The following is a 56,148-nucleotide window of genomic DNA, read 5'->3' on the forward strand; positions in this document are numbered from 1 at the left end:
GGACAGTGAAACGCCTCTGCGCCGATGATAGTGCGGGTTCCCGTGTGAAAGTAGGACATTGTCAGGCTAATATCCCTGCAACCGCCCGAGCTAAATTCTTAGCTCGGGCGTCTTGCTTTTGGGGCCGCAGTATTGGGGCCGTGGCCGACGGGTAGCGCCACGCCGCCGGCGTCTTCGAGCGCTACTGATGTTGGATCTCCAGTCCGTTCGCGGTATCGCGGATGACGAAGCTGTGTCGGCCTGTCGGCAGATCCGGGCCGCCGACGTGATCCTCGGGCCAGCGCTCGATGCGCCTCCCGTGGAATCCCGCAGCGAAACCCATCATCGAGTAGCCTCGCTCGATGCGTCGATAGTCGGAGCACCGTCCCGCGGCGATGTCGCCAAACCGAGTGGCCTCGTAGGTTTCCACGTGGGTGAGGACGACGTCCGTCGCGTTGCAGAACCGGATGTCGACGGGCGTGTCGCGAGGCGGCACCACGACCAACGTCAGCGCGATGCCCAGACCCAGCAGCGTCGCAAGCGCCACGCCGTAGAAGGCGGGCAGCCGGAGAACTGGCTCGTCGACGTCATCCGCAGTCATCGAACCTCCGGTCTCGAGTCTGGCAAACGGGTCCGGACGCGGCTTTCGCCACGTCGCGTGCAACACCGCCCTCGATCGAAGTCTCGCGCGAGCTCAATTGAGCGTCAACAGCAGCGCCCCTTGGCGCGCCCACAGATCCGCCTCCTCGCGCAGCAGGTAGGCCGTGCGCGGATGTTCCTCCGCCCACTGGGCCGAGAACGACAGCCGCGCGCCACCGCCGGCGAGCCGGGTCAGGGCCAGCCCGCTTGCGTCGACCTCGCCCCGCGCGTGGCATTCGATCACGGCGAGCCGCAGGCAGAGGACCTGCCAGGCCGTCAGCTCGCGCGACAACCCCGCCTCGATCTTGCGCAGCCCGCCACGCTGCCCCAGCACCAGTTCGCCGAGGCGGCGTTGCTGGCTTTGCGAGAACCCGGGTGCGTCGACATGCGACACGATGTAGGAGCTGTGCCGGTGGTGGTCGTGGTGCGACACCATCAGGCCGACCTCGTGCAACGCGGCGGCCCAGCGCAGTTCCTTGTGCATCTCCGCGTCTCCCTTCGGCCACGCGCTTTCGAAGAAGCGTTGCGCGGTCTTCGCGACGCGCTCGGCCTGGTCGACGTCCACGTTGAAGCGGCGCTGCAGTTCGGCCACGGTCGCATCGCGCAGGTCGTGGCCGCTGGCCTGGTTGCCGGCGGCAAGACGCTCCGACAGGTCGACGATCACGCCCTGGCGCAGCGCGCCCTTGGCAGCGATCAGTTCCTCGATGCCGAACTGCGCGCAGATCGTGTAGAGGATCGCCAGGCCACCCGGGATCACTGCGCGACGCTCGGGCTTCATGCCGGGGATGTCCAGCTTGTCGATGTGACCCAGCTCGATGCATCGCTCGATCAGCCAGCGCAGGCCCTCGGCGGTAATGCGGCCGTCGGTCTTGCCGCTGGCGCGCAGGATGTCGGCAACGGCGCCGGCAGTGCCTGACGAGCCGAGCGCCTCGCGCCAGTGGCGGCGCGAGAACGGCACCAGGGCTTCCTCGAGCTCGGCGCCGGCGGCCACCTGCGCGGCGCGGAACGCGGCGCGTGTGTAGCGGCCGTCGGGGAAGTAGCGCATCGACAGGCTGACGCAGCCGACCTGGAACGACTCGGCCACGCGCGGCGCGGGCCCGTCGCCGAGGATCATCTCGGTGGAGCGGCCGCCGATGTCGATCACGAGCCGCGGCTTCCCCGACGGCTGCAGGAAGGCGACGCCCGTGTAGATCAGGCGCGCTTCCTCGCGGCCGGAGATGACTTCGATCGGATGCCCCAGCGCGGCCTCGGCACGCAGCAGGAACTGGTCTCGATTGCGCGCCTCGCGCAGCGTCTGCGTGGCCACGGCGCGGATCCGCATCGGCGCCGATGCCTTGAGCGTCTGCGCGAAGCTCGCGAGGCAGCGCAGCCCGCGCTCTGTGGCCTCCTCGGTCAGCATGCCGTCGACATCGAGGCCCGCGCCAAGGCGAACGGTCTCCTTCAGGTAGAGATGGCGGCGATAGCGTCCGTCCTGGACCTGCCCGATCTCGAGCCGGAAACTGTTGGAGCCCATGTCGACCGCGGCAAGCGGTCCGACAGCGGTTGGAGAGGTGACAGACATGCGCGCGATTGTGCCTGCCCGGCGCTGTCGAGAAGATGTCGGTGTGCGAGAAGCCTACAAGCGCAATTCCCAGAACTGGCCGACCAGATCCTTGCCGAAGCTGTGGTGCGACTCCTCGCGGACGAGCTCGAAGCCCGCCGCCTGGTAGATCCGGCGCGCGGCGACGAGGACGTCGTTGGTCCACAGCACCAGCTTGCGGTAGCCGCTGTCGCGTGCGAAGCGGATGCATTCGTCGACCAGCCGCGCGCCCAGGCCATGCCCGCGCGCCCAGGCCTCGACGAGCAGGATGCGCAGCTGCGCCGTCTCGTCGTCCTTGCGGACACAGAACACGCAGCCGGCGCGCTGGCCATCGACCTCGGCGACCCAGGCGCTTTCGCGCCCGGGCTGGTGCTTGTCGAGGTAGTCGGCGACGATGCGGGCCACCAGCGCCTCGAACGACTGCGTCCAGCCGTACTCGCGGGCGTAGACCTCGCCATGGCGCTGGACGACCCAGCCGGGGTCGCCCGGCCGCAGGCCACGCAGCACGACCACCGGCGACTTCGCCTGATCGTCGAGCGCGCGCATCACCGTGCGCATCGCCCCGGCCAGCGATTCCTGGACCGGCTCCGGCAACGGCGCGAGCAGCTCGCCGACCTGCCGGTTCGAGCGCTCGTCGAGCGTGCGATAGAGCTTTCTCCCGGCCGCGGTGAGCGACAGCGACTGGCGACGACCGTCGGTGGCCGACGCGGTCCGCTTGATCAGCCCCGCCGCGTCGAATTTCGCGAGCAGCCGGCTCAGGTAGCCGGAGTCCAGCGCCAACGTGGCACGCAGCGCCGCCATGTCGGTCGACGGCGCCTGAGCGAGCTCGAAGACGACGCGCGCCTCGGTCAGCGACCAGGCCGTCTCGAGCAGGCCTTCGTCGAGCGTGCCCAGGCGGCGCGTGTAGAAGCGCGAGAACTCGCGCACGGTGGCGACATGCGGGTGGGGTATGGTGGTCATCTGACTGAGTCTGCAAAAGTAGCTGACTCAGTCAGTTTAGTCCGATCGGGCCGGGCCCGCTACTTGACGACCAGCACGGGCACCTCGCAATGCACCAGCACGCGCGTCGTCTCGCTACCCAGCAGCAGCGCGCTGACGCCGCGCCGGCCATGCGAGGCCATCACGATCAGGTCGCACGACTGCGCCTTCGCGTGATCGACGATGGCCTCCCACGGATGGGGCGCCTCGACGGTGAAGGCCTGGCACTCGAGCCCGGCCTGGTCCGCCGCCGCGACCACTTCCTTGACGCGGTTCAGCGCGATGCGCTCCTGCGCGTCGTAGAACTCCTGCGGCGGGATCGGCTGCATCTCGGAGATGGCGCTGTACGGAAACGGCTCCTTCACCGTGATCGTGCTGAGCCGGGCACCGAGCGCCTTGGCCAGGGCGATTCCGCTGGCGACGGCCTTGGCGGTGATGGCCGTGCCGTCGGTCGGAATGAGGATGCTGCGGTACATGGCGGTCTCCGGTCGTTGCGACGAGGAAAGTGTGCGCCTTTCGCGCGCCGCCCGCACCCGGGGAATCAGCCGACGGCGACCGGGCGCCTCGGATCTGCCGACCACTCGCTCCACGAGCCTGGATAGAGCGCCGAGCCCGGCAGCCCCGCGGCCTCCATCGCGAGCAGGTTGTGGCAGGCCGTCACGCCCGAGCCGCACTGGTGCACGACCTGGGCCGGCGCCGCGCCGAAGGCCTCGAAGGCCGCGCGCAACTCCTGCGCCGGCTTGAATCGGCCGTCGGTGCCGAGGTTGTCCTTGAAGAAGCGGGAACGCGCGCCCGGGATGTGGCCGGCGCGCTTGTCCAGCGGCTCGACCTCGCCGCGGTAGCGTTCGCCGGCGCGCGCGTCGAGCAGCGTCACTCGGCCGAGCGACTTCTGCAGCGCGTCCGCGTCGACGCTGGCGACCAGGCTGTCGCCGAGCGGATAGGCGCCCGGCACGGCCACGGGCGTCGTCGCGCCGGACTCGACCGCGCCGCCCGCGGCCTTCCACGCGACGATGCCGCCGTCCAGCACGCTCACCGCGCGGTGCCCGGCCCACAGCAGCATCCACCAGGCGCGGGCCGCGTACATGCCGCCCTGCGCGTCGTAGACGACCACCGCGCGCGCGGGCGTCACGCCCAGGCGCGCGAGCGTCGCGGCCCAGTCGGCGCGCGCCGGCAGCGGATGGCGCCCATTGGTGCCGGTCTTCGGGCCGGCCAGGTCGCGGTCCAGGTGCGCGTAGACAGCGCCAGGCAGGTGGCCTTCGGCGAAGGCGCGCTCGCCGGCCCCGACGTCGGCGAGGTCGAAGCTGCAGTCGATGATCACCGGCGCGGCGCCGGCGGCAAGTGCCGCGAGCAGCTGCTCGGGCGAGACGAGGGGCGTGGGCAGGGTGGGTGCGGTCATCTCAGGTGTCCGGATGCGGTTGGATGGTGTCGGGGGCGGTGGAGGACAGCGTCGTCGCGCGCAGGCGCGCGGCCGCGAGGCCGGCGCCGACGATCAGCACCATGCCGCCGACCGCCATCCACGTCAATGGATCATGGAACAGCCAGATGCCGAAGACGAACGAGAACGCGATGCCCAGGTACTGCAGGCTGGCGTTGGACAGCGGCTTGCCGATCGCGTACGCGCGCGTCATCAGCACCTGCGCCGCGGTGGCGAACACGCCGGTCGCCGCGAGCAGCGCGAAACCCGGCAGGGTATGGCGCGCATGCCAGCCCTGCAACAGCGACATCGCGACCCCGGCCACGAAGCCGCCGATCGAGAAATAGAAGACGACGCGCAGCTCGGGCTCGCCGGCGCGCCCCAGCGTCGCGACCTGCAGATAGGCCAGCGCAGACAGCATGCCCGAGCCCAGGCCGATGACGCCCGGCACCATCTGGTCCTTGTCGATCGACGGCTGCAGCACGAGCGCCACGCCGGCGAAGCCAACCAGCACCGTGGCTACCAGCCGCGGGTCGACGCGCTGCGCGCCCAGTACCACGGCGCCGCCGATCAGGAACAGCGCCATCCACACCGAGGACATGTAGTTCAGCGTGACGGCCGTGGCCAGCGGCATGTGGCCGATCGCGTAGAACCACATCGTCAGCGACGTGACGCCGACCACGCTGCGCCAGGCGTGCATGGCCGGCACCCGCGTCTTGAGCGAGATGCCGCGGGCGCGGGCCACCAGCGCGATGCCGATCACGCCGATCAGGCCACGGTACATCACGATCTCGCCGGCGCCGTAAAGGTCGGACGCGTACTTCACGCACACGCCCATCGCGGCGAACAGGAACGTGGCGCAGATCATCAGCAGGGGAGCAGACATGGCGCCCATTGTCGCGTGGGGCGCCGCGCCCGCGGGCGCGCAGGGGCTCAGCGTGCCGGCTTCAGCGCCTGCCGATACCACTCGTGGAAGTGGCGCATGCCGTCCTCCATCGGGCTCTGGTATGGCCCGGCCTCGTCGTCGCCGCGCTCGAACAAGGCCTTGCGGCCGGCATCCATGCGCAGCGCGATCTCGTCGTCCTCGACGCAGGTCTCGAGGTAGGCCGCCTGTTCGGCCTCGACCAGCTCGCGCTCGAACGCGGCGATCTCCTCGGGATAGTAGAACTCGACGACGTTGGTGGTCTGCTGCGGCCCCTTGGGATACAGCGTCGAGACCACCAGCACGTGCGGATACCACTCCACCATGATGTTGGGGAAGTAGGTGAGCCAGATCGCGCCGTGGCGCGGCGGGCGGCCTTCGTTGAAGCGCAGCAGCGCGTCGTGCCACTTGCGGTAGGTGGCGCTGCCCGGGCGCGCGAGGCCGTCGGCGACGCCCACGGTCTGCACCGAGTAGTTGGCGCCGAATTCCCACTCGAGGTCGTCGCAGCTGACGAAGCTGCCCAGGCCGGGGTGGAACGGGCCGACGTGGTAGTCCTCGAGGTAGACCTCGATGAAGGTCTTCCAGTTGTAGTCGCACTGGTGCACGTGCACCTTGTCGAGGACGTAGCCCCTGAAATCGAGCTGGGCGCGCGGGCCGAGCTTCGCGAGGTCGGCGGCGATGTCACGGCCGTTGTCCTCGAACACGAGGCCGTTCCAGCAGCGCGTCCTGTAGCGATTGAGGTGCAGGCAGGGATCCTGCGCGAAGTGCGGGGCGCCCAGCAACTGGCCGTCGAGGCCGTACGTCCAGCGGTGCAGCGGGCAGACGATGTTGGACGCCGTCTGGCCGCGGCCCTTGAGCATCACGGCCTGGCGATGGCGGCAGACGTTGGACAGCAGCTCGACGCCGCCGTCGGGCGCGCGCACGAGCACGCGGCCCTCGCCTTCCTGCGGCAGTGCGTAGTAGTCGCCGATTTCGGGGATCGCCAGCTCGTGCGCGAGGTAGCGCGGTCCGTGCTGGAAGATGAGTTCCTGTTCGCGGCGGAACAGATCCTCGTCGAAATAGGTGGAAACGGAAAGTTGAGAGCGCGCGCGCTCCAGAGCTTCTAGCGTGATGCTCAGGTCCGACATGATCCCCAGGATCCTAAAAAACTATGTCACAACCCCCCACCCGGTGGCCCCGCGGGTGGATCTGTACGAATCGCTCGGCGGCCGCTGGCGCATGCGCCTCGTGCCCGGCGTGCCGAACCTAGCAGTTTAACCAATTGCGACAGATCGCTCCATCCATGTCCCCATTTTTCCGGACGAGTGCTGCAAAAACGTGCAGTCCGTTGCAATGAATACCCGGGTCGGGTGTCGAGATGACTACAATCCCGTTTTGCCCGAGCCCGTACCAATGGATCGCACCGAAGCATCGACCCCTGCCCCCGCCCCCGCGAGTTTCGAGGACGCCCAGGCAGAGTTGGATGAGTTGGTGAGAGCGATGGAAACGGGCCAGATGCCGCTCGACGGCCTGCTGAGCGCCTACAAGCGAGGCGCGCAGCTCCTGGAGTTCTGTCGCTCCAGGCTGGATGCCGTAGAAGAACAAGTGAAAGTCCTGGAGGAGGGCCAGTTGAAGCCCTGGACTCGACCATGAAGATTGACGATTTCTCGCACTGGGTGCTCGACCGCCAGCAGGATGTCGAGCGCGCCCTGGAGCGCTGGGTCTCCGACGAATCGCCCGCCGGCCTCGGCGCGGTGATGCGCTACGCCGTGCTCGACGGCGGCAAGCGGCTGCGCCCGTTGCTCGTGATGGCCGCGGCCGAGGCCGTGTCCGGCGACAGTGCCGCCGCGCTGCGCGCCGCCGTGGCCGTCGAACTGATCCACGCCTACTCGCTGGTGCACGACGACATGCCCTGCATGGACAACGACGTCCTGCGCCGCGGCAAGCCCACCGTGCACGTCAGGTACGGCGAGGCGCAGGCGATGCTCGCCGGCGACGCGATGCAGGCGCTGGCCTTCGAGGTGCTGACGCCCGACGAGGGCATGCCGCCCCAGCTGATGTCCACGCTCGTGCGCCTGCTCGCGCGCGCGTCGGGCCACGACGGCATGGCCGGCGGCCAGGCGATCGACCTCGCCAGCGTCGGCCGCAGCCTCGACGAGCAGTCGCTGCGCGACATGCATCGCCGCAAGACCGGCGTGCTGCTGCAGGCCAGCGTCATGATGGGCGCCGCCTGCGGCAACGCCGACGCCGCCGCGCTGGCCGCGCTGAGCGAATACGGCGCGGCCGTCGGCCTGGCCTTCCAGGTTGTCGACGACGTGCTCGACGTCACCCAGGACTCCGAAGTGCTGGGCAAGACGGCCGGCAAGGACATCGACCAGAACAAGCCGACGTTCGTGTCGCTGCTGGGCCTGGAATCCGCGCAGAGGTACGCGCACGACCTGCGCGACCAGGCGCACGCGGCCCTGGCGCGCAGCGGATTAGGGCAGGCTGCCTACCTCGCGTGCCTCGCGGACAAGATCGTCGAGCGCGACAATTGATGACCAAGCGCGCCCTGCCTTCCGGCGGGACGCGCGGCTTGCCGGGGACAACGAACGCCACATGACCAACAACCTCCTCGCGACCATCGCCAGCCCCGCGGACCTGCGACGCCTGTCGCGCGCCGACCTGCGCACGCTGTGCGACGAACTGCGGCAATACGTCCTTCACAGCGTCAGCAAGACCGGCGGCCATCTGTCGAGCAATCTCGGCACGGTCGAGCTCACCGTCGCGCTGCACTACGTCTTCAACACCCCGTATGACCGCATCGTGTGGGACGTGGGCCACCAGACGTACCCGCACAAGGTGCTGACGGGCCGGCGCGAGCAGATGGCGACGCTGCGCATGTATGGCGGCCTGGCGGGCTTTCCGAAGCGCGACGAGAGCGAGTACGACGCGTTCGGCACCGCGCACTCTTCGACGTCGATCTCGGCCGTGCTAGGCATGGCCCACGCGGCCAAGCTCAAGGGCGAGAACCGCAAGGCCGTGGCCGTCATCGGCGACGGCGCGATGACCGGCGGCATGGCCTTCGAGGCGATGAACAACGCGGGCGTGTCGATGGCCGACATGCTGGTGATCCTCAACGACAACGACATGTCGATCAGCCCGCCGGTGGGCGCGCTGAACCGCTACTTCGCCCGCCTGATGAGCGGCAAGTTCTATTCGAAGGCGCGCGAGGGCGCCAAGTCGGTGCTGAAGAACACGCCGCTGTACGAGTTCGCGCGCCGCTTCGAGGAGCACACCAAGGGCATGGTCGTGCCCGGCACGATCTTCGAGGAGTTCGGCCTCAACTACGTCGGGCCGATCGATGGCCACGACCTCGACTCGCTGATCCCCACGCTCGAGAACCTGCGCGACGCCAAGGGCCCGCAGTTCCTGCACGTGGTCACGCGCAAGGGCATGGGCTACAAGCTCGCCGAGGCCGATCCGGTCAACTACCACGGCCCCGGCAAGTTCGACGTCGCCGTCGGCCTGCAGAAGCCCGCCACGCCGCCCAAGCAGACCTTCGCCGAGGTGTTCGGCTCGTGGCTGTGCGACATGGCCGAGGCCGACAAGCGCCTGATCGGCATCACGCCCGCGATGTGCGGCGGCTCGGGCATGACCGAGTTCGAGAAGCGCTTCCCCGAGCGTTACCACGACGTCGGCATCGCCGAGCAGCACGCCGTCACCTTCGCCGCCGGCCTGGCGTGCGAGGGCCTGAAGCCGGTCGTCGCGATCTATTCGACGTTCCTGCAGCGCGGCTACGACCAGCTGATCCACGACGTCGCGCTGCAGAACCTGCCGGTCGTGTTCGCGCTCGACCGCGCTGGCATCGTCGGCGCCGACGGCCCGACGCATTGCGGCGCCTACGACATCGCCTTCATCCGCTGCGTCCCGAACATGAGCCTGCTGACGCCGGCCGACGAGCGCGAGACGCGCCGCGCGCTGAGCAGCGCGTTCGCGCAGGAGCATCCGGTGGGCGTGCGCTATCCACGCGGCGCCGGCGCGGGCGTCAAGCCCGAGGCCGATCTCGAGACGCTCGAATGGGGCAAGGGCGAGAAGCGCCGCGAAGGCCGCCGCATCGCACTGCTGGCCTTCGGCCCGTTGCTGTACCCGGCGCTGCAGGCGGCCGAGAAGCTCGACGCCACCGTCGTCAACATGCGCTTCGTCAAGCCGCTCGACGTGGAGCTGGTGCTCGAGATGGCGCGCACGCACGAGGCGCTGGTCACGCTCGAGGAGGGCAGCATCATGGGCGGCGCGGGCAGCGCGGTGCTGGAGGCGCTGGCCGCCGCCGGCGTGCAGGTGCCCCTGCTGCAACTGGGCCTGCCCGACCGCTACATCGAGCACGGCGACCCGGTGCGCCTGATGCACGAATGCGGGCTCGACGCCGAAGGCATCGAGCAGTCGGTGCGGCGCCGCTTCGGGCCGTCGCTGGCCGTGGTGCGCTCCACGTCGACGACCGCCGTCAACGGCTGAACGCGGGCGGGCCCGGCCCGCATGCGCGCGGGGCCGGCCTCCGCTAAAGTGGGTCATCGCCCTGCGGAGACCCTCATGCAACGACGTTCCGTTGTCCTTCTCGGTGCCACGACTCTGGCCGCGCCCGCGCTGCTGCGCGCCCAGGCGCTCGAGAAGCCCAAGCTGACGATCGCCGTCGGCGGCAAGAACCTGCTCTACTACCTGCCGCTGACGATCGCCGAGAGCCTGGGCTACTTCAAGGCCGAGGGCCTGGACGTCACCATCGTCGACTTCGCCGGCGGCTCCAAGGCCCTGCAGGCCGTCGTGGGCGGCAGCGCCGACGTGGTCTCGGGCGCGTTCGAGCACACGCTGATCATGCAGCCCAAGGGCATCCGGCTGCGCGCGTTCGCGCTGCAGGGCCGGGCGCCGCAGGTCGTGCTGGGCATCAATCCGAAGACGATGCCAGGCTTCAAGTCGGTGGCCGACCTGAAGGGCAAGAAGATCGGCGTGACGGCGCCGGGCTCGTCCACCAACGTGCTCGCGAACTTCGTGCTCGCCAAGGCCGGGCTCAAGCCGTCGGACGTCTCCATCATCGGCGTCGGTGCGGGCGCGGGGGCCGTCGCCGCGATGCGGTCGGGCCAGATCGACGCGATCAGCAACCTCGACCCGGTGATCACGCTGCTGCAGCGAAGCGGCGACCTCAAGATCGTCTCCGACACCCGCATCGTCGCCGAAGCCGACAAGGCCTTCGGCGGCCCGATGCCCGCCGGCTGCATGTACGCGCCGCAGTCCTTCATCGACAAGAACCCGGCGACGGTGCAGGCCATCGCCAACGCCATCGTGCGTGCGGACAAGTGGATCCAGGCCGCCGGCCCGGCCGACATCGTCAAGGCCGTGCCCGAGAGCTACCTGCTGGGCGACCGCGCGGTCTACATCGACGCGTTCCTCGCGAGCAAGGGCGCGCTGTCGGTCGACGGGGCGATCCCGCCCGAGGGCGCGGCCACCGCGTTGCGGGCGCTGCAGAGCGTCGACGATTCGCTCAAGGGCGGCAAGTTCGACCTCGCCGCCGTCTGGACGAACGAGTTCGTCAAGAAGGCGAACGCCGACCCGAAGATCAGGCGATGAGCGTTCCCGCGCTGTCCCTGGACGGCGTCAGCTGCACCTTCGTCGCGCGCGACGGCGACGCCGCGGGCTACACCGCGGTGCGCGACGTGTCGCTCGCGATCGAGGCCGGCGAGTTCGTCTCCGTCGTCGGGCCGACCGGCTGCGGCAAGAGCACGCTGCTGAACATGGCCGCCGGCCTGCTCGCGCCGAGCACGGGCGGCGTGCGCGTGTTCGGCGAGCCGCTCGCTGGCCTGAACCGGCGCGCGGGCTACATGTTCCAGGCCGAGAGCCTGATGCCGTGGCGCACGGCGCTCGGCAACGTCATGGCGGGCCTGTCGTTCCGCGGCGCGCGTGACGCGGACGCGCGCGCGCTCGCGAACGAATGGCTGCAGCGCGTGGGACTGGCCGCGTTCGCCGACCGCTATCCGCACCAGCTGTCGGGCGGCATGCGCAAGCGCGTGAGCCTGGCGCAGGTGCTGGTACTCGATCCCGACATCATCCTGATGGACGAACCGTTCTCCGCGCTGGACATCCAGACGCGGCAGCTGATGGAGAACGAAGTCCTCGCGCTGTGGGGCGCGAAGAAAAAGGCGGTGCTGTTCATCACGCACGACCTCGACGAGGCCATCGCGATGAGCGACCGCGTCGTGATCCTGTCGGCCGGCCCCGGCTCGCGCGTCGTCGGCGAGTTCCGCGTCGACCTCGAGCGTCCGCGCGACGTCGCCGAGGTGCGCACCACCCCAAGCTTCGTCGAACTGCACAAGGCAATCTGGGACGTGCTGCGCGAAGAGGTGCTGGCCGGCTACCAGCAACAGCTGGCCAAGGCCTGACGATCATGTGGCGCCACATCAAGCCCAGCCGCCGCACGCTGCGCGCGTGGCAGCTCGTCGTGCTGGTGCTGATCTTCGGGCTGTGGCACGTGCTGACCGTGCCGGGCCTGCTGCCGCACTTCCTGTTTTCCGACGACAACCAGGCCGCATTCTTCTTCGGCGAGCCGCTGAAGATCTTCGACCGCATCCGCCACTGGTTCTTCGTCGACGCCGACATCTACCGGCATCTGGGCATCACGCTGCTCGAGACGGTGCTCGCGTTCGCGATCGGCACCGCGCTGGGCCTGGCCACCGGCCTGTGGCTTGCGCTGAGCCCGCTGGCCGCGGCCATCCTCGATCCGTACATCAAGGCGATGAACGCGATGCCGCGCGTGATCCTCGCGCCGATCTTCGCGGTGTGGTTCGGCCTGGGCGTGGCGAGCAAGGTGGCGCTGGGCGTCACGCTCGTCTTCTTCATCGTGTTCTTCAACGTCTACCAGGGCGTCAAGGAAGTGAGCGCCGTGATCCTCGCGAGCGCTCGCATGCTGGGCGCGAGCCGGCGCCAGCTGCTGCGCCACGTCTACCTGCCGAGCGCCACCAGCTGGGTCTTCAGCTCGCTGCACACGTCGGTGGGCCTGGCCTTCGTCGGCGCGGTGGTGGGCGAGTACCTCGGCTCGTCGCAGGGCGTGGGCTACCTGATCCTGCAGGCCGAGGGCAGCTTCGACATCAACACCGTGATGGCCGGCATCCTGGTTCTGACCGTGTTCGCGCTGGTGCTCGACGCGATGGTCGGGCGCGTCGAGAAGGCGCTGATGAAATGGCAGCCGCAGGCCGGCGAGAGCGAGAAGCTGTAACGCGATGGAATTGGGGTGAACACCCGTCATGGCGCCGCGGCCGGACGCCGCTTCGATGGTAGGGTATCGGCCTCGACCGGCCGAGCCGGCACCATCGATTCCACAATGCCAGGGAGGCACGCATGAAACCCACCATTTCCACCCTCGTCGCCGCGTCCGCGCTCGCGCTGCTGTCCGCCTGCGGCGGCAGCGACGGCGGCGGCGCGACGTCGCAGCCCGTCGGTCCGGAAGGCCTGAGCATCACCAGCAGCAACCAGGCCGCGGTCACGCAGGCGACGGTCGCGGGCGGCCTGTCGGTGTCCAACGTCGAGACGGCGACCAACGCTGGCGGCGCGGCCGCCCAGCCCGGCAGCGTGAAGGCGAGCGCCCACTCGCTGGCGGCCGTCGTGCGCCGCGTGCTGGCCGCCGGCCCGCAACGTCGCGCCGCCATCGAGAGCGCCGCTGCGGCGCGTCCGCTGGCCGTTTCCAGCGACATCGCGCCCTGCGGCGTGAGCGGCACGCTGACGACCACCTTCAACGACGTCGACGGCAACGGCCAGATCTCCGCCGGCGACATCCTCACCATCCACTTCAACCAGTGCCGCGACTCGGCCACCTCGTTGTACAACGGCAGCGCCGTGATCACGATGGCCACGGTGCCGACCGCGGAGCAGATCACGGGCACGGCCGACTTCCAGAACCTGTCCGCGGTCGAGGGCGGCCTGACCTCCACGGTCGACGGCACGCTCAACATCTCCGAGACCGATTCCGACACCGCATCCAACGTCACGCTCACCGTCGGCGGCAACGGCCTGACGGAGACCATGGCCTCGAGCACCTACAACGACGTCGTGATGCTGGACTCGGGCGTGCGCATCACCGTCGACGAGGTGTTCGCCGCCCACCGCAGCCAGCTGACCTTCGACGGCCTGCTGCAGGCGCAGTCGGTGCCTGGCGGCGCCGTGACGCTGACGACGAAGTCGCCGTTCGTGCTGAACGACGGCGACGCCTTCCCGAGCGCCGGCGTGCTGCAGGTCAAGGGCGTGCACGGCACGCTGCTGATCACCGTGCTGAACGCGACGACCGTGCAGGTGCAGCTCGACGCCAACGACGACGGCGTCAACGAGAGCACCGCGTCGACGCCGTGGACGTCGCTGATCCCGCAGTGAGCGTCGCTCAGCGCCCGCGCGCCGCCTTCATCGCGGCCGCGGGCAGCGCCTTCATCACGATGACGGCGCACACGATGCTCGCGACGCCGATCGCGTAGAGCGCCGGCGTCGTGGAGCCGGTCGCATCCTTGATGCGTCCCACCATCACCGGGCTGACGATGCCGCCCAGCTGGCCCAGCGTGTTGATCAGCGCGATGCCGCCGGCCGCGCCGGCACCGGTCAGCAGGCGTGGCGGCAGCGCCCAGAACGCCGGGATCGAGGCGACGACGCCGCCGCCCATCACGGCCAGCGCGACGATCAGCAGGCCGGTCTGCTTGTCGAACAGGCCCGCCGCGAAGAAGCCCAGCGCCGCGGCCACCAGCAGCCCGGCGACGTACTTGCGCCGCTCGCCGCTGGCGTCCGACACGCGGCCGACGACCACCATCGCGACGGCGCCGAAGACGTAGGGCACGGCGGTCAGCAGGCCGATCGTGGTCGGGTTGGAGATGCCCGAGCTGCGGATCAGGTGCGGCGCCCAGAAGTTCAGGCCGTACGAACCGATCTGGATCAGGAAATAGACCAGGCCCAGCACCAGGAAGCCCGGCGTCCGGATCGCGCCCCACAGCGAGCCGCCCTTGGCGTGCGTGCCCGGCTCCTTGATCTGCGTCGCGAGATAGCTGCGTTCTGCGGCGCTGAGCCAGCCGGCGTCCTGCACGCGATCCTGGAAACGGCGCAGCACCAGCCAGCCCAGCGGCAGGCACGGCAGGCCGCCGATCAGGAACAGCCAGTGCCAGCCCGGTTGGCCGAGCACGCCGTTCATCTGGCCGAGGATCAGCCCGGAGATCGGCGCGCCGACCAGCCCCGACATCGCCGAGGCGAGGAACAGCAGCGCCGTCGCGCGGCCGCGGAAGCTTTCGGGGAACCACAGCGTCAGGTAATACAGCACGCCTGGCGCGAAACCCGCCTCCATCGCGCCGACGATGAAGCGCAGGCCGTAGAACTGCCACTCGCTGGTGACGAACACCATCGCCGACGTCGCGAGTCCCCACGAGATCATGATGCGCGCGATCCAGCGCCGCGCGCCGACGCGGTACAGCAGCAGGTTGCTGGGCACCTCGAAGATCACGTAGCCGATCACGAACAGGCTGGCGCCGAGGCCGTAGGCCGTGTCGCTGAGGCCCAGCGCGCCCTGCAGCTGGAACTTCGCGAAGCTGATGTTGATGCGGTCGAAGAACGCGAACAGGTAGCAGACCATGATCAGCGGCATGAGTCGCCACGCGACCTTGCGGATCAACGAATCGTGTTCGAGGCGGCTGACGTCGGGCTCGTGCGGCGCCGCCATCGCGGCCGTGGTGGAAATCGCAGGCATGAGTGTCTCCTGCCGGCCCGTTCTGCGCGGGCCGGTCTGGTGGTTGCGAAGGGAAAGGTGCGCTCAGCGCCGCGTCATGACGCGGGCAACGGATGCAGCGTGTCGCGCGTGCCGGCCATCAGCAGCGCGTTGGAAAGCGGGCGCTCGACCAGGTGCGGCACGCGCGCGGCCACGCGCAGCAGCCGCGCGAGATCGACGCCCGTCGTGTGGCCCATGCACTCGAACATGTGGACGAGCGTCTCGGTGTTGACGTTGCCCGACGCGCCCGGCGCATACGGGCAGCCGCCGAGGCCCCCGCACGACGCGTCGAAGCGCGTGGCGCCGGCCTCGAGCGCGGCCAGCGCGTTGGCGAGCGCCATGCCGCGCGTGTCGTGCAGGTGGATCGTCGTGGCGTCGATGGCGAGGACGCCGCGCAGGCGCTCCAGCAGCCGCCGCACGCCGGCCGGGTCGGCCATGCCGGTGGTGTCGCACAGCGTGACGCCCGCGGCACCGCCGGCGATCAGCGCGGTGGCGATGCGCGCGACCTCGTCGACCGCCACCTCGCCCTCGAACGGGCAGCCGAACGCGCACGACAGCGACACGTTGCACAGCAGGCCGCCATGCCCGGCCTCGCGCACGATCTCCAGCAGCTGCGCCAGCGACTGCGCCCGCCCCATGCGCAGGTTCGCGACGTTGTGCGACTCGCTGCACGACATCACGAGGTTGAGCTCGTCGACGCGGCTTTCGATCGCGCGCTCCATGCCGCGCAGGTTGGGCACCAGCGCGGTGTAGACGACGCCGGGCACGCGGCGGATCTCGCGCATCACGATCTCGGCGTCGGCCAGCGCGGGGATGGCGCGCGGCGACGTGAACGACGTCACCTCGATCTTCGCGAAGCCGCAGTCCGACAGCGCGTCGACGAAGGCGATCTTCTCGTGCGTCGGCACGAAGCGCTTCTCCATCTGCAGGCCGTCGCGCGGCGCGACCTCGTTGATGAACAGCCGTGTCATTCGATCACCCCGTCCTGGCGCAGCGCCGCGATGCGCTCGGGCGACAGGCCGGCCTGCGCCAGCACGTCGTCGGTGTGCTGGCCCAGCGTCGGTGCCGCGTGGCGCACGGCGCCGGGCGTGTCGGAGAGCTTGGGCACGATGCCTGGCGCGGCGATCGTGCCGCCGCTCATTGCCGGGATGCGCTCGATGTTGCCGCGCGCGGCGTAATGCTCGTCGGCGGCGATCTCGGCGATCGTATAGACGCGGCTTGCGGGCACGCCCGCGTCGCGCATGCGCGCGAGGACGTCGTCCAGCGTCAGCTGCACGGTCCACGCGCCGATCGCGGCGTCGAGTTCCGCGGCGCGCGCGGAGCGGCCGTCGTTGGCAGCGAGCGCCGGATCGTCGGCCAGGTCCTTGCGGCCGATCATCAGCATCAGCCGCTTGAAGATGCTGTCGCCGTTGCCGGCGATGAGCACAGCCTGGCCGTCGGCGCACGCATACGCGTTGGACGGCGTGATGCCCGGCAGCGCGCCGCCGGCGGGGCGGCGCACCTCGCCGAACACGTCGTACTCGGGCAGCAGGCTCTCGGACAGGTTGAACATCGCCTCGTACAGCGCGAGGTCGATGCGCTGGCCCTGGCCCCCGCGCGCGTCACGCGCGTACAGGGCCAGCATCACGCCCAGCGCGCCGTGGACACCCGCCACCGTATCGCCCAGCGACACGCCGCTGCGCACCGGCGTGCGGCCCGGCTCGGCGTTGAGGTAGCGCAGCCCGCTGAACGCCTCGGCCACCGCCGCGAAGCCGGGCTCGGACGCGCGCGGGCCGGTCTGGCCGAAGCCCGACAGGCTCAGCATGACCAGCCTCGGGTTGAGCGCGTGCAGCGTCTCCCAGCCGAGTCCCCAGGCTTCCATCGAGCCGGGCCGGAAGTTCTCGATGAGCACGTCGGCGTCGCGCACCAGCTCGCGCACCAGCGCCTGGCCCTCGGGCACGCGCAGGTCGATGCAGACCGACTCCTTGTTGCGCGACTGCGCGTCCCACCACACCGAGGTGCCGTCGCGCAGCTTGCGCCACTTGCGCAGCGCGTCGCCGGTCTTCGGCGGTTCGACCTTGATGACGCGCGCGCCGAAGTCCGCCAGCGTCTTTGCGGCGAACGGGCCCGCGATGAGCTGGCCGAGTTCGACGACCTTGATTCCTTCGAGTACCTGCATGGACGCCTGTCTCCGTAGCCTTGGACGGATTGTGGGCAGGCGCGGCCTCGGGCGGAAGGCAATCCTCGCCAAGCGAGGTTTCGCGAAGCGTGAAAGCGGCGGCGGGTAACTACCCGGATGCGCCACCCAACTCAGCGCGGGCTCAGGATCGCCGTGAGGAGGTCGGGGCGGCCCTCGATCCGTTCCAGAATCGGGTAGCGCAGGCCGCCGTGCCAGTCCAGGCGTGCGACGCGGTAGTCGTCGCCGTCCTTGAGCAGCAGCTCGATCGGCGCCTTGTCCTTGACCGCGGCGGTCACGGCATCCCTGAGCACGTCCGGCTTGTACGCCTTCAGGTTGACGGCCACGAGCGTCAGGCCGGGGCGCAGGCCGGCCTTGAACCCGACGCCGTTCCACTGCACGTCCTTGATCTCGCCGGCCTTGCCCATGTGCAGGCCCAGCGAATAGCGGAAGTCCGCGCCTTCGCGGACCGAATCGATCGCCTTCGCGTAGTCGCTCTGCTTGTCGGTCCAGCCCAGCCGCCAGCCCGCGCGCGCGAGGCCGTCGAGCGGTGCGTCCGGCCCGATGGTGTCGAGCTTGCCGCGCAGGAACGCGGCCCAGTCGAAGGGCTGCACCTTCTGCAGCGCGGCGACGACGTCGTCGAAGGTGTAGGTCAGCGGGGCGACGCGGCCGTCCTCGACGCCGAAGAAATCGTGTGCGAAGTCGTCCAGCGAGCGCCGGCCGTTCGACAGCTCGCGGATGCGCGTGTCGACGTCGAGCCAGACCAGCGCGCCCTCGTCGTAGTACTCCTCGAAGCGCTGCCAGGTGCCCCAGTCGATGGGCAGCCTGCGGCCGGTGATGATCTCGTCGTCGGTGGTGCTCTGCAGGCTGCGCCAGGTGCGGCCGGCGTCGGCGACCTGGCTCCAGGCGACGCGGCGCGCGAGGCGCTCGCGCATGTCGGCGATGGGAAACATGCCGGAGCGGACCGACAGCACGTCGCCCCAGTACTGCGTCTGGCCCTCGTACACCCACAGCAGGCTGTTGTGGCTGGCGGTGTTGAAGTCGGGCGCCCACAGGTCGGCCGGCCGGCGGAACTTGCCGTTCCAGGAATGGACGAACTCGTGCGGGATCACGTAGCGCTGGAACGAGGTCTTGTCCCATTCCTTGAAGTAGTTGTCCTTGACGCTGTTCTCGCTGGACTGGTGGTGCTCGAGGCCGAGGTCGTAGTCGACCTGGCCCAGCGACAGCAGCAGGTCGTAGTGCGCGAAGTGGCGGGCGCCGAACAGGCGGTCGGCCTGGCGCACGAGGTTGCGGTGCGCCTCGATCTGGTCGTCCTCGGACTCGAGCGCCGTCGCGTCGTCGGCGACCATGTCGAAGAACACGGGACGCGCGGCGCCGGGGTCGAGGTCGACGCGCTTGAAGTACTTGCCGGCGAAGACAGGCGAGTCGACCAGCGTCTCGAGCGACACGCGCTCGAAGTGCACCTCGTCGCCGCTGGCGGACGCCGCGCGCAGCGCCGTGCCGAACTGCCAGCCGGCGGGCAGCTTCAGGCTGGGGTCGACAGCGATGCGCGTCGCATAGTGGCCCGCGGGATAGAGCACGGCGCCCTGCCATTGCACGTCGAGCAGGTTGCGTCCGAGGAACGGATCGCTGCCGGTGGGCGCCATCGGCAGCAGTTGCTGGAATTCGAGGTCGAGGCGGGCGACGCCCGCGGGCACGTCGACGTTCAGCGCGTAGAAGTCGTCGGGGTCGCGCGTCCAGTCCAGCCACTTGCCGCCGGCCGCCATGCGCAGGCCCGCGAGGCGCTTCAGCTCGTTGGTGGGCGCGTGGTTGCCGGGAATCCACTGCGGATAGAGCAGCGTCAGCCGGCCGGGCTGCACGGGGATCGTCTCGCGGATCCGAAGGATCTTGTGATCGAGGTCGGTCGCGTCGACGGCGAGGCCGATCGCGCCAGGGTACGGCGTGTCCTGCGGCACGGGCGCCGCGACGGCCGCGAGGGGCGCCGCGAGCGCGAGCGCGAGGAACGGGGGATGGAGCTGCAAGACGGCCTCCTGGTGGCTGCGCGGACGTCGGCGACGCGCCGGCCCTGTCCTGCAGGACGCAATCCCTCGCCGGAACCGGACACCGGCCGATGCGAAAGGCGCTCAGCCCGGGGCCGAGCAGAGGTGGTCGATCAGCAGCCGCACCGGCCGCGGCACCGCGGTTGCGTCGCGCACGCCGATCAGCAGCTGCCGATGCACCCACGCGTCATCGAGCACGATGCGCTTCAGGTGCATCGAATGCAGGTGCGGCTGGATCGCCGCTTCCGGCAGCACGGCCACGCCCATGCCGTTGGCCACCATCAGGCACATCGCGTCGAAGCTGCGCACCTGGATGCGCACGCGCAGCCGGCGCCCGAGCAGCTCGGTCTCCTCGTGCAGGCGGCGCGACAGCGACGTCGCGCTGGAGAGGCAGACGAAGTCGTTGTCGACGACATCGGCGAAGCGCACCGACTTGCGCCGCTGCAACGCATGCCCGTTCGGCACGACCAGCACGAGGCGGTCGCGCCGGTAGTTCATCAGCGCCAGCCCGTGCGCCGCGGTGCGGTCGGCGAAGATGCCGAGGTCGGCGCGGCCATCCAGCACGGCCAGCACGACGTCGGAGCTGTTCTGCTCCTCGAGCTCGATGCGGATGCCGGGGTTGCCGGCCTGGAATGCGGCGAGCTCTCCGGGCAGGAACTGCGTGAGGGCGGAGGTGTTGGTCCACAACCGCACGACGCCCACCACGCCGGACGCGTAGTCCGACAGCTCCGCCGACAGGTGCTCGACCTCCTGCAGCACCGCGCGCGCCCGGTCGAACAGCACCTGGCCCGCCGCGGTGGTACGCACGCCGCGCGAGTGCCGCTCCAGCAGCGTGACGCCGACGGCGGCCTCGAGATCGGTGATGCGCTTGCTCGCCGCGCCGATCGCCAGATGGGCGAGGGCGGCGCCCTGGCTGATGCTGCCGGTTCGAACGACGAGCGTGAACAGCGACAGCGAAGTCAGGTCGAGGCGTTGGAGGTTCACGGCCCATTCTCGCGCGAGCGGGCCGGGCGCGCCCGGGTCGTCCCGGGCGAGAGAAGCATCAGGCCGCCAGCGCCTCACGCATGATCAGCGCGCCCTGGACCTTCACGACCATCGTCTCGCCGGCTTCGGTCAGGCGCAGCGAACCGCCGCTCCATTGCAGCCAGCGCAGCGAGATCAGCTGCTCGATGGTCTGCTCGGGGACGTCGCACGCGCGGCGGCGCATCAGCGCGTCCACGGTGGTGAGCAACGCCTGCTGCAAGGCGGGGGTGATCTTGGCGGCGATGTTGGCGGCAGTCATGTGCGTTCCTTGTGGGTTGACGCAACGATAGCGATGCCCCTGCGCGACCGCAGTCGGTGCCGGCAGCGTTCCGCTGTAGGACGGCACCGACTCGACCATTCACTCGCCGTCGCCTCGGCCTTCGCTTTCGCGCGCCGCGCGCATCGCCGCCTCCCACGTGCGCTTCGGCAGGTGCCCGCGCAGGCGCTCGATCAGCAGTTCCGCGATCTCCGCATTGATCTGGTGGCCCACCTGCGGCAGGACGTCGGCGGTGACGTCGGCGCCGATGGCCACGAGGTGCTCCGCGGCCTCCACGGTGAAGCCGTACGGGATCACCGGATCGGCCTTGCCGTGGAACATGTGCAGCGTGGTGGCGGGGTTGGGCGTCTCCGGCAGCAGCGCGAAGCGACCGGCGATCGAGACCACCCGGCCGGCGATCGCCGGTCGGTCGCGCGTCGATTCGAGCGCCATGATGCCGCCCTGCGAGAAGCCGATCAGCGCCACCGCGTCGAGGCCGACGCCCGCTTCCTCCTGCCAGCGGGCGACCGTCTCGACGAAGGCCGGCATCGCGGCCTCGACCCGCGCGACGCGGTTCTGCTCGTCGATGCCGTTCACCGAGAACCATTCGCGCCCCGCGCCGGACGCCGACGGCGCCGCGACGCTGACGATGAAGGCCTGCGGAAATTCCGCCGCCAGCACGTGGCCCAGCGGCGCCAGATCCTGCGCGTTGGCGCCCACGCCGTGGAACAGCAGCATCAGCTGCTGCGCGGGCCCGGCGGGGCGGGCGACGATGATGGAGTCGGACATGCGGGGCTCTCGTGCGCGAAGCGTGAACCCGTGATTGGATCACGCCGCCCGCGGCCGCGCTGCGCTCAGGTGATCCGTGCGCGCGCGTGACGCGCGGCCGCGAGCGCGCGCAGGCCCTGGAAGAACTGGCGGGCCATCTCGTGCGCCGCCAGCTCGATCAGCGGCGAGCCCAGCACGCCGATGACGCCCTCGATGGCGATGCTGATGTCGGCGTGCAGCGTGCTGGCCGCGCTGCCGGCGGGCACCAGCTGAAGCACCGCGCTGCCGGAGCCGCCGGTGCGTTCCGTGCGGGCCTCGAAGTGCAGCGTGCAGCGGCGCGGCGCCTGCGCGTCGCGCCGGTGCACGTAGACCGTCAGGTGGGAGGTCGTCAGTCCCATGGCCACCGCCATCTCGGCGACGAACTCGTCCGGCGCGATCTCCATCAGCGATTCGCAGCCCGGCAGCGCACGCCGCAGCAGGGCGACGTCGTTCAGCGCCGTCCAGGCTTCATCCAGCGGGACGGGAAGGGTGTGGCTTTCGCTGAGGCGCATGCGCCCAGCGTACGCGCGCTGCCGAGCCGCGTATGTCGGAGGAGCGGACGTTCAGACGCCAGTGGCCGCGAACTGCGCGTGGACGTCTTCGCACCAGGTCTCGAGATCCGCCTCGGTCATGCCCAGCGCGGCCAGCGCGATCGCGCCGCCCTTGCTCCATTCGATATGGCGGTTCAGGCCTTGATAGCGCTGGATGATGGTCTCGCAGACCAGCCCGAGGGCGACCAGCTCGCGCACCTGCGGCGGCATCGGGCCCATCCACGAGCTGTATTCGTGGTGCAGGCGCGTGGCCAGCACGGCCGTCTGCGAGACGCCCCAGGTGCGCGCCGTGAGCGCGCCCACCAGCGCGTGGTCGACGCCATGGATCGATTGCTCGAGCGCCGTGATGCTGCCTTCGTGCACGTTGCACTTCTCCAGCGTGGCGACGTAGCCGTTCTTGCCCGGGAAGCGCTGCAGGAGGATCGCGATGCCCAGCTCGACGAACAGGCCGTAGGTGTGGGCCAGCGCGGGCGGCACGACGCGGCGCGTGCGGGCCAGGTAGGTCATCGCGCGGGCGCGCTTGGCCGAGACGTCCCAGAAGCGGACGAAGCCCGGGCCCGTGGCGGGCAGCAGCTTGCGCAGCACGATCTCCGTGAAGATCGCCTGGCACTGCGCGAAACCCAGCAGCTGGAAGGCCTGGTCGACGGTGTCGGCGCGGCGGCTCAGGCCCATCAGCGGCGAATTGGCGTACTTGAGCAGCGCGGCGGACAGCGCGACGTCGGAGCCGGCGATGTCGGCCACGCGCTTGAGCGACGGATCGTCGCGCTCGAGCTCCTGCTGCAGGTCGACCAGCAACTGCGGACGCGCCGGGATGCCGATGTCGCGCACCAGCGCCTGGAGCGCCTTTCCGTCGAGGTCGGCGAGGGCGAGCAACTGGTCGCCGCCCATTTCGGGCAGCGCGGTGAGGGCGGAGGCATCCATGCGAGAAGGTTCCGTGTTGACTGATCCGTATCGGGCTTATCGGCCTTTCTGCGGAACAGTTGAGCGGGACGCGGTGCCCAAGTTGTTTCAAGCCGCGTCGGCGGCCCCGCGAATATGCGCCAGCGCGGCGGGGTCGTCCAGCGTGGTGAGGTCGCCCGGATCGCGGCCCTCGCAGATGGCCTGGATGGTGCGCCGCAGCAGCTTGCCGGAGCGCGTCTTCGGCAGGCCGCTGACGAAGCGCACGCGGGCCGGGCGCGCGACGGCGCCCAGCGTCTCGTCGACGCGCTTCATCACCTCGGCCTCCAGCGCCCGCGCCAGCTCGGGCGTGGCGACGCGCGCGGCGTCGCGCGGCACGGCGAAGGCCATGGCGACCTGGCCCTTGAGCGCGTCGGCCACGCCCACCACGGCCACCTCGGCGATGGCCGGGTGCCCGGAGATGCTCTCCTCGATCTCGCGCGTGCCCAGCCGGTGGCCGGCGCAGTTGATGACGTCGTCGGTGCGGCCGAGGATGAAGAAGTAGCCGTCCTCGTCGCGCACCGCCCAGTCGAAGGTCGAATAGACCTGCCGGCCGGGGATGCTGTGCCAGTAGGTCTGCACGAAGCGCTCGTCGTCGCCCCAGACCGTCTGCATGCAGCCGGGCGGCAGCGGGTAGCCGAGCGCTAGCACGCCCTTCTGGTTCGCGCCGGTCAGCTCCTCGCCGGTGTGTTCGTCGAGCAGCAGCGCGCGGTAGCCGAACACCGCCTTGCCGGGAGAGCCCAGGCGCGTCTTCGCGGGCTCGACGCCATTGAGCAGCGTCAGGATCGGCCAGCCGCTCTCGGTCTGCCAGTAGTTGTCGATGACGGGCTTGCCGATGCCGTCGCGGATCCATTCGGCGGTGGGCGCGTCCAGCGGCTCGCCGGCCAGGAACAGCCCGCGCAGCGACGACAGGTCGTGACGCTTCAGCAGCGCGGGATCCTGCTTCTTCAGCACGCGGATCGCCGTCGGCGACGAGAACATCACCGAGACCTTGTACTTCTCGACCAGCCGCCACCAGATGCCGCCGTCCGGTTGCCCGCCGAAGCCCTGGATCGGCAGGCCTTCCACCATGAGCGTCGTCATGCCGGCGATCAGCGGGCCGTAGACGATGTAGCTGTGGCCGACGACCCAGCCGATGTCGCTGGTGCAGAACCAGGTCTCGCCCGGATGGCCGTCGAAGATGGTCGGGATCGAGGCCGCGAGCGCGACGGCGTAGCCGCCGGTGTCGCGCTGCACGCCCTTGGGCTTGCCGGTCGTGCCCGAGGTGTAGAGCGTGTAGCTGGTGTGTGTCGCGTCGACCCACGCACACGGCACGCTCGCGTGCGCGTGACGCGCGCGCAGCGTCGACCACGCGACATCACGGCCCTCGACGACGGCGGCCGGCGCGAGCCCGCGATCGACCATCAAGACATGCGCCGGCTCGTGCGACGCGAGCGCGATGGCCTCGTCCAGCAGCGGCTTGTAGGCGATCACCTTGCCGCCGCGCGAGCCGGCGTCGGCGCTGACGATCACCGCCGGCCGCGCGTCGTCGATGCGCGCCGCGAGGCTCGTGCTGGCGAAGCCGCCGAACACGACCGAGTGGATCGCGCCCAGCCGCGCGCAGGCCAGCATCGCGAACGTGGCCTCGGGAATCATCGGCATGTACAGCAGCACGCGGTCGCCCTGGCGCACGCCAAGTTCCTGCAGCGCCGCGGCCATCGTCATGACCTCCTGCAGCAGTTGCGACGTCGTCCACGTGAGTTCCTGGTCGACCTCGGTCGACACCCACACCAGCGCGGCCCGGTCGGGATGCGTGGCGGCGTGGCGGTCGACCGCGTTGTGGCACAGGTTCGTCAGCCCGCCGGGAAACCACTGCACGAACGGCGGGTTCGAGGTGTCGCAGACGCGGTCGAACGGCTTGTGCCAATCGATGCGGCGCGCCTGCTCGGCCCAGAACGTTTCCGGATCGTCTAGCGACTGTTGGATGAACTCCGCGGCGGTCGTGGCCATGCTGTCTCCGGCTTTGCTGCGTGCAACCGGATGGTGCCACGAGACCGCCGCGGCTTCAGCGGGCGCGCTCGGCGATGTCGTCGGCCAGTCGGCGCGCGTGCGTCACCATCGGGCCATGCGCGACGCCTTCGTACTCGAGGTATTCCGCATCGGGCCTGAGCGCGAGCACGCGCTGGCCGCACAGCGCGGGCGGCGCGGAGACGTCGAGGTCGCCCTGGATGATGGTCAGCGGCACGTCGACCCGCGCGAGCTCGGCGCGGAAGTCCGATTGCACGACGACGGCCTGGTAGTCGACAATCGCGCGCCGCGAGCAGCCCTGCACCATGGCCGCCAGCCACGCGATCGTGCGATCCGGCGCGCCCGGCGCGAAGGGCTCGGCGTTCTCGGCAATCCATCCGTCGAGGTCCTCGCGCAGCTGCCGATTGACGGCCGCGAAGGCCTCGGGCGGCAGGCCGTCCGGATTCGTCACCGACAGCATCGGCGCGGGCAGCGTCGCGCCGACCAGGATCACGCGTGCGATGCGCGACGCGCCGCGGCGCGTGATCGCGCGCACCACCTCGCCGCCGGCCCCCGAGTGGGCGACGACCGTGCAGGCGCGCAGGTCCAGCGCGTCCATCACGTCGGCGAGGTCGTCGGCCAGCGTGTCGTAGTCCATCGGGCCCGGGTCGCTGGAGCGGCCGTGGCCGCGGCGGTCGTACGAGATGGCGCGCAAACCGGACTCCTCGAGCCGCAGCATCACGGTGGCCCAGAGGTCGGACGTCATGGCCCAGCCGGGCAGCAGCAGCACCGGCGCGCCGCGGCCCCAGTCGCGCACGAACAGGCGGGCGCCCGAGCGGGTGCGGATGAAGTCGTCGTCACGCATGGCCGACGCTCCCGTCGAGGAAGCCGATCACCTCGACGACGCGGCCGTCGTCGTCCAGCCGCGCGACATCGGTGCCGCTGGCCACCGGCGCGCCGCCGACCGCGCCCAGCGACCACGAGAAGCGCGCGAACGCACCGTGGCCGTCGGGCTCGCCGCGCGGCGTGAACTGGAGGCCGGGGAATTGCGCGCGCGCCGTCTCGATCATGCGGGCGATGCCGTCGTGGCCCTGGCCGGACATCAATGGATCGGCGTAGCGGCCCTGCGGGCTCCACAGCGCGGCGATCAGGGCCTGGCGGCGCGCCGTGTCGGCCTCGTTCCAGGTGGCGAGGTAGCGGTCGGCGATGGCATGCGGGGTGGTCATGGCGAAGTCCTTGGTTGGCATCGCGAAGCTGCGATGGACGCATGGTCGCGAGCGCCACGAGGCCAGTCCATTACCTCGCAGGTCATGGACGCGCGCCGCACCGGTGCTATCTTTTCGCCATGACTTCCATCGCTCTCCCACCGCAGGCCGGCGTCGGCGACCTGCTGCGCGAATGGCGCCAGCGGCGCCGTCTCAGCCAGCTCGAGCTTGCCGGCGAGGCCGACATCTCGACGCGCCACCTGAGCTTCGTCGAGAACGGCCGCTCGGTGCCCAGCCGCGGCATGCTGATGCGCCTGGCGGAGCGCCTCGACATGCCGCTGCGCGCGCGCAACGAGATGCTGCACGCGGCCGGCTTCGCGGCGCTGTATTCCGAGCGCGCGCTGGACGCGCCGGAGATGTCGGTCGCTCGCCGCACGGTCGACGCGGTGCTGAACGCGCACGCGCCGTTCCCGGCGCTGGCGGTCGATCGGCACTGGACGCTCGTGGCCAGCAACGCGGCGATCGCGCCGCTGCTGGCGGGCGTCTCGCCCGCGCTCCTGCAAGGCGAGGTCAACGTGCTGCGCCTGAGCCTGCATCCCGAAGGCCTCGCGCCGCGCATCGACAACCTGGCCGAATGGCGCGCCCACCTGCTCGCGCGCCTGCAGCAGCAGATCGACCGCTCGGGCGACGCGCAGCTCGTCGCGCTGCATGCGGAGCTCGCCGCCTATCCGACGCGCGCAGCGGACACGCCCGCGCACGACTTCGGCGGCATCGCCGTGCCGCTGCGCCTGCGCGTGCCGGGGTTGGACGTGCCGCTGTCGTTGATCAGCACGACGACGGTGTTCGGCACGCCGGTGGACGTGACCCTGTCCGAGCTTGCGCTGGAGTGCTTCTATCCGGCCGACGATCGCACGCGGGAGGCGTTGCAGCGCGCTGCATGACAGGGCGGCGGTCGCGCGGACGTCAGGCCGGATGACGCTGCGGCGGTCGCAGCCCTGCCGCCGTCAGCGGGTACTGGCGCAGGCGGTCTGTTCGGTGCCTGCGGCGCATGGCGCTTCGCCGGGAGGCGCAGCGCGATGTGGGCGGCTGGCGCTCGGAGATCTCGCGTCGTGGGGCGGGTGGGCGTTCCTGTTTCGCTCATGCGTCCGCGGTCGGCCGCAGGCCGTAGCCGACCGCGAACGCATGAGCGAGACGGCAAGCGCCGCCTCCCCGCGTCGCGCGGTCTCCGAACGCCACCTCGCCCCGCGCAACGCCACCCGGCGAGGCGCCCTGCGCCGCAGGCATCAAGGCATGGCTGCAGCCAAATCGGAGCGGCAATCTCGAAGGTGCTGCGCGCTTCAATGCGTCGGCGCGGCGTTGCGCTCGCTGCGCAGCGTGATCGCCGCCATCCCCCACGTCAGCACCGCCGCACCCGCGACACCCGCCAGCATCGGCCGCGCGGTGCCGTCGACGACCAGGCCCATCAGCGCCATGAAGATCGCGCCGCCGACCATCTCCATCGTGCCCATCAACGCGGACGCGGCGCCGGCGATGGCGCCGTGGTGCTCGAGGGCCATCACCGTCGTCGACGGAATGACGAGGCCCAGGAAGCCGAAGCCGATCATCAGCATGACGATCAGCGTGGCGAGGTGGTCGATGCCGGCGAGGTTGAGCGCCGAGCCGGCGCACATCGTCAGCGCGAAGCCGGCCACCGACACCGACACCACGCGCTTGAGACCGTAGCGATGGCCCAGCCGGCCCGCGAGCTGCGACGCGCCGATGAAGGACGCGGCGTTGACGGAGAACGCCAGGCCGTACTGGCGCGGCGTCAGCCCGTAGTGGTTGATCAGCACGAACGACGAGTTCGACAGGTAGATGAAGAACGAGGCGACGCCCAGCGAGACGACGCCGGCCAGGCCGAGGAAGTGCGGGTCGCGCAGCAGCGTCGCGAAGGCGCGGCCGGTGCTGGCGAAGCCGCTGGCGGCGCGCTCGGCGGCCGGGCGCGTTTCCTCCAGCGCGAAGCGGGCCAGCGCGAGGCCCAGCACGCCGAGCGTGCCCACCACCGCGAAGATCGCGGGCCAGCCGCCGGCGTCGATGACGACGCTGCCCATCACGGGCGCGAGGATGGGGCTGACGCTGAACACGAGCATCAGCAGCGACATCAGGCGCGCGGCCTCGGCGCCGGTGTGCAGGTCGCGCACGACGGCCAGCGTGATGACGTTGGGCGCGCCGCCGCCCAGGCCCTGCACGAAGCGGAACGCGATCAGCCAGCCGATGCTGGGCGAGAACGCGCAGCCCACGCTGCCGGCGATGAACAGGACGATGCCGACGTATAGCGGCGTCTTGCGGCCGAACATGTCCGAGGCCGGGCCATACAGCAACTGGCTCAGCGCGAAGGCCAGGAAGAACGTCATCAGGCTCAGCTGCACCTGGTGCACGTCGGCATGCAGCGCGCGGCCGATGGCGGGCAGCGCGGGCAGGTACATGTCGATCGCGAACGGGCCGATGGCCGACAGCAGGCCCAGCACGAGGGCCAGGCGCAGGAAGTTGTGTTTCATGGGAGGCGGCGTGCCGCGCAAAGCGAGCCGCGAAGTATAGGGAGCCCGGTGACAATGCCGTCCTGATGACCGCCAACCTGACCACGCTCGCCGACCTGCGCGCCGGCCGCCTCGCGGGTGCCACGCACCTCGACCTCCGGCACGGCGGCCTCGACGAATTCCCGCGCGAGATCTTCGCGCTGGCCGACACGCTGACGATGCTGGATCTTTCGAGCAACCGCCTGCGGGCGCTGCCCGACGACCTGCCGCGGCTGCACGCGCTGCGCACGCTGTTCTGCTCGAACAACCGCTTCGAGACGCTGCCGGCGTCTCTCGGCGCGTGTCCCGCGCTCGACCTCGTCGGCTTCAAGGCCAACGCGATCGCGCACGTGCCGGCATCGTCGTTGTCGCCGCGGCTGCGCTGGCTGATCCTGAGCGACAACCGCGTCGAGGCGATGCCCGGGACGCTGGGCGCGTGCCGCGGCCTGCGCAAGCTCGCGCTGGCCGGCAACCGGCTGACGGCGCTGCCGGTGGGCATCGCCAACTGCGAGGCGCTGGAGCTGATCCGCCTGTCGGCCAACGCGTTCGCCCGCATCGAGGACGCCTTGCCCGACGGCCTGCTCGCGCTCCCGCGCCTGAGCTGGCTCGCGGTTGCGGGCAATCCGTTCAACGTCGACCAGGAGACACGCGCGCTCGCGGCAACGCCCATCGCGCGGATCGACTGGAGCGAGCTGCAGCTCGGCGAGCTGCTAGGCGAGGGCGCGTCGGGCCACATCTGGTCGGCGCGCTGGCGTCCCGCGCAGGGCGAGGACCGGCTCGTGGCCGTCAAGCTGTTCAAGGGCGCGATGACCAGCGACGGCCTGCCGGGCAGCGAGATGGCCGCGTGCATCGCGGCCGACGTGCACGCGCACGTGATCGGCGTCGAGGGCCGCATCGCCGGCCATCCGCAGGACGCACAAGGCCTCGTGATGGGCCTGATCCCGCCGCGCTACCGCAGCCTCGCCGGCCCGCCGAGCCTGGCGAGCTGCACGCGCGACGTCTACGCACCCGGGCTGCGCTTCACGGGAGCGCACGCGCGCTCGATCGCGCGCGGCGCGCGGGACGCGCTCGTGCACCTGCACGCGCAGGGGCTGATGCACGGCGACTTCTACGCGCACAACCTGCTGGTCGACGACGACGCCCACGCGCTGCTGGGCGACTTCGGCGCCGCGTCCTTCCTGCCCGAGGACGACGATGCGCGCGCCGAGGCGTTGAGGCGCATCGATCGCCGCTCGCTCGGCGTGCTGGTCGACGAGCTCGCGCAGCGTTGCGACGATCCGGGCGCGCTGGCCGACCTGCGCCCCTAGAATCGCCGGCACGCACCGCGTCGAGTGCGTCAACAGGGAGACCGGATGCCGCGCTTGCGCTCGATGGGACGCCTGATCGCCTGGATCGTGCTGGCGATCCTCGCGCTCGCCGCGCTGCTGGCGGCCGCCGCGCTGTGGCAGGTGCATCGCAGCGTGCCGATGCTCGATGGCCAGGCGCACGTGGCGGGACTGCAGTCAGCCGTGACGATCGCGCGCGACGAGCGCGGCACCGCGGTCGTCAAGGGCGCGAACCGGCTCGACGTCGCACGCGGCCTCGGCTTCGTGCATGCGCAGGAGCGCTTCTTCGAGATGGACCTCACGCGCCGTTCGGCCGCGGGCGAGCTGTCGGCGCTGTTCGGGCCGGTGGCCCTCGAGCACGACAAGCAGCGCCGCCTGCATCGCCTGCGCGCGATGCTGGCCGCGCGGCTTTCGACGATGGATTCCGGCGAGCGAGCGCTGCTGCAGGCCTACGCCGATGGCGTCAACGCGGGCCTGGCGCAACTGGGCGCGAAGCCATGGCAATACCTGTTGCTGCGTGCCGAGCCGCAGCCCTGGCAACCGGTCGACTCGCTGCTGGTGATCGGCGAGATGTTCTGGATGCTGCAAGGCAACAGCGTCGATGAAGGTCTTGAGCGTGCCCAGTTGCGCGAGTGCATCGGCGGCGAGATGTTCGACTGGCTGGAGCCGCGCGGCGGCCACTGGGATGCGGCGCTCGATGGCTCCGTGCTGACGCCGGGCGCCGTGCCGGGCCCCGACATCATGGATCTGCGCCGCACACCCGCGACGCCGGTGCCCGCGAAGGACTCGCCCGTCGCGCGCAGCGACGCGCCCGCGTTCCTGGACGACGTCGGAGCGCTCGATCGCCACGAGCCCATGACAGGCAGCAACAACTGGGCCGTCGGCGGCACGCGCAGCGTGAGCGGCGACGCGATGCTCGCCAACGACATGCACCTGGGCCTGGGCGTGCCGGCGATCTGGTTTCGCGCGCAGTTCGAGATCGGCGGCGACGCGCCGATCCGTGCCGAGGGCGTGACGCTGCCCGGCGTGCCGGCGATGGTGGCGGGCTCGAACGGTCACGTGGCCTGGGGCTTCACCAATTCATATGGCCAGTGGTTCGACTGGGTCAAGGTGCCCGAGCGCCCGGATCCCGCGCAACTGACGCACCTGACCGAGACCATCGCCGTCAAGGGCGCTGCCGACGTCAAGCTGGACGTCGTTCAATTCGGCGGCCTGCCGGTGGTCGCGAAGCAGGGCGCCCAGTCGTATGCGCTGCATTGGGTGGCGGACTTCGGCGATGCGTACGGCTTGGCGCTGGACGACATGCTGAAGGCCGGCGACGTGAGATCCGCGCTGAGCGTCGCGGCGGCGTCCGGCATTCCCGAGCAGAACCTGCTCGTCGCGGACACCCACGGAGCCATTGCCTGGACCATCGCCGGGGCGCGCCTGAACACGCAGACGCCGACGTCGGCGAACTTCGGGCGCTTCGTCGATGCGGCCGCGCTCGGGCAATTGCATCGTCCGCAATTGACGCCGCCCGGCGCCGCCGTGCTGCCGATCGACGACGCGCCCGCCAACGACCAGTTGTGGACCGCGAACGCTCGAACCTACGAGCCGGAGGCGACGTCGCCGCCCGCGTTCGACACGACCATCGGCGACGGCGGCTACGACCTCGGCGCCCGCGCGCAGCAGATCCGCGACCGCCTGAAGGCGACGCCGCGGTTCGACGAGACGACGCTCGGCGCGATCCACTTCGACGACGAGGCGCTGTTCCTGCGCCCTTGGGCCGGCCGCATCGTGGCGATTGCCGCGAGCCCGACGTCGCGTCCCGAGATCACGAAGCTGCTCAACGACTGGAACGGCCGCGCCGATGCCGACCAGGCCGGCTATCGGCTCGTCAGCGAGGTGCGCAAGCGCGTGCTGGACGCGCTGTGGGCGGCCTGGAGCCAGCCGCTGGTCAAGGCCGGCCAATGTCCCGCACGCAAGTACGACTGGCACGCGCGCTTCGAATACGCGGCCGAGGAGGCGCTCGACAAGCAGCCCGCGCACCTGCTGCCGCGCGGCTTCGCGAGCTGGGACGCGTTCCTGCTCGCGCAGATCGACGCGACCGTGGCCGACATGACGCGCAGCGGCGCGCGTCCGCTCGCGCAGGCGACCTGGGGCGAGGCCAACCGCAGCCACGTCGGCCACGTGCTGTCGCGCGCGCTGCCGGTGCTGTCGCGCGTGCTGGACATGCCGTCGCTGCCGCAGTCGGGCGACCGCAACATGCCGCACGTGGCGGCGCCGGCGTTCGGGCAGTCGGAGCGTCTGGTCGTCGCGCCGGGCCACGAGGAGCGCGCGACGTTGAGCATGCCGGGCGGCCAGAGCGGCCATCCGATGTCGCCCTACTACGGCGCCGGCCACGCCGACTGGGTGGCCGGCCGGGCAACGCCACTGTTGGCCGGGCCGCCGCAGCATGTGTTGACTTTGTCACCCTGAGCACGCGCGCTTCGGGGCAAACCCGCGGCGCGCAGGGTCAAGTTCGGCGGGATGGGGCCGATACCTCCGGGAATCCCCCGCCTTCGCGGGCGGCCAGCCCCGAGAACCTTCCGTGCCCGCTTCGAAACCCGCAACGACGTCCGCGAAGAACAGCGTCCTGCCACAGGCCGAGTGGGCGACCTGGGGCCGCCTGGTCCAGGTCTACCAGGGCCGGGACACGGAGTCCGCCGAGATCCGCGCGCGCCTGGTGCAGTGGGTGACCTTCGTGTCGCCGTGGCTGATGGTGCTCAACATCATCAGCGCGGTGTCGCTCGCGCTGACGCTGCCGGTTCCCGTGGCGCCCTGGCTGCGCTGGTCGTGGTGCGGGCTCGTCTGCACGATGTGCGCGCTGGGCCTGGTCGGCTGGCTGCGCCATCGCCACAAGACGCCCACCCGCGTCAGCCCGCGGCTGGTGCGCAAGGCCACGATCCACGCCGGCGCGCTCGGCGTGCTGTGGGCGACGCTGCCGTGGGCGGTGTTCCCCGACGGCTCGCCGCTGGCGCAGGTGCTGATCGCCGGCGTGATGACGGGCATGGTCGCCGGCGGCGGCTTCGTGCTGACACCGCTTGCGCCCGCCGCGATCGCCTACACCGTCGTCATCGGCATCTCGACCAGCGTCGCGGCCGCCCGCATTCACGACCCCATTGCGGCGCTGCTGTCGGCGCTGATGGCCGGCTACACCGTCGTGAGCGTCGCCGCGGTGCTCCTGGGCGCGCGCCGCTCGGCGGGCGCTTTGCGCGCGGAGCGCGAGGCCGAGCGGCAGGGCCAGCTCGTCGCGCTCCTGCTGAAGGACTTCGAATCGCAGTCCGCCGACGTCATGTGGGAGACGGATGCCACCGGCCGCCTCGTGCGCATCACGCCCAAGCTGACGGCGCTGATGCGCCTCGACGAGGCCTCCAGCAGGCGTTCGCTGCTGGGCTGGTTCGAGCAGCAGGCCGCCGGCGCCGAGGCGCGCGACGCCGTCGCGCAGCTGCGCCAGGCCTTCGCCACGGGCCAGGCGTTCCGCCAGCGCGGCGTCCCGGTGGTCGTCGCCGGCTCGGCGCGACGCTGGTCGATCACCGCGCGTCCGCTGGTCGACGAGTCCGGCCAGGACCAGGGCTGGCGCGGCGTCATCACCGACATCACGCTGGAGCACGACGCGCAGTCGCGCATGCAGCAGCTGGCGCTGGTGGACTCGCTGACCGGCCTGGCCAACCGCACGCAGCTGCGCGACAAGCTGCAGCTCAAGCTCGCGTCGGCCGCGAGCAAGCCGGCCGCGCTGCTGTGCCTGAACATGGATCACTTCAAGCGCGTCAACGACATGTTCGGCCACGCGGCCGGCGACGTCGTGCTGCGCGAGACCGCGCGCCGGCTGCGCAAGCTGGTGCGGGCATCCGACGTCGTGGCGCGCGCCGGCGGCGACGAGTTCGCCGTGCTGCTGGACGACATCGCGAGCGAGGAGGACGCGCTGCGCTTCGGCCAGCGTGTGGTCGCCGAACTCGATCGCGGCTTCGCGAGCGACGCCGGCATCATCAACAGCGGGGCGAGCGTCGGCGTGGTGGCGATCCCTGCGCACGGCACCACGGTCGACGAGCTGCTCGCCAACGCGGACCTGGCGCTGGGCACCGCCAAGACCGGGGGCCGCGCGCGCGCCGAGATGTTCCGGCCCGACATGGGCGAGCGGCTGCGCCTGCGCATGACGATGGAGCGCGACCTGCGCCTGGCGGTGTCGCGCAAGGAGCTGCGCCTGCACTGGCAGCCGCAGGTCGACACCGCCGAATGGCGCATCAGCGGCTGCGAGGCGCTGCTGCGCTGGCAGCACGGCGAGCTGGGCCTGGTGCCGCCGATGAACTTCATTCCGATGGCCGAGGAGACCGGCCTGATCGTCGAGCTTGGCGCGTGGGTGCTGGACGAGGCCTGCCGCGTCGGCGCGCAGAAACTGCCGGGCCTGATGGTGGCGGTCAACGTGTCGCCGATCCAGGTGGTGCGCGACGACTTCGTCAACGTCGTGCGCAAGGCGCTGGCCGCCAGCGGCCTGCCGGCGCAGCGGCTCGAGATCGAGATCACCGAGTCGCTGTTCATCGACGCCTCGCCGAAGGCGCTGAAGAACCTCGAGACGCTGCGCCAGATGGGCGTGCGCGTCGCGCTCGACGACTTCGGCACCGGCTACTCGTCGCTCGCCTACCTGCGCCAGTTCCCGTTCGACACGCTCAAGATCGACCGCGCGTTCGTGCGCGAGCTGGTCACGCAGCACGACGCGCGCGCCATCGTGCGCAGCATCGTCGACCTGGCCAGCGCGCTGGGCATGAGCACCGTGGCCGAGGGCGTCGAGGAGCCCGCGCAGTACGAGCTGCTGCGGCGCGCGGGCTGCGCCGGCGTGCAGGGCTTCCTGATCGCGCGGCCGATGCTGATCGACCAGGTCGTCGAGATGATCGAGAGCTGGGCGATGCAGCGCGCGCCGAAGTCGGACTCCGTGCCCGACTCGATCTTCGCCCCGCTGGACGACACCGTGCCGGGCGAGCTGCGCTCGATCGACGGCGGCGTGATCCACTGACGATCAACGCACCGGCGACAGCTCCCACACCAGCACCTGGAAAGGCGCCAGGTGCACGCTGGCCGGCTGGCCCGCGGTGAAGGGCCGCGGCGATGCCTGCTCGTAGGCCGGCCGGGCGTTCCAGGTGCGCGCTTCCTGCCGGGGCAGCTCCAGCGCGGCTCCGATGTCCAGCGCGAAGTCCTGCGGCTGGTCGCTCGGGTTGCGCAGCGCGACGATCGCCGCGCCCGGGCTCCACGACGCCCAGCCGTAGACCTGCAGCCGCGCCGGATCGCCGCCGATCCAGTGGCTGTCGCGCAGCGTCGCGGCACGGTCGCGCGCCCACCTGGCGGCGGTGGCGAGATCGTCCCAGTTGCGTTCGGTGAGCAGGTCGGGCGAGACATACATCTCCTGCAGGCCGGTGCCGCTGGCGAAATACGAGCGCACTTCCGACCTGAAGTCGCCGGACGGATCGACGTTGAGTCCGCGCGCGCTGCGCGCGTAGACGATGCCGTGCAGCATCAGCGAGTTCAGCGGATAGAGCGGGCCGAGGCGCACGATGCCGCCATAGGTATCGGCGTCGCGGTAGGTGATCCAGCGCTGGCGATTGCTGCCGACGCCGGCGAACTCGTGATCCTCGCCGCCGCGCCAGATCGAGTCGGCGGTGCGCAGCCAGAACGGCGACGGCCAGGTGCCGGTCGTGAGATTGACGAACAGGTCGGGCTTGACCTGGCGCAGGTCGCCGATCAGCGCGATCGCGGCGGCGAAGTCGCTGTCGAACGCGCTGCCCGGCGTGACCTTGTCCGGACTGCCGGTGCCATCCAGCTTGAACTGGTTGATGCCGTAGTCCTTCAGCAGGCCCATCGTGGCATCGTGGAACAGCGCGTAGTACTTCGGGCCGGACAGCGCGAGGCCCTGGTCGTCGACCTCGAAGCCGCCGGCCTTCGCCGCGGCGAGGCGCTCCTGGCGCGGCGGGCCGTAGCCGCCCCACGGCGACAGCCACACGCCCGGCTCGGCGCCGACGCGCTCGGCGGCCTCGCGCACCGGCGTGAAGCCGTGCGGGAAGTGCTCGTTGAACTGCCACAGGTGCCGGTGGTCGTCCCAGCCGTCGTCGAACAGGAACGAGTCCATCTTCACGCCGCGTTCCTTCACGAGCTTGCGGCCGTAGGTGTCGATCACGTGGACGGCCTCCTGCTCGGAGTAGGGCGTGAAGTAGCCGATGTCGTACCAGGAGTTGTAGTGCAGGAAGGTGCGGAACGGCGTGGCGCGCTCGTTCTCGAGATAGGCCGTGAAGCCGCGCCGCAGCTGGCCGGGGGGCGCGGCGCCGAAGACGGCCGAATAGTCGACCGGCACGTGCGCGCGCAAGGGCAGCACGCGCCGCACGAACTGCAGCGCGTGCGCGCCGTCGATGCGCGTCTCGGCCATCGGGTGCTCGAAGCCGAAGAAGCGGTCGTCGGCGACCACGACGGAGCCCGTGGTGGTGCCCGCGGTCCAGGCCTTGTCGAGATCGAGGTCGAGCAGGGCGACCTGGGCGATGTCGAGGTCGGTGGCGGACTCGAAGCGCACCTCCTCGCGCACGTAGTCCGCGCCGTCGCGCAAGACCGCGCGCCAGGTCGCGCGCAGGCCCGTGCCCGCCTGGCTCAGGCTCGCGCGAAGCGCGACGCCGGCGTGGCGCTCCGCGGCGCGGGCGGCATCCGGGCGGCCTGCGACGACCTCGCAGACCGGTGCCGAGTCGAGCCGGAATTCGCCGGAGGCCGTGCGCTTCTTGTCGCGCGTGGTGACGGAGAACAGCTCGCCCTTCAAGGCATGCGGTGCCTTCGCGAAGCCGTTGTCGAACGCCGTCGGTGTCAGCGCGCCGTCATGCATGCCGAGCGCGAAGCGCAGCGCGATGTTGCGCAGCTCGGCCTCGCCGTCGGCCACGCCGCAGTGCGCGGCGCCGGGTTCCAGCGGCAGCCATGGCGCGGGCAGGGCGGGCGTCGCGGCGAACGCCGGCGCGAAGGTCAGCGCGAGCAGGGACGCGAAGAGGCGGACGGGCATGGAGGCTCCCGAGTCATCGATGTGGACGATTGTCGCCATCCGCCCCGCCGCTGACTGAGCGTCCGCGAGCTCGATTTCCGAACAAAAAAAGGCCGCTCGTCGAGCGGCCTTTTCATGCGAGGCGTCGCGAGACGCCGCGGTTCAACGCTCGCCGATCAGCTTGACCTGGCGCGGCGCGGCTGCCAAACGCGGCTTGCGTTGAGCCGATGGCGCGCTGCGCGCGCCCCGGCGATTCAACGCTCGCCGATCGGCTTGACCTGGCGCGGCGCGGCTGCCGAACTCGGCTTGCGTTGAGCCGATGGCGCGCTGCGCGCGCCCCGGCGATTCAACGCTCGCCGATCGGCTTGACCTGGCGCGGCGCGGCGCCCGAGAACAGCTGGCGCGGACGGCCGATCTTGTACTCGGGGTCGGCGATCATCTCGTTCAGCTGGGCGATCCAGCCCACCGTGCGCGCGAGCGCGAAGATGGCCGTGAACAGGCTGACCGGGATGCCGATCGCGCGCTGCACGATGCCCGAGTAGAAGTCGACGTTCGGGTAGAGCTTGCGGGCGACGAAGTAGTCGTCTTCCAGCGCGATCTTCTCGAGCGCCATCGCCAGCTTGAACAGCGGGTCGTTGTGCAGGCCGAGTTCGTTGAGCACCTCGTGGCAGGTCTCGCGCATCAGCTTGGCACGCGGGTCGTAGTTCTTGTAGACGCGGTGGCCGAAGCCCATCAGCTTGATGCCGGAGTTCTTGTCCTTGACCTGCGTGATGAACTCGCCGATCTTCTCGACGCCGCCGCGGCGCTGGATGTCTTCCAGCATGTTGAGCGCGGCCTCGTTGGCGCCGCCGTGGGCCGGACCCCACAGGCAGGCGACGCCGGCGGCGATGGCGGCGAACGGGTTGGTGCCCGACGAGCCGCACAGGCGCACCGTGGACGTCGACGCGTTCTGCTCGTGGTCGGCGTGCAGGATGAAGATGCGGTCCAGCGCGCGCTCGATCACCGGGCTCACGTGGAAGTCCTCGCACGGCGTGGCGAACATCATGCGCATGAAGTTGCCGGCGTAGCTGAGATCGTTCTTCGGGTAGATGAACGGCTGGCCGACCGAGTACTTGTAGGCCATCGACACCAGCGTCGGCATCTTGGCGATCAGGCGGATCGCGGCGATGTCGCGGTGCTCGGGGTTATTGATGTCCGTCGAGTCGTGATAGAAGGCCGACAGCGCGCCCACCAGGCCGGTCATGACCGCCATCGGATGCGCATCGCGACGGAAGCCGCGCAGGAAGAAGTGCATCTGCTCGTTGACCATCGTGTGGTGCGTCACGCGATTGACGAACTCGCTCTTCTGGTCGGAGTTGGGCAGCTCTCCGTACAGCAGCAGGTGGCAGGTCTCGAGGAAGTCGCAGTTCACCGCGAGCTGTTCGATCGGGTAGCCGCGGTACAGCAGCTCGCCCTTGTCGCCGTCGATGTAGGTGATCGCGGAATTGCAGGACGCGGTCGACAGGAAGCCCGGGTCATACGTGAACTTGCCGGTCTGGCCGTAGAGCTTGCGGATGTCGATCACTTCGGGACCGATGGTGCCCTTGTAGATCGGCAGCTCCATGCTGGGGCTGCCATCGGAGAACGACAGGGTCGCTTTGACGTCGGAGGGGGTCATTTAGAGTTTCCCTTTCTGGAGGACTGTGGCAGCAGGACGGCGCATCAGCGCCAGTACTTCGTTGACTTCAGGGGTGTCGAGCTCGCCATCGGGCTCGCGCCGGGCGAGCAGGAGGTCGAGCAGGTCGTTGTCGGGCAGGTCCATCAGCGGCTGCAAGCCCGCCACGTGGCGGATCGTCAACCCGTCACCCTGCTCGTTGAAGAAGCGCTCGATGAACAGGTCGTTCTCGAGCAGCCCGCGCTTGCACCGCCACTTCAGGCGGTTCAGCTCGGTCGGGTCGATGGCGGCGTCCATTGTGCGAAAAGTGACGATGCGTGATTAGAGGTGCGCGTCGGCTCGGAGTTCAGACCGCGCGGCGCACCATCATTTCCTTGATCTTGCCGATCGCCTTCGTCGGGTTCAGGCCCTTCGGGCAGACGTCGACGCAGTTCATGATCGTGTGGCAGCGGAACAGGCGGTACGGATCCTCGAGATTGTCCAGGCGCGCACCGGTGTCCTGGTCGCGGCTGTCGGCGATGAAGCGATAGGCCTGCAGCAGGCCGGCCGGGCCGACGAACTTGTCCGGGTTCCACCAGAAGCTGGGGCACGACGTGGAGCACGACGCGCACAGGATGCACTCGTACAGGCCATTGAGCTCGTCGCGCTCCTCGGGCGACTGCAGGCGCTCCTTCTCGGGCGGCGGCGTGTCGTTGACCAGGTACGGCTTGATCGAGTTGTACTGCTGGAAGAACTGCGTCATGTCGACGATCAGGTCGCGGATGACCGGCAGGCCGGGCAGCGGCTTGAGCACGATCGTCTGCGGCAGCGACAGCATGTTGGTCAGGCACGCGAGGCCGTTCTTGCCGTTGATGTTCATCGCGTCCGAGCCGCACACGCCCTCGCGGCACGAGCGGCGGTACGAGATCGTCGGGTCGATCGACTTCAGCTTGATCAGGGCGTCCAGCAGCATGCGTTCCGATCCGTCGAGCTCGATCTCGAGGGTCTGCATGTAGGGCTTGTCGTCCTTGTCCGGGTCATAGCGGTAGATCTGGAAGGTGCGCTTGGTCATGGCTTTTATCCTTGTGGCGTCAGAACGAACGCACGGCCAGGGGAATCGATTCCGTCGTCAGCGGCTTGAGCTTGACCGGCTTGTAGTCGAGGCTGTTGGTCGCGCTGTACCACAGCGTGTGCTTGAGCCAGTCGACGTCGTTGCGGCCCAGCGGGTTCCTGGGCGAATCGGCCGGTTCCTCGTAGTCGACGACCACGTGGGCGCCGCGGCATTCCTTGCGCGCGGCCGCGGAGACGATCGTGGCCTGGGCGACCTCGATCAGGTTCTCCACTTCCAGCGCCTCGATGCGCGCGGTGTTGAACACCTTGGACTTGTCGCCCAGCGTGATGTTGCCCACGCGCTCGCGCAGCGCCGCGATCTGCTTGACGCCTTCGTCGAGCAGCGCCTGCGTCCGGAACACGCCGGCGTGCTTCTGCATCGTCGAACGGATGTCGTTGGCAACCGTCTGCGCGTATTCGCCGCCGACGTTGTTCTCCAGGCGCGCCATGCGCGCCAGCGTGCGTTCGGCGGCGTTGGCCGGCAGCGGCTTGTTGGCCTTGGCCTTGAGGTCGGCAGCGACGATGTGGTTGCCCGCGGCGCGGCCGAACACCACCAGGTCCAGCAGCGAGTTGGTGCCCAGCCGGTTCGCGCCGTGCACGCTGACGCAGGAGCATTCGCCCACCGCGTACAGGCCGTTGATCACCGCGTTCGGATCGCCGTCCTTGGGCGCGACGACCTGGCCGTGGATGTTGGTCGGGATGCCGCCCATCTGGTAATGGATGGTCGGCACCACGGGGATCGGCTCCTTCGTGATGTCGACGTTGGCGAAGTTGTGGCCGATCTCCAGCACCGAGGGCAGGCGCTTCATGATCGTCTCGACGCCCAGGTGGGTCATGTCGAGGTGGATGTAGTCCTTGTTCGGACCGCAGCCGCGGCCTTCCTTGATCTCCTGGTCCATGCAGCGCGAGACGAAGTCGCGCGGCGCGAGATCCTTGTAGTGCGGGGCGTAGCGCTCCATGAAGCGCTCGCCGTCGGCGTTGCGCAGGATCGCGCCCTCGCCGCGGCAGCCTTCCGTCAGCAGCACGCCGGCGCCGGCGACGCCGGTCGGGTGGAACTGCCAGAACTCCATGTCTTCCAGCGGGATGCCCGCGCGCGCGGCCATGCCCAGGCCGTCGCCGGTGTTGATGAACGCGTTGGTCGACGCCTGGTAGATGCGGCCCGCGCCGCCGGTGGCCATCAGCACCACCTTGGCCTCGAGGATGTGCAGGTCGCCCGTCTCCATCTCGATGGCGGTGACGCCCACGACGTCGCCGTCGGCGTCCCGGATGAGATCCTGCGCCATCCACTCGACGAAGAACTGCGTGTGCGACTTGACGTTCTGCTGGTACAGCGTGTGCAGCAGCGCGTGGCCGGTGCGGTCGGCCGCGGCGCAGGCGCGCTGCACGGCCTTCTCGCCGTAGTTGGCGGTGTGGCCGCCGAACGGGCGCTGGTAGATCGTGCCGTCGGCGTTGCGGTCGAACGGCATGCCGAAGTGCTCGAGTTCGTAGACGACCTTGGGCGCCTCGCGGCACATGAACTCGATCGCGTCCTGGTCGCCGAGCCAGTCGGAGCCCTTGACGGTGTCGTAGAAGTGGAAGTGCCAGTTGTCCTCGCTCATGTTGCCGAGCGACGCGCCGATGCCGCCCTGGGCCGCGACGGTGTGCGAGCGCGTGGGGAACACCTTCGAGAGCACGGCGACGTTCAGGCCGGCGAGCGACAGCTGCAGCGAGGCGCGCATGCCCGAGCCGCCCGCGCCGACGATGACGACGTCGAACTTGCGCTTGGTGATTTTGTTGTCGACGGACATTCTCAGATTCTCCAGAGGACTTGCAGGGCCCAGCCGGCACAGCCGACGAGCCAGGCGATGGCGGCAACTTGCAGCACGAGGCGCGCGGCCATCTGCTTGACGTAGTCCATCAGGACGTCGCGCACGCCGACCCAGGCGTGCCACAGGATGGAGGCGATCATGACGAAGGTGAGCACCTTCATCCATTGCGGGGCGAAGATGCCGGCCCACTTGGCGTAGCTCATCTCGCCGGGCGTCAGGCACTCGATGACGATGATGACGGTGAACAGCGCCATCAGGCAGGCGGTGGCGCGCTGCACCAGCCAGTCGCGCAGGCCGTAGTGGGCGCCGACGACGACGCGCTTGGATCCGTAGTTGGTAGACATGGTTGTGCGTACTGTCAATAGCCGACGAACAGCTTGTAGGCGAACACCAGCGTCAGCAGCGCGGCGACGCCGATCGCGACGAGTGCGGACACGCGGCCGAATTCCTTGTCCACCGTGTGCGTGAAGTCCATGTACAGGTGGCGCACGCCGGCGCAGAAGTGCTGCAGGAAGCCCCAGATCAGCGCCAGCGCGGCGAGCTTGACGACGAAGGCCGGCACGAAGCCGATGCCGCCGATGAACGCGGTGCGGAACTGGTCGAACGTGACCTCGGACGACAGGCTGGTGTCGAACATCCAGATCACGAACGGCATCAGGATGATCAGGATCAGCCCGCTGACGCGGTGCAGGATGGACACCCAGCCGGCCGGCGGCAGCCGGTACTGGGTCGCATCGATCAGATGCATCGTCCCGGGTCGTTTCTTGATCGCCTTCGCGTCAGCCATGATGGTGCGTCCTTCTCGTTATGTCGTCTGGGCGGCGCCAACGGTGCGCCACCTGGTTGCCGGCGCCTGCACGCCGCGGTTCGCCGTCGCCTGAAGGCGGCGGGGACCGGTAAAACCCGCGAATTTTATGGCAATGCAACATGCGTTGCCCAAGTCGGGATTGGAATCCGCAGATCGTCGCTTTTCCCGCGAATGGCGGGTGGCCGAAGGGCTCGGAAGGAGTCGTCGCGACGCTGTCATGGTGCGGTCAGCTCAGCGTGTTGCGGTAATGGTGGCTGTCGGTGCGGTAGAGGCCGCGTCGCAGTTCGACCGGCCGGTCGCCGTACGTGAACGACAGGCGCTCCACCGACAGCAGCGGCGTGCCCTCGGGCACCGCCAGCACCTCGGCGGTCGAGGCGTCGGCCGCGACCGCGCGGATCTTTTCCTCGGCGCGGATCATGCGCACGCCGAACTCCGTCTCGAACATGTTGTACATCGGGCCGATGTAGCCGGTCAGGCGCTCGGCGGTGAGGCCCTTGAACATCAGGGCCGGCAGCCAGATCTCGTCGAGCACGACGGGGCGCTCGTCCTGGGCGAGCGTGCGGCGGATCAGGATCGCGCCCTCGGCGCCCTTCAGGTCGAGCGCGCGCGCGACGGGCGCGGGCGGGCGCATGCGCTTGCAGTCGATGAAGTGGCGCTCCATGCCCCGGGTCTTGCCATCGTCGGGCGCCAGGCGCAGGAAGCGGTACTGGATCTGCTCTTCCGCGTGCGTCGCGACGAAGGTGCCCTTGCCCTGGCGGCGCACCAGCAGGTTCTCGGTGGCGAGCTCGTCGATCGCCTTGCGCACCGTGCCCTGGCTGACGCGGTAGCGCGCGGCCAGGTCGGTCTCGGCGGGAATCGCCTCGCCCGGCTTCCATTCGCCTTCCTGCAGGCTGCGCGTGATCAGCAGCTTGATCTGCTGGTACAACGGGCTGAAGGCGGGGCCGGACGGATCCGAGGACATGGGCAGCGGCGGCAGGAGGGTTGGGCGGCCCGCAAGCGAAGGGCCGCCGCGATTGCAGCACAGCGCGGCGGCCGCCGTCCACCTTGTCTCGAGCATCCGACTTGGCTTGTCTTGTATAAGACATAAGATGATTGACCCTGTTCGGGTTTTTCCCTGGAGTCGCAGTAAACTTCGGCCCCAGCCCCGGGCTCGATCGCATGTCGGGTCGCCCGTGCCAGTTCTCGGATCGACGGCCTCGCCGCTGGTCCTTCATCGGTCCATCCTCTCGTCTCGGAGACATTTCCATGAGCAAGTCCCCCGTTCGCGTCGCCGTCACCGGCGCCGCTGGCCAGATCGGCTACGCCCTCCTGTTCCGCATCGCCTCGGGCGAGATGCTGGGCAAGGACCAGCCGGTCATCCTGCAACTGCTCGAGATCCCCGACGAAAAGGCCCAGAAGGCGCTCAAGGGCGTGATGATGGAACTCGACGACTGCGCCTTCCCGCTGCTGGCCGGCATGGAAGCGCACGGCGACCCGATGACCGCCTTCAAGGACGCCGACTACGCGCTGCTCGTCGGCGCCCGCCCGCGCGGCCCCGGCATGGAGCGCGCCGACCTGCTGGCCGCCAACGCCCAGATCTTCACGGCGCAAGGCAAGGCGCTGGACAAGGTCGCCTCGCGCAACGTCAAGGTGCTGGTCGTCGGCAACCCCGCCAACACCAACGCCTACATCGCGATGAAGAGCGCGCCCAGCCTGCCGCGCGAGAACTTCACCGCCATGCTGCGCCTGGACCACAACCGCGCCGCCAGCCAGATCGCCGCCAAGACCGGCACCAAGGTCGGCGACATCGAGAAGCTGACCGTGTGGGGCAACCACTCGCCCACCATGTACGCCGACTATCGCTTCGCGACGGTCAACGGCAAGGCCGTCAAGGACCTGATCAACGACCAGGTCTGGAACGCCGACACCTTCCTGCCGACCGTCGGCAAGCGCGGCGCCGCCATCATCGAGGCGCGCGGCCTGTCGTCGGCCGCCTCGGCCGCCAACGCCGCCATCGACCACATGCGCGACTGGGCCCTGGGCTCGAACGGCAAGTGGGTCACGATGGGCATCCCGTCGAACGGCGAATACGGCATTCCCAAGGACGTGATGTTCGGCTTCCCGGTCACCACCGAGAACGGCAAGTACAAGATCGTCGAAGGCCTGGCCATCGACGAGTTCAGCCAGGAGCGCATCAACAAGACGCTCAAGGAACTGCAGGACGAGCAAGCCGGCGTCGCCCACCTGCTGTGACATGACGACCCCAGTCCGCTGAGTACAGCGGACAGCCCCCAAGGGGCGCGCGGCCTTGCTCCGGAGCGGCCGAGCGCGGCGGCCGCGCAGCTTGCGCCCTTCGCTCGAAGGGCCAGCATGCGAAGAGGCCGCAGGCGAGCTATCCTGAACGCGCGGCATCGACCGCGCGTTTTTCATTCCAGGGAGACTCCGGCGATGCACACCACCGCGCCGCATCCGCGCGACGTCCTGTTCGAGGACGGCGATCCGACGACGTCGTTGCCGGTCTGCGACCACTACTCCGGCGTCGAGGCGCGCATGCGCAAGAGCCTGGAGCTGCAGGCCGAACTGGGGCCGGTGTTCGACGTCACGCTCGACGGCGAGGACGGCGCGCCCGCGGGCGGCGAGGTCGAGCAGGCGCACCTGATCGCCGAACTGGTGCAGTCGCCGGCCAACCGCTACGACCGCGTCGGCGCGCGCATCGTGCCGCGCGGCCATCCGGCATTCGAGAAGATGCTGGAGGTGCTGCTGCGCGACGCCGGCACGCGGCTCGCGTACCTGATGATCCCGAAGTCGCGCGACGCCGCCGACCTCGAGGCCGCCGTGCACGCCATCGACGTCGCCGCGCGCGCCGTCGGCCTCGCGCGCGAGGTGCCGCTGCACGCGCTGGTGGAGACGCACGGCGCGCTGCGCGACGTCGAGCTGATGGCGGCGCATCCGCGGCTGGAATCGCTGTCGTTCGGGCTGATGGACTTCGTCTCCGCGCATCGCGGCGCGATCCCGCAGTCGGCGATGAGCGCGGAAGGGCAGTTCGCGCATCCGCTGGTGGTGCGGGCCAAGCTGGCGATCGCGGCCGCGTGCCACGGACATTCGAAGACGCCGTCGCATTGCGTCGTGACCGAGTTCAAGGACGCGCGTGCGCTGCAGCGCGCGGCGGAGCGCGCGTGCCGCGAGTTCGGCTACACGCGCATGTGGAGCATCCACCCCGACCAGGTCGAGGTGATCGTCGACGCGTTCGCGCCGACGGCCGCGGAGGTCGACCTGGCCGTCGAGGTCGTCATGGCGGCCCAGGCTGCCGACTGGGGCCCGATCCGCCTGCGCCACAACGGCCGCGAGCACCTGCACGACCGCGCGAGCTATCGCTACTTCTGGCACGTGATCGAGCGCGCGCACCGCACGTCGGCAGGCGGCCATTCCCAACTGCCCGCTGAGGCGCGCGTGCGGTGGTTCGGTCATTGAAAGCGTGACGCAGTTGGCATCCCGAAGCCACGAAACAAGGCGTTGCACCTGAATGTGTAACTCGTGGGGGTGCTTGGCCGACAATTCGGTACCGTCCAAAACCGGAGAGCTCTCCTGATGTTCCGCACCCTGACTGCCGCCGCCGCCCTGGCCACGCTCACCCTGTCCTCCGCGTTTGCCCAGAGCGCCGCCACGCCGGCGGTCAATGCCAAGCCCAGCCCGGCCAAGACGGCCAGGAAGCCCGCCGGCAAGGCGGCCGCCGAGCCCGTCTCCGCCACCAACGACAACCTGAACGAGGGCCAGCTGTCGATGGCCGACCGCGTGATGACCGGCATCGCCGACTGCGAGTTCAAGGAGAAGGTCGACGTCGAGAAGATCCCGGGCCACAACGGCAACTTCAAGGTCGTCTACGACCACAAGACGTACATCATGGTGCCGGAAGAGACCACCACCGGCGCGATCCGCCTGGTCGACACGGCCGGCGCCGTCGTGTGGATCCAGATCCCGATGAAGTCGATGCTGATGAACCAGAAGGAACATCACCGCCTGGTCGACAACTGCCAGGAAGACGAGCAGCGCATCGCGGTGCAGTCGTCGCAGAAGGCCGGCGCCAACGCCGGCGCGCTCGCGCCCAGCGTCGCGTCGCCGGGCTCGATCGCCGCCGCGGGCGGCGTCGCGGCCAACAACGCCGCGGCCCTGGCCAACGGCTCGACGGTCACGCAGACCACCACCACGACGACCACGGTCAAGGTCATGCCGGCGGCACCGACCACCAACAGCGCCGCCGCGCCGTCGACGGCCGCGTCGGGCATGTGGAAGTGATCCTCGCGTCACGCGCGCGCTGACCCGCGCGCGCACGTGGAAACGCCGCCCGGCTTCGCAGCCGCGCGGCGTTCGTCCTTTGCGGCGGACGGCGTCAGTTGTTCGACGTCGCGCGCACCTCCTCGATCGTCGTCACGCCGGCCAGCACCTTCTCGATGCCGTCCTGGCGCAGCGTGCGCATGCCTTCGCCCATCGCGTGCTGCTGGATCTGCTCGGCGCGGCCGCCTTGCTGGATCAGGTGCCGCACGCCCTTGGTGACGGTCAGCAGCTCGTGCACGCCGGCGCGGCCCTTGACGCCCGTGTTGCCGCACTTGGCGCAGCCCGTGCCCTTGTAGAACATCAGGCGGCCGTCGACGGCGTAGCGACTCGTCCAGTCGGCCAGCGTGGCCTCGCGCGTCGGCGCCTGCGGGTGGTCGCCCCAGATGTGCAACGAATCGTTCAGCAGCTCCTCGATCTGTTCGTCGGTGGCGGGCGTCGAGGTCTTGCAGCCGCTGCAGATGCGGCGCACGAGACGCTGGGCCAGCACCGCGAGCAGCGCGTCGGCGAAGTTGAACGGATCCATGCCCATGTCGAGCAGCCGGGTGATGGTCTCGGGCGCGCTGTTGGTGTGCAGCGTCGACAGCACCAGATGGCCTGTCAGCGACGATTCGACCGCGATCTGCGCCGTCTCGTTGTCGCGGATTTCGCCCACCATGATCACGTCCGGATCGGCGCGCAGGAACGCGCGCAGCGCCTTCGCGAAGGTCCAGTCGATCTTCGGATTGACCTGCACCTGGCGCAGCCCGGCCTGCGTGATTTCGACCGGATCCTCGGCCGTCCAGATCTTGCGCTCGGGCGTGTTGATGAAGCTCAGCGCCGAGTGCAGCGTGGTCGTCTTGCCGGAGCCGGTCGGGCCGACGCACAGCACCATGCCGTACGGACGCTCGACCGCCTTCTTCAGGTGCGACAGGTTGTGCGGCGACATGCCCAGCGAATCGAGCGGCAGCGGCTTGGCCGACGCGAGGATACGCAGCACGGCGTCCTCGAGGCCGTTGGCCGTCGGGATCATCGCCACGCGCAGCTCGATCGGGCAGCTCGGCACGAAGCGCGCGAAGTTGATCTTGCCGTCCTGCGGGCGGCGGCGCTCGGAGATGTCGAGGTCGCACATGATCTTCAGCCGCGCGACCAGCGCCTGCCGATAGGTGTGCGGCAACTCGAGGTACGGGCGCAGCAGGCCGTCGACGCGGAAGCGCACCTTGACCTTCTCGCGGCCCGGGCGCGTCTCGATGTGGATGTCGGACACGCCCTGCGTGTGCGCCTCGACGATCATCGAGTTGATCAGCCGCACCAGCGAGCTGTCGGACTGTTCGACGGCATCGTCGCTGTCGTCGGAGAGCGCCTTGCCCATGTTGTCGCCGGGCAGCTCGAGCGCGGCCAGCAGCGAGTCGCTGCTCTGGCTCTCGGGCACCGGCACGGCGCTGAATTCCAGCGTCATCTCGTCGAGGCCGCCCTTGGCGTAGAGCAGCGGGATCTGTTCGAGCAGGTTGCCCGCGGCCGGCAGCACCGGCACGACCTTGGACTGCGTCAGGAACTCGGCCTCGTCGATGCGGTCGCGCCGGGACGGATCTTCCGTCGCGACGATCACCTTGCCGTTCATCAGGCCCAGCGGCAGCATCTCGAGCCGCTGCGCGGCGGCCACCGGCAGCTTGCGCAGCGCCTCGATGTCGATCGGGAAGGCCAGCACGTCGACCTGCGGATAGCCCATCTTGCGGGCCAGCGCGGTCTGCAGGTTGCTCCGCGTGATGAGGCCTTCGTTGACCAGCAGCTCGCCCAGCGGAACCTTGCGGTCCTTGCCCTGGTTGGTGAGCGCGGCGGCGAGCTGGCCCTCGGTGATGTAGCCGAGCGCGATCAGCGCCTCGCCGATGCGCACCATCGGCATGCGGCTCTGCGCCTCGATCGCGGCATGCAGCTGCTCGGGGGTCTTGACGTGGTCGCTGCGCAGCGCGTCGCCAGGGCGTTGCGGCTTGGGCTGCTGCTTCTCGGCCTCGGCCAGCGCCTCGGTGATCTGCGGCGGCGACGCGGTGGTCTGGAACACCAGCGGATCGAGCATCGGCAGCGATGGCGCGTCGTCAGGCAACTGCGCCCGCTTGATCTCCAGCGCCTCGCGCAGCTCCTCGCGCGAGATCACGCCGTGGTTGACCAGCAGCTCGCCCAGCGGCAGGTTGCGGTTGCGCGTCTGGCTGCGCAGCGCGCTGGCCAGGTTCTCGGGCGACAGGATCGTCAGCGAGATCAGCGCCTCGCCCAGGCGAAGCATCGGCGTGCGCGACTGCAGCTCCAACGCCTGCTGCAGCTGCGGCGGCGTGATCAGCTCGACCTCGACCAGCATCTCGCCCAGCTTCAGGTTGCGGATGCGTTGCTGCTCGGCGAGCGCGTCCCGCAGCTGCTGCGGCGACAGCGTGTGCTGGCTGACGAGCACTTCACCGAGGCGCGGTCCGAAGTCGACCCGGCGATAGGCGCTGCGCGGGTAGAACATGCGCTGCACCAGGCCGGACTCGCCGATCGGCGGGAACAGGAACAGTCCCTGATCGTTCTCGACGTGGCTGATGGTGCGGCCCGTGTGCGATTTGCCGTTGTTCAGCTGCACCTGGAATTCGGTGTCGCCCGGCACGCGGTCGGCCCAGCCGGGCGCGGCGTTGACGCCGTTGCTCGACGGCATCACGGGCTCGGTGAGCGTCAGGCGCTGGAACTGGCCGAAGCGCAGCTGCATCGGCGAGCGCGCCGGCGGCACGAAGACGGTGGCCAGGCCCGTGTTCGCGTCGAACTGCGCCAGGCGGGCATTGAAGCTCTTGTCGTTGAGGCCGAGGATCGCGCACGGCTCGCTGGTGCCCAGCGGCCACGCCGTTCCCGCGTTCGCGGCGGGCGGCATGGCCCACAGCGACGACTCGGCCGGGGCGCGATCCGCGGAGCGAAGCTCCGGGGCGTTCAGGGGAGGCAGCGATAGATCGGACATGGCATTTGCGCGCGTGCGCATCCACTCCCCATCGACATGTGGGGGCCTTGTCGATTCTGGAAGCGCGGCCCCGCTGCGAAGCCGCGAATAGAGCGGCCATCGGCCGCCAGTTCGGTGGCGCGGCCCCGCTCAGCCGCCGGAGCCGTCGTGCTCGTCGTGCTCCGCGTAGCGCTTCCACTGCGCCATGGCCCGGTTCATCAGCTTGACCTGCCCGGTGAAGCGCGTGCACATCAGGCAGATGCCCAGGTGGAAGCGCACCGCGACGCGCTCGACGACGCTCAGTGCCCGATTCTCGCGCTCGAGGATCAGGCGGGTGACTTCGCGGCAGTTGCGATAAAACAAGCTCATCGGGCAGTTGCGGGAGCGGCAGGGTGGGCATCGAACCAGCCGGCCTGCAGGCATTCGCGCAGGCGCAGGCGGGCACGGTGAAGCAGCACCCACAGGTTGGTCGTGGTGATGGTCAATTCCTTACACACCTCGTCCGACGACAGCTCCAGCCACTCGCGCGCCAGGAACACGCGCGCCTGCGTCGGCGGCAGCTTGTCCAGGCAGGTCTGCATCACGTCGACGAACTGGCGCTGGCGCAGCACGTCGTCCGGGTTGCCCCAGTCGGCCGGCATCTCGCGCCAGTGGCCGTCGGGGGCGAACAGCAGGTCGTCCAGGTCCTCGCTGTCGTCGCTGGTCAGCACCGTCGCCTCGCGCTTGTGGCGGCGCAGCTGGTCGATCACCTTGTGCTTGAGGATGCCCACCAGCCAGGTCTTCAGCTGCGACTGGCCGGCGAAGGACTGCGGCTTTTCCAGCGCGGCGACGACGGTCTCGGAGACGGCGTCCTCGGCCCACGCCTCGTTGCGCAGCTGCGTGCGCGCGAAGCGCAGCAGCTGCGGCTGGAGCGTCTCGAGTTGCTTCGCGAAATCGTTGGCCATGGCGGATGCGGGCGGCGCGCCGGAGGCGGCGCAGCGCGAGTATCGCCGAGGTCGGGGCCGCCTTGTCCCGCTCAGGCGGCGAGGGCGCCCCCGCCGGCATGTCCGACGGGCACGGCGGTCAGGCGGCGCGGGAGCCACCCGCTGCGCTCGCGTTCCAGCCAGGCCACCAGCTCGGCGGCCGGCAGCGCGCGCGTGAAGAGGTAGCCCTGCGCGACGAGGCAGCCGGCGCGGGCGAGCCACTCGCGCTGGCCGGGGGTCTCGACGCCCTCGGCCACCACCTGCAGTCCGAGCGCCTGGCCGATCCCGATCACCGCGTCGGCCAGCGCGCGGTCGCTGGCCTCCTGCTCGAGATCGGCGACGAAGCTCTTGTCCAGCTTCAGTTCGCTGACCGGCAGCCGCTTCAGGTAGCCGAGGCTGGAGTAGCCGGTGCCGAAATCGTCCACCGAGAGGCGCACGCCCATCTCGTGCAGCGTGCGCAGGTCGACGCGCGTGCGTTCGTCGTCGCTGAGCATCACGCGCTCGGTCACTTCCAGCATCAGCGCGCTCGGCTTGAGGCCGTGCAGCGACAGCAGCCGCTGCACCTGCGCCGGCACGTCGTCGGAATGGAAGCGCAGCGGCGAGACGTTGACCGACATGTTGGGCACCGGCACGCCATCGCGCTGCCAGGCCGCCAGCTGCGCGCACGCGGTCTCCAGCACCCAGGCGTCGATCGCGCCGATCAGGCCGCACTCCTCGGCGAGCGCGATGAAGCGGTCGGGCGGCACCGAGCCGAGCTGCGGGTCGTTCCAACGCACCAGCGCCTCGACGCCGGCGCAGCCGCTGCCGTCGAGATACATCTTGGGCTGGTAGTGCAGCGCCAGCCCGCCCGCGGCCAGCACCTGTCGCAGCGCGCTCTCCATCTGCATGCGCTGCGCCACGACGTCGTTCATCGTCGTCGTGAAGAAGCGCGACGCGCCGCGGCCGCCGCGCTTGACCTCGTACATCGCCATCTCGGCGTTCTTGACGAGCCGCTCCAGCTCTACGCCGTCCTGCGGGAACAGCGCGATGCCGATGCTGGTGGACACCTCGATCTGCATGCCCGCGATGCGCAGCGGCGCGGCCAGCGCCAGGCGCAGGCGCTCGGCGGCGTGCATGGCCTCGACCGGGCTGCAGCGCGGCAGCATCGCCGCGAACTCGTCGCCGCCCAGCCGCGCGACGGTGGCGTTCTCGCCGGTCTCGGCTTGCAGGCGCAGCGCCGTCTCGCGCAGCACTTCGTCGCCGGCGCTGTGGCCGAGGGAGTCGTTGGTGGTCTTGAAGCGGTCGATGTCGAACAGCAGCAGCGCGCCGGGCGCCTGCACGCGAACCGCCATCTGCAGCGTCTGGCGTGCGCGGTCGGTGAACAGGCGCCGGTTGGGCAGGCCCGTGAGCGGGTCGAAATACGCCAGCCGCTCGATCTCGGTGCGGTTGGCCTCGTGCTGCAGCGCGACCCGGCACAGCGGCACGCAGGCCTCGACCATGCGCCGGTGGAACGGCGGCGCCGCACCGGGCGTGCGGTAGTAGAGCGCGAAGGTGGCGACGACCTCGCCGTTGCCCGCGATGATGGGCGTCGACCAGCAGGCCGCCATCGGCAGGATGTGCAGCAGGTCGCGGTAGTCCGCCCACAGCGGGTCGGTGGCGATGTCGGTCACCTCGACCGCCTCGCGTCGCCAGGCCGCGGTGCCGCACGAGCCCGCGCGCGGGCCGATCGGCGCGCCGTGCAGCGCATCGACGTAGGCCGGCGGCAGGCTGGGGCCGGCGATCGGCGTGACGGTGCCGTTCTTCTCGACGAGCAGCACCGAGCACGCGACCTCGGGCGCGAGCGACTCCACGCGGCGGCACAGCAGGTCCAGCACGGAGCGCAGCGGTCGCCCGAGCGCGATCGATTCCAGCACCTCGCGCTGCAGGCCGTCGATGGCCTCGGCCTCGATGCGGTCGGCGATCGGGATCAGCAGCAGCGCCGTCAGCTCGCGGCCGCCCTCGATCACGGCGCGCGCGCGCACCTCGAGCACGTGCGGGCGGCCGTCGGACCCGCGCATGGTCAGGCGGGGCGGCACGCGGGTGTCGGCCGCGTGGCGGATCGTCTGCCAGTGGTCGGGCGTCAGGTCGTCGACCAGCGCCGCCAGCGGCCGGCCGGCGAGCGCCGCGGCGTCCGTGCGGGCCCAGCCCGCGAAGAAGTCGTTGGCGAGCACGATGCGCGCCTGCTCGTCGAGCCAGACGACGCCGAGGTCGATACCCCGAAACGTATCGAGCAGGAGCTGCGCCTCGAGGGCAGCGGTCGGTGCGGCAAGGTCGCTGGACAAGCACGGACTCCCGGGTTGGGAACGCGGTCTATGAGCGGGGCGTGGACGATTGTGCGAGCAGCGCCACGAGGTCGCAACGCCCCAATTGTGGGGAATTATCGACCGGGCGATTGAACCGGTCGCGCCCGAAACGGTACAAACTACGCACCCCTTTCCGACAAGGAGCGACTCTTCATGAACAAGTGCATCATCGCGACGTCCACGCTGGCCTCCGCGCTGGCCTTCGCCCTTGCCCCGGCGCACGCCGCCGACGCCAAGCCCGCGCAGGAGAAGTGCTTCGGCATCGCCAAGGCCGGCCAGAACGACTGCGCCTCGGCCGCCGGCTCCCATTCGTGCGCGGGCCAGGCCAAGGCGGACAACGACGCCAACGACTGGAAGTACGTCGCCAAGGGCAGCTGCGAGAAGATGGGCGGCTCGATCACTGCGGGCGCCAAGAAGTAGGCGGTTCGAGCCGTCACGGGTTGAACGTGACGATCACGTCGGGCGGCAGCGAGCCATCGGTGTCGCGCGGCAGCTTCTGAGTGCCGATCACCGCGCGCAGCACGGCGTCGTCGAAGGCGGCATTGCCGCTCGACTTGGTGATCTTCTGGCTCAGGATCGAACCGTCGACACCCAGCCGGATCTCGATGTCGGGCGAGCGCAGGCCGCTCATCGAGTCGGTGTAGACCAGGTGCTGCTTGATCAGCGCGGCCACCTTGCCCGCCCAGTTCGCCGAAGGCCCCGAATTGCGCGCGGCCGTGCCGGTCGCGGTCGCCGGCGCATCCATCTGGCCCATCATCCGCTTCAGGTTCTCGTCATGCAGCTTCTGCAGCGCCTTGGCGTCCAGCTTGGGCTGTGGCGGCGGTGGCGGCGGCGCGGGCTTGGGCGGCGCCGGCTTGGGTGGCGGGGGCGGCGGCGGAGGAGTCGGCTTGGGCGGCTTCTTCTCCTTGATCTGCTCGACGACGATGTCAGGCGGCTTGGGCGTCTCGACGGCCGGGGGCGGCGGCGTCTCCACCGCGGGCGGCGGAGGCGGCGTCTCCACCGGCGGCGGCGCCGCGGCCTCGGGTACCGCCGACCACAGCTCCGCCGTCGATTCCACCGCCACCTGCGAGCTGCGCCAATGCAGCCCCCACCAGAGCGCGCCGATCAGCGCCAGGTGCGCGGCGATCGAGATCGTCACGCCGGTGCTCCACTCCTCGGTCTGGGGCGGACGGTCAGTGGGGCGATGGCCGAAGATGCTGGTCATGCCGAGACTTGTCTAGCCAACTTGCTTCACGGCAAGCCCGACGCGTTGCACGCCCGCGCGCTGCAGCGTGTCCATCACCTTGACGACGCTCTCGTAGCGCACCGCCTTGTCCGCGGCGATCACGACGGGCACGTCGCTGCGCCCGCCCTGCAGCTCGTTGACGCGCGCGGCGAGCGCGGGGATCGTCGTCGGCTCGGGGTCGGCCTTGTCGATGCGGATCTTGATGCGCTCGTCGGTGCCGACGATCACCTCGATGACCGACGGCGGGCGCTGCTTGGCCTTGCCCATCGAGGGCAGGTCGACCACGCCGGTGGTGATCAGCGGCGCGCTGACCATGAAGATGATCAGCAGCACCAGCATGACGTCGATGAACGGCACCATGTTGATCTCGCTGATCGAGCGGCGGCCGCGGCCGCGTGAGACGACGCCTGGCATGGCGGTTTCTCTCAGGTTCTCAGCGCACGCCGGCCGCGCCCTGTTGCGGGGCGGCGGCGTTGCGTTGCAGGATGTTGGAGAACTCGTCGCTGAAGCTGTCGAGCGCGGTGGCGATGCGGTCGATGTCGCGCGCGAAGCGGTTGTAGGCGACGACGGCCGGGATCGCGGAGAACAGGCCGATCGCGGTGGCCACGAGCGCCTCGGCGATGCCCGGCGCCACGGTGGCCAGCGTCACCTGGGTCATGTTGGACAGGCCGACGAACGCGTTCATGATGCCCCACACCGTGCCGAACAGGCCCACGTACGGGCTGACCGAGCCGACCGAGGCAAGGAAGCCGAGGTTGCCTTCGATCGCGTCGAGCTCGCGCTGCAGGCTGGCCTTCATCGCGCGGCGCGCGCCATCGAGCTGCGTCGCGGTGTCGAGGCGGCGGTCGCGCAGCTTCATGAACTCGCGCATGCCGCTGGAGAACAGGCGCTCCAGCGGGCCCGTCTCGGCCTGGTTGGAGGTCTGGCTGTAGAGGTCGGTCAGGCTCTTGCCGGACCAGAAGTCCTGCTCGAAGGCCTCGTTGCGGCGCTTGATCTTGCCGAGCGATCCGAGCTTGGAGAAGATCAGGCCCCAGCTGAACAGCGACGTCAGCAGCAGCCCTGCGATGACGATCTTGACGACGATGCTGGCATGCAGCACCAGCTCGATGATGGAGAGATCCTGGTTCATTCAATCGCCTCGAAGATGGGGCTGGGGATGCGGTGGGGTTTCATGGTGGCGCGCGCGACGCAGCCGATGCGGATGTCGCCCTCGGCGAGCAGCCGGTCGCCGCACCAGGCCTGCTGGGCGATGCGCAGGCTGGCGCGTCCGCGCTCGCGCACGTCGACGGTGATGATCAGCTGGTCGTCCAGCCGCGCCGGCCGCAGGTAGCGCACCGTCGTCTCCTGCACGACGAACATGCAGCCGGTGGTGTCCACCATCTCCTGCTGGCTGTGACCGAGCGCGCGCAGCCACTCGGTGCGGGCGCGCTCGAAGAACTTCAGGTAGTTGGCGTAGAACACGATGCCGCCGGCATCGGTGTCCTCCCAGTACACCCGCACGGGGTGACGGAAATGCGGGGCCGGGGGGGAGGATTCTTCAGGTTTCATTGGGCGACGCGATGATACGGCACCGCACGAGGCCCTTGTTCCGCGCGCGGCCCGCACCGATGAGCAAATATCGGGCCGTTGCACGGCCCGTCGCCCCGACGAGCGCAGGTTCGACCAACGCGACGGCGCGAAGTTCGCTGCCGGCGCCGTTACCAGTTTTTACTGGCGCGATTTCAGGTAGACCGGGCCCCAGACCGGATGCCCGGCCTCGGCGTGGCTCAGCACGAAATTGGGATCGGCGGTGCGCGCGGCGCGGAACTCGGCCTCGCAGGCCGCGAGCCGGTTGCTGGTGCAGTAGACGAACGCCCGCAGCTTGTGCGCGGTGGCGACGTCGCGGTTGCTGCGCAGGCCCAGCTTCATTGCCTCGTTGGCCTGGCGTTCGACGGCCGGATA

Annotated in this window: 52 protein-coding genes (1 of these 52 only partly in view); 15 read left to right on the plus strand and 37 right to left on the minus strand. The window is 70.0% G+C overall.

The annotated features are described in order from the left end of the window. Window positions 1–181 precede the first annotated feature (181 nt). The 7 genes from LPC04_RS18890 to LPC04_RS18920 form a co-directional block, all read right to left on the minus strand. Entirely contained in the window at window positions 182–580 is a 399-nt protein-coding gene (locus tag LPC04_RS18890) for a hypothetical protein (protein WP_275683827.1), read from the minus strand. A gap of 93 nt (window positions 581–673) precedes the next feature. Continuing rightward, complete coding sequence (locus LPC04_RS18895) at window positions 674–2,131, minus strand: Ppx/GppA phosphatase family protein (RefSeq protein ID WP_338055449.1); 1,458 nt, start codon at window positions 2,129–2,131, stop codon at window positions 674–676. A gap of 102 nt (window positions 2,132–2,233) precedes the next feature. Next, complete coding sequence (locus tag LPC04_RS18900; RefSeq protein WP_275683829.1) at window positions 2,234–3,157, minus strand: bifunctional helix-turn-helix transcriptional regulator/GNAT family N-acetyltransferase; 924 nt, start codon at window positions 3,155–3,157, stop codon at window positions 2,234–2,236. A gap of 59 nt (window positions 3,158–3,216) precedes the next feature. Beyond that, on the minus strand, window positions 3,217–3,651 hold the full coding sequence (locus LPC04_RS18905) for a universal stress protein (protein ID WP_275683830.1): 435 nt from the start codon (window positions 3,649–3,651) through the stop codon (window positions 3,217–3,219). A gap of 65 nt (window positions 3,652–3,716) precedes the next feature. Further along, window positions 3,717–4,571 (minus strand): sulfurtransferase, encoded by an 855-nt coding sequence (locus tag LPC04_RS18910; protein WP_275683831.1) that lies wholly within the window; start codon window positions 4,569–4,571, stop codon window positions 3,717–3,719. A 1-nt stretch (window position 4,572) separates the two neighbouring features. Continuing rightward, window positions 4,573–5,475 carry a DMT family transporter gene (locus LPC04_RS18915; RefSeq protein WP_275683832.1) on the minus strand — a complete coding sequence of 301 codons (903 nt, stop codon included), beginning with the start codon at window positions 5,473–5,475 and terminating at the stop codon, window positions 4,573–4,575. Window positions 5,476–5,522: 47 nt separating this feature from the next. Then, complete coding sequence (locus tag LPC04_RS18920) at window positions 5,523–6,638, minus strand: aromatic ring-hydroxylating oxygenase subunit alpha (protein ID WP_275683833.1); 1,116 nt, start codon at window positions 6,636–6,638, stop codon at window positions 5,523–5,525. A 265-nt stretch (window positions 6,639–6,903) separates the two neighbouring features. On the opposite strand from LPC04_RS18920, the gene xseB reads away from it, so the two are divergent. The 7 genes from xseB to LPC04_RS18955 all read left to right on the plus strand — a co-directional run bounded on the left by xseB (window position 6,904) and on the right by LPC04_RS18955 (window position 13,875). Beyond that, entirely contained in the window at window positions 6,904–7,143 is a 240-nt protein-coding gene (gene xseB, locus LPC04_RS18925) for an exodeoxyribonuclease VII small subunit (protein WP_275683834.1), read from the plus strand. After that, on the plus strand, window positions 7,140–8,027 hold the full coding sequence (locus tag LPC04_RS18930; protein WP_275683835.1) for a polyprenyl synthetase family protein: 888 nt from the start codon (window positions 7,140–7,142) through the stop codon (window positions 8,025–8,027). The genes xseB and LPC04_RS18930 overlap by 4 nt, the downstream gene beginning before the upstream one ends. Window positions 8,028–8,088: 61 nt before the next feature. After that, a complete protein-coding gene (gene dxs / locus LPC04_RS18935) occupies window positions 8,089–9,981 on the plus strand; it encodes a 1-deoxy-D-xylulose-5-phosphate synthase (RefSeq protein WP_275683836.1) in 1,893 nt (630 codons plus the stop codon). A gap of 75 nt (window positions 9,982–10,056) precedes the next feature. Then, window positions 10,057–11,085 (plus strand): ABC transporter substrate-binding protein, encoded by a 1,029-nt coding sequence (locus LPC04_RS18940; protein ID WP_275683837.1) that lies wholly within the window; start codon window positions 10,057–10,059, stop codon window positions 11,083–11,085. Continuing rightward, a complete protein-coding gene (locus tag LPC04_RS18945) occupies window positions 11,082–11,894 on the plus strand; it encodes an ABC transporter ATP-binding protein (protein WP_275683838.1) in 813 nt (270 codons plus the stop codon). Before LPC04_RS18940 ends, LPC04_RS18945 begins: the two co-directional genes overlap by 4 nt. Before the next feature lie 5 nt (window positions 11,895–11,899). Continuing rightward, complete coding sequence (locus LPC04_RS18950) at window positions 11,900–12,727, plus strand: ABC transporter permease (protein ID WP_275683839.1); 828 nt, start codon at window positions 11,900–11,902, stop codon at window positions 12,725–12,727. Between the two features lie 122 nt (window positions 12,728–12,849). After that, window positions 12,850–13,875, plus strand: coding sequence for a hypothetical protein (locus LPC04_RS18955; protein WP_275683840.1), 1,026 nt, complete (start codon window positions 12,850–12,852; stop codon window positions 13,873–13,875). Between the two features lie 7 nt (window positions 13,876–13,882). On the opposite strand, the gene LPC04_RS18960 is transcribed toward LPC04_RS18955, so the two are convergent. The 12 genes from LPC04_RS18960 to LPC04_RS19015 form a co-directional block, all read right to left on the minus strand. Further along, window positions 13,883–15,196, minus strand: coding sequence for an MFS transporter (locus LPC04_RS18960; protein WP_275684057.1), 1,314 nt, complete (start codon window positions 15,194–15,196; stop codon window positions 13,883–13,885). 101 nt (window positions 15,197–15,297) lie between these two features. Next, a complete protein-coding gene (locus LPC04_RS18965; protein WP_275683841.1) occupies window positions 15,298–16,212 on the minus strand; it encodes a hydroxymethylglutaryl-CoA lyase in 915 nt (304 codons plus the stop codon). Beyond that, on the minus strand, window positions 16,209–17,399 hold the full coding sequence (locus LPC04_RS18970) for a CaiB/BaiF CoA transferase family protein (protein WP_275683842.1): 1,191 nt from the start codon (window positions 17,397–17,399) through the stop codon (window positions 16,209–16,211). The genes LPC04_RS18965 and LPC04_RS18970 overlap by 4 nt, the downstream gene beginning before the upstream one ends. Before the next feature lie 131 nt (window positions 17,400–17,530). Further along, window positions 17,531–19,417 (minus strand): M61 family metallopeptidase, encoded by a 1,887-nt coding sequence (locus LPC04_RS18975; protein ID WP_275683843.1) that lies wholly within the window; start codon window positions 19,415–19,417, stop codon window positions 17,531–17,533. Between the two features lie 102 nt (window positions 19,418–19,519). Then, the gene (locus tag LPC04_RS18980) at window positions 19,520–20,419 is read right to left on the minus strand and encodes a LysR substrate-binding domain-containing protein (RefSeq protein WP_275683844.1); all 900 of its coding nucleotides are present in this window, start codon (window positions 20,417–20,419) and stop codon (window positions 19,520–19,522) included. Window positions 20,420–20,477: 58 nt separating this feature from the next. Continuing rightward, window positions 20,478–20,717, minus strand: coding sequence for a hypothetical protein (locus tag LPC04_RS18985; protein WP_275683845.1), 240 nt, complete (start codon window positions 20,715–20,717; stop codon window positions 20,478–20,480). Window positions 20,718–20,816: 99 nt separating this feature from the next. Further along, the gene (gene ypfH, locus LPC04_RS18990; protein ID WP_275683846.1) at window positions 20,817–21,503 is read right to left on the minus strand and encodes an esterase; all 687 of its coding nucleotides are present in this window, start codon (window positions 21,501–21,503) and stop codon (window positions 20,817–20,819) included. A 65-nt stretch (window positions 21,504–21,568) separates the two neighbouring features. Further along, entirely contained in the window at window positions 21,569–22,033 is a 465-nt protein-coding gene (locus tag LPC04_RS18995; RefSeq protein ID WP_275683847.1) for an SRPBCC family protein, read from the minus strand. Between the two features lie 51 nt (window positions 22,034–22,084). Beyond that, entirely contained in the window at window positions 22,085–22,993 is a 909-nt protein-coding gene (locus LPC04_RS19000) for an HDOD domain-containing protein (protein ID WP_275683848.1), read from the minus strand. An 87-nt stretch (window positions 22,994–23,080) separates the two neighbouring features. Then, window positions 23,081–24,997: a propionate--CoA ligase gene (locus tag LPC04_RS19005; protein ID WP_275683849.1), complete on the minus strand. Its 1,917-nt coding sequence runs from the start codon at window positions 24,995–24,997 to the stop codon at window positions 23,081–23,083. A gap of 55 nt (window positions 24,998–25,052) precedes the next feature. Next, complete coding sequence (locus LPC04_RS19010) at window positions 25,053–25,859, minus strand: alpha/beta fold hydrolase (RefSeq protein ID WP_275683850.1); 807 nt, start codon at window positions 25,857–25,859, stop codon at window positions 25,053–25,055. Then, window positions 25,852–26,220, minus strand: coding sequence for a nuclear transport factor 2 family protein (locus LPC04_RS19015; protein WP_275683851.1), 369 nt, complete (start codon window positions 26,218–26,220; stop codon window positions 25,852–25,854). The genes LPC04_RS19010 and LPC04_RS19015 overlap by 8 nt, the downstream gene beginning before the upstream one ends. A 119-nt stretch (window positions 26,221–26,339) precedes the next feature. Here LPC04_RS19015 and LPC04_RS19020 point away from each other — a divergent pair, with 119 nt between their 5' ends. Then, a complete protein-coding gene (locus tag LPC04_RS19020; protein ID WP_275683852.1) occupies window positions 26,340–27,140 on the plus strand; it encodes a helix-turn-helix domain-containing protein in 801 nt (266 codons plus the stop codon). A 396-nt stretch (window positions 27,141–27,536) separates the two neighbouring features. On the opposite strand, the gene LPC04_RS19025 is transcribed toward LPC04_RS19020, so the two are convergent. After that, on the minus strand, window positions 27,537–28,736 hold the full coding sequence (locus tag LPC04_RS19025) for a multidrug effflux MFS transporter (protein ID WP_275683853.1): 1,200 nt from the start codon (window positions 28,734–28,736) through the stop codon (window positions 27,537–27,539). A 65-nt stretch (window positions 28,737–28,801) separates the two neighbouring features. Here LPC04_RS19025 and LPC04_RS19030 point away from each other — a divergent pair, with 65 nt between their 5' ends. The 3 genes from LPC04_RS19030 to LPC04_RS19040 all read left to right on the plus strand — a co-directional run bounded on the left by LPC04_RS19030 (window position 28,802) and on the right by LPC04_RS19040 (window position 35,108). Next, window positions 28,802–30,061 (plus strand): leucine-rich repeat-containing protein kinase family protein, encoded by a 1,260-nt coding sequence (locus LPC04_RS19030; RefSeq protein WP_275683854.1) that lies wholly within the window; start codon window positions 28,802–28,804, stop codon window positions 30,059–30,061. A gap of 45 nt (window positions 30,062–30,106) precedes the next feature. After that, window positions 30,107–32,536, plus strand: coding sequence for a penicillin acylase family protein (locus tag LPC04_RS19035; RefSeq protein ID WP_275683855.1), 2,430 nt, complete (start codon window positions 30,107–30,109; stop codon window positions 32,534–32,536). A gap of 112 nt (window positions 32,537–32,648) precedes the next feature. After that, window positions 32,649–35,108: a putative bifunctional diguanylate cyclase/phosphodiesterase gene (locus tag LPC04_RS19040; RefSeq protein ID WP_275683856.1), complete on the plus strand. Its 2,460-nt coding sequence runs from the start codon at window positions 32,649–32,651 to the stop codon at window positions 35,106–35,108. Window positions 35,109–35,111: 3 nt separating this feature from the next. Here LPC04_RS19040 and LPC04_RS19045 read toward each other — a convergent pair whose 3' ends face one another. From LPC04_RS19045 to LPC04_RS19080, 8 genes are all read right to left on the minus strand, one after another. Next, the gene (locus LPC04_RS19045; RefSeq protein ID WP_275683857.1) at window positions 35,112–37,121 is read right to left on the minus strand and encodes an alpha-galactosidase; all 2,010 of its coding nucleotides are present in this window, start codon (window positions 37,119–37,121) and stop codon (window positions 35,112–35,114) included. 325 nt (window positions 37,122–37,446) lie between these two features. Beyond that, window positions 37,447–38,757, minus strand: coding sequence for a citrate synthase (locus tag LPC04_RS19050; protein WP_275683858.1), 1,311 nt, complete (start codon window positions 38,755–38,757; stop codon window positions 37,447–37,449). After that, window positions 38,758–39,051 carry an FAD assembly factor SdhE gene (locus LPC04_RS19055; RefSeq protein WP_275683859.1) on the minus strand — a complete coding sequence of 98 codons (294 nt, stop codon included), beginning with the start codon at window positions 39,049–39,051 and terminating at the stop codon, window positions 38,758–38,760. It abuts the gene before it with no gap. Between the two features lie 49 nt (window positions 39,052–39,100). Continuing rightward, a complete protein-coding gene (locus tag LPC04_RS19060; protein WP_275683860.1) occupies window positions 39,101–39,805 on the minus strand; it encodes a succinate dehydrogenase iron-sulfur subunit in 705 nt (234 codons plus the stop codon). A 19-nt stretch (window positions 39,806–39,824) separates the two neighbouring features. Continuing rightward, entirely contained in the window at window positions 39,825–41,630 is a 1,806-nt protein-coding gene (gene sdhA / locus LPC04_RS19065; RefSeq protein WP_275683861.1) for a succinate dehydrogenase flavoprotein subunit, read from the minus strand. A gap of 2 nt (window positions 41,631–41,632) precedes the next feature. Beyond that, window positions 41,633–41,995 (minus strand): succinate dehydrogenase, hydrophobic membrane anchor protein, encoded by a 363-nt coding sequence (sdhD, locus tag LPC04_RS19070; RefSeq protein WP_275683862.1) that lies wholly within the window; start codon window positions 41,993–41,995, stop codon window positions 41,633–41,635. Window positions 41,996–42,009: 14 nt separating this feature from the next. Further along, window positions 42,010–42,438 (minus strand): succinate dehydrogenase, cytochrome b556 subunit, encoded by a 429-nt coding sequence (gene sdhC / locus LPC04_RS19075; protein WP_275683863.1) that lies wholly within the window; start codon window positions 42,436–42,438, stop codon window positions 42,010–42,012. A gap of 247 nt (window positions 42,439–42,685) precedes the next feature. Further along, window positions 42,686–43,420 (minus strand): GntR family transcriptional regulator, encoded by a 735-nt coding sequence (locus tag LPC04_RS19080; RefSeq protein ID WP_275683864.1) that lies wholly within the window; start codon window positions 43,418–43,420, stop codon window positions 42,686–42,688. A 284-nt stretch (window positions 43,421–43,704) separates the two neighbouring features. Between LPC04_RS19080 and LPC04_RS19085 the strand changes: the two genes are divergently transcribed. The 3 genes from LPC04_RS19085 (at window position 43,705) to LPC04_RS19095 (ending at window position 46,731) form a co-directional block, all read left to right on the plus strand. After that, a complete protein-coding gene (locus LPC04_RS19085) occupies window positions 43,705–44,691 on the plus strand; it encodes a malate dehydrogenase (protein WP_275683865.1) in 987 nt (328 codons plus the stop codon). 195 nt (window positions 44,692–44,886) lie between these two features. Beyond that, entirely contained in the window at window positions 44,887–45,909 is a 1,023-nt protein-coding gene (locus tag LPC04_RS19090; RefSeq protein ID WP_275683866.1) for an HpcH/HpaI aldolase/citrate lyase family protein, read from the plus strand. Window positions 45,910–46,026: 117 nt separating this feature from the next. After that, entirely contained in the window at window positions 46,027–46,731 is a 705-nt protein-coding gene (locus LPC04_RS19095; RefSeq protein WP_275683867.1) for a hypothetical protein, read from the plus strand. A gap of 94 nt (window positions 46,732–46,825) precedes the next feature. On the opposite strand, the gene LPC04_RS19100 is transcribed toward LPC04_RS19095, so the two are convergent. From LPC04_RS19100 to LPC04_RS19115, 4 genes are all read right to left on the minus strand, one after another. Then, entirely contained in the window at window positions 46,826–49,720 is a 2,895-nt protein-coding gene (locus LPC04_RS19100; protein WP_275683868.1) for a type II/IV secretion system protein, read from the minus strand. A 129-nt stretch (window positions 49,721–49,849) separates the two neighbouring features. Further along, window positions 49,850–50,068: an anti-sigma factor family protein gene (locus LPC04_RS19105; RefSeq protein ID WP_275683869.1), complete on the minus strand. Its 219-nt coding sequence runs from the start codon at window positions 50,066–50,068 to the stop codon at window positions 49,850–49,852. After that, a complete protein-coding gene (locus tag LPC04_RS19110; RefSeq protein ID WP_275683870.1) occupies window positions 50,065–50,643 on the minus strand; it encodes a sigma-70 family RNA polymerase sigma factor in 579 nt (192 codons plus the stop codon). The genes LPC04_RS19105 and LPC04_RS19110 overlap by 4 nt, the downstream gene beginning before the upstream one ends. A 71-nt stretch (window positions 50,644–50,714) precedes the next feature. Beyond that, window positions 50,715–52,961, minus strand: coding sequence for a putative bifunctional diguanylate cyclase/phosphodiesterase (locus LPC04_RS19115; RefSeq protein ID WP_275683871.1), 2,247 nt, complete (start codon window positions 52,959–52,961; stop codon window positions 50,715–50,717). 174 nt (window positions 52,962–53,135) lie between these two features. On the opposite strand from LPC04_RS19115, the gene LPC04_RS19120 reads away from it, so the two are divergent. Next, entirely contained in the window at window positions 53,136–53,402 is a 267-nt protein-coding gene (locus LPC04_RS19120) for a BufA1 family periplasmic bufferin-type metallophore (RefSeq protein WP_275683872.1), read from the plus strand. A gap of 13 nt (window positions 53,403–53,415) precedes the next feature. Here LPC04_RS19120 and LPC04_RS19125 read toward each other — a convergent pair whose 3' ends face one another. From LPC04_RS19125 to LPC04_RS19145, 5 genes are all read right to left on the minus strand, one after another. Next, window positions 53,416–54,186, minus strand: coding sequence for an energy transducer TonB (locus tag LPC04_RS19125; protein ID WP_275683873.1), 771 nt, complete (start codon window positions 54,184–54,186; stop codon window positions 53,416–53,418). Between the two features lie 12 nt (window positions 54,187–54,198). Beyond that, entirely contained in the window at window positions 54,199–54,621 is a 423-nt protein-coding gene (locus LPC04_RS19130; RefSeq protein WP_275683874.1) for an ExbD/TolR family protein, read from the minus strand. 19 nt (window positions 54,622–54,640) lie between these two features. Then, window positions 54,641–55,336 carry a protein TolQ gene (gene tolQ / locus LPC04_RS19135; RefSeq protein ID WP_275683875.1) on the minus strand — a complete coding sequence of 232 codons (696 nt, stop codon included), beginning with the start codon at window positions 55,334–55,336 and terminating at the stop codon, window positions 54,641–54,643. Beyond that, window positions 55,333–55,755 (minus strand): tol-pal system-associated acyl-CoA thioesterase, encoded by a 423-nt coding sequence (gene ybgC / locus LPC04_RS19140; protein WP_275683876.1) that lies wholly within the window; start codon window positions 55,753–55,755, stop codon window positions 55,333–55,335. Before ybgC ends, tolQ begins: the two co-directional genes overlap by 4 nt. Before the next feature lie 159 nt (window positions 55,756–55,914). Then, on the minus strand, window positions 55,915–56,148 hold the 3' portion of the coding sequence (locus tag LPC04_RS19145; RefSeq protein ID WP_275684058.1) for a TssQ family T6SS-associated lipoprotein. 183 nt of this gene lie beyond the right edge of the window; 234 of the gene's 417 nt are visible here — the last part of the coding sequence; the start codon falls outside the window, past its right edge; the stop codon is at window positions 55,915–55,917.

Source organism: Scleromatobacter humisilvae, from assembly GCF_023231945.1.
GTDB classification, from domain to species: domain Bacteria; phylum Pseudomonadota; class Gammaproteobacteria; order Burkholderiales; family Burkholderiaceae_C; genus Scleromatobacter; species Scleromatobacter humisilvae.

Excerpts from the sequence above, each read along its gene's own strand:
- sdhA (WP_275683861.1), bottom strand. The coding sequence starts at position 41,630 with ATGTCCGTCGACAACAAAATCACCAAGCGCAAGTTCGACGTCGTCATC.
- LPC04_RS18895 (WP_338055449.1), bottom strand. The coding sequence starts at position 2,131 with ATGGGCTCCAACAGTTTCCGGCTCGAGATCGGGCAGGTCCAGGACGGA.
- LPC04_RS19020 (WP_275683852.1), top strand. The coding sequence starts at position 26,340 with ATGACTTCCATCGCTCTCCCACCGCAGGCCGGCGTCGGCGACCTGCTG.
- LPC04_RS19010 (WP_275683850.1), bottom strand. The coding sequence starts at position 25,859 with ATGCGTGACGACGACTTCATCCGCACCCGCTCGGGCGCCCGCCTGTTC.
- LPC04_RS19100 (WP_275683868.1), bottom strand. The coding sequence starts at position 49,720 with ATGTCCGATCTATCGCTGCCTCCCCTGAACGCCCCGGAGCTTCGCTCC.
- sdhD (WP_275683862.1), bottom strand. The coding sequence starts at position 41,995 with ATGTCTACCAACTACGGATCCAAGCGCGTCGTCGTCGGCGCCCACTAC.
- LPC04_RS18995 (WP_275683847.1), bottom strand. The coding sequence starts at position 22,033 with ATGCGCCTCAGCGAAAGCCACACCCTTCCCGTCCCGCTGGATGAAGCC.
- LPC04_RS18930 (WP_275683835.1), top strand. The coding sequence starts at position 7,140 with ATGAAGATTGACGATTTCTCGCACTGGGTGCTCGACCGCCAGCAGGAT.
- LPC04_RS19000 (WP_275683848.1), bottom strand. The coding sequence starts at position 22,993 with ATGGATGCCTCCGCCCTCACCGCGCTGCCCGAAATGGGCGGCGACCAG.
- LPC04_RS18950 (WP_275683839.1), top strand. The coding sequence starts at position 11,900 with ATGTGGCGCCACATCAAGCCCAGCCGCCGCACGCTGCGCGCGTGGCAG.
- LPC04_RS18965 (WP_275683841.1), bottom strand. The coding sequence starts at position 16,212 with ATGACACGGCTGTTCATCAACGAGGTCGCGCCGCGCGACGGCCTGCAG.
- LPC04_RS18970 (WP_275683842.1), bottom strand. The coding sequence starts at position 17,399 with ATGCAGGTACTCGAAGGAATCAAGGTCGTCGAACTCGGCCAGCTCATC.
- LPC04_RS19025 (WP_275683853.1), bottom strand. The coding sequence starts at position 28,736 with ATGAAACACAACTTCCTGCGCCTGGCCCTCGTGCTGGGCCTGCTGTCG.
- LPC04_RS18960 (WP_275684057.1), bottom strand. The coding sequence starts at position 15,196 with ATGGCGGCGCCGCACGAGCCCGACGTCAGCCGCCTCGAACACGATTCG.
- LPC04_RS19035 (WP_275683855.1), top strand. The coding sequence starts at position 30,107 with ATGCCGCGCTTGCGCTCGATGGGACGCCTGATCGCCTGGATCGTGCTG.
- ybgC (WP_275683876.1), bottom strand. The coding sequence starts at position 55,755 with ATGAAACCTGAAGAATCCTCCCCCCCGGCCCCGCATTTCCGTCACCCC.
- LPC04_RS18905 (WP_275683830.1), bottom strand. The coding sequence starts at position 3,651 with ATGTACCGCAGCATCCTCATTCCGACCGACGGCACGGCCATCACCGCC.
- LPC04_RS18940 (WP_275683837.1), top strand. The coding sequence starts at position 10,057 with ATGCAACGACGTTCCGTTGTCCTTCTCGGTGCCACGACTCTGGCCGCG.
- LPC04_RS19130 (WP_275683874.1), bottom strand. The coding sequence starts at position 54,621 with ATGCCAGGCGTCGTCTCACGCGGCCGCGGCCGCCGCTCGATCAGCGAG.
- LPC04_RS19055 (WP_275683859.1), bottom strand. The coding sequence starts at position 39,051 with ATGGACGCCGCCATCGACCCGACCGAGCTGAACCGCCTGAAGTGGCGG.
- LPC04_RS19095 (WP_275683867.1), top strand. The coding sequence starts at position 46,027 with ATGTTCCGCACCCTGACTGCCGCCGCCGCCCTGGCCACGCTCACCCTG.
- LPC04_RS19085 (WP_275683865.1), top strand. The coding sequence starts at position 43,705 with ATGAGCAAGTCCCCCGTTCGCGTCGCCGTCACCGGCGCCGCTGGCCAG.
- LPC04_RS19125 (WP_275683873.1), bottom strand. The coding sequence starts at position 54,186 with ATGACCAGCATCTTCGGCCATCGCCCCACTGACCGTCCGCCCCAGACC.
- LPC04_RS19030 (WP_275683854.1), top strand. The coding sequence starts at position 28,802 with ATGACCGCCAACCTGACCACGCTCGCCGACCTGCGCGCCGGCCGCCTC.
- ypfH (WP_275683846.1), bottom strand. The coding sequence starts at position 21,503 with ATGTCCGACTCCATCATCGTCGCCCGCCCCGCCGGGCCCGCGCAGCAG.
- LPC04_RS18910 (WP_275683831.1), bottom strand. The coding sequence starts at position 4,571 with ATGACCGCACCCACCCTGCCCACGCCCCTCGTCTCGCCCGAGCAGCTG.
- LPC04_RS19005 (WP_275683849.1), bottom strand. The coding sequence starts at position 24,997 with ATGGCCACGACCGCCGCGGAGTTCATCCAACAGTCGCTAGACGATCCG.
- LPC04_RS19015 (WP_275683851.1), bottom strand. The coding sequence starts at position 26,220 with ATGACCACCCCGCATGCCATCGCCGACCGCTACCTCGCCACCTGGAAC.
- LPC04_RS19050 (WP_275683858.1), bottom strand. The coding sequence starts at position 38,757 with ATGACCCCCTCCGACGTCAAAGCGACCCTGTCGTTCTCCGATGGCAGC.
- LPC04_RS18955 (WP_275683840.1), top strand. The coding sequence starts at position 12,850 with ATGAAACCCACCATTTCCACCCTCGTCGCCGCGTCCGCGCTCGCGCTG.
- LPC04_RS19080 (WP_275683864.1), bottom strand. The coding sequence starts at position 43,420 with ATGTCCTCGGATCCGTCCGGCCCCGCCTTCAGCCCGTTGTACCAGCAG.
- sdhC (WP_275683863.1), bottom strand. The coding sequence starts at position 42,438 with ATGGCTGACGCGAAGGCGATCAAGAAACGACCCGGGACGATGCATCTG.
- xseB (WP_275683834.1), top strand. The coding sequence starts at position 6,904 with ATGGATCGCACCGAAGCATCGACCCCTGCCCCCGCCCCCGCGAGTTTC.
- LPC04_RS19105 (WP_275683869.1), bottom strand. The coding sequence starts at position 50,068 with ATGAGCTTGTTTTATCGCAACTGCCGCGAAGTCACCCGCCTGATCCTC.
- LPC04_RS19060 (WP_275683860.1), bottom strand. The coding sequence starts at position 39,805 with ATGACCAAGCGCACCTTCCAGATCTACCGCTATGACCCGGACAAGGAC.
- LPC04_RS19120 (WP_275683872.1), top strand. The coding sequence starts at position 53,136 with ATGAACAAGTGCATCATCGCGACGTCCACGCTGGCCTCCGCGCTGGCC.
- LPC04_RS18915 (WP_275683832.1), bottom strand. The coding sequence starts at position 5,475 with ATGTCTGCTCCCCTGCTGATGATCTGCGCCACGTTCCTGTTCGCCGCG.
- LPC04_RS19045 (WP_275683857.1), bottom strand. The coding sequence starts at position 37,121 with ATGCCCGTCCGCCTCTTCGCGTCCCTGCTCGCGCTGACCTTCGCGCCG.
- LPC04_RS18985 (WP_275683845.1), bottom strand. The coding sequence starts at position 20,717 with ATGACTGCCGCCAACATCGCCGCCAAGATCACCCCCGCCTTGCAGCAG.
- LPC04_RS19090 (WP_275683866.1), top strand. The coding sequence starts at position 44,887 with ATGCACACCACCGCGCCGCATCCGCGCGACGTCCTGTTCGAGGACGGC.
- LPC04_RS18900 (WP_275683829.1), bottom strand. The coding sequence starts at position 3,157 with ATGACCACCATACCCCACCCGCATGTCGCCACCGTGCGCGAGTTCTCG.
- LPC04_RS18945 (WP_275683838.1), top strand. The coding sequence starts at position 11,082 with ATGAGCGTTCCCGCGCTGTCCCTGGACGGCGTCAGCTGCACCTTCGTC.
- LPC04_RS18890 (WP_275683827.1), bottom strand. The coding sequence starts at position 580 with ATGACTGCGGATGACGTCGACGAGCCAGTTCTCCGGCTGCCCGCCTTC.
- LPC04_RS18920 (WP_275683833.1), bottom strand. The coding sequence starts at position 6,638 with ATGTCGGACCTGAGCATCACGCTAGAAGCTCTGGAGCGCGCGCGCTCT.
- tolQ (WP_275683875.1), bottom strand. The coding sequence starts at position 55,336 with ATGAACCAGGATCTCTCCATCATCGAGCTGGTGCTGCATGCCAGCATC.
- LPC04_RS19110 (WP_275683870.1), bottom strand. The coding sequence starts at position 50,643 with ATGGCCAACGATTTCGCGAAGCAACTCGAGACGCTCCAGCCGCAGCTG.
- dxs (WP_275683836.1), top strand. The coding sequence starts at position 8,089 with ATGACCAACAACCTCCTCGCGACCATCGCCAGCCCCGCGGACCTGCGA.